Genomic DNA, 56,145 nt, shown 5'->3' on the forward strand with positions numbered 1-56,145 from the left:
GCCCAGTTCCCGGGCGCGGCCCACGAAGTGGGCGAAGTCCTCCAGCGTGCCCAGGTCGGGGTGGACGGCGTCGTGGCCGCCCTCCGGGGAACCGATCGCCCACGGCACCCCGACGTCCTCCGGACCCGCGGTCAGGGTGTTGTTCGGGCCCTTGCGGAACGTCGTGCCGATCGGATGGACCGGCGGCAGGTAGACGACGTCGAAGCCCATCCCAGCGATCGCCTCAAGCCGCCGCTCGGCACTGCGGAACGTCCCGTGCGGCCGCTCCGCCGTCCCCTCCGAACGCGGGAAGAACTCGTACCACGACCCGTACAGCGCCCGCTCCCGCTCCACCAGCAACGGCATCGCCTCCGACACGGTCACCAGATCCCGCACCGGATACCGCGTCAGCACCGCCTCCACCTCGGCGGAGAGCGCGGGCCTCAGCCGGTGGTGGACGGAGAGGGTGTCGTCACCGAGCGCGTTGGCGGCGTCCAGGACCAGGTCCCGCTCCGGCCCCTTGGGAACTCCGGCGGCGGCCCGCTCGTAGAGTTCGGCGCCCTCCTCCAGGACCAGGCCGGTGTCGATGCCCGCCGGGATCTTGACGGAGGCGGTGTGCCGCCAGGTCGCCAGCGGATCGCTCCAGGCCTCCACCCGGTACGTCCAGCGCCCGGTGGCGTCCGGGGTGATCTCCGCGCCCCACAGGTCGCTGCCGGGGGCCAGCTCCCGCATCGGCGTCCAGGGGCCGCGACGGCCCTTCGGATCCCGCAGGACCACGTTGGCGCCCACCGCGTCGTGCCCCTCCCGGAACACGGTGGCGGTGACCTGGAAGGTCTCCCCGGTCACCGCCTTCGCCGGGCGCCTGCCGCACTCCACGGCCGGCCGGACGTCACGTACCGGTACGCGGCCGATGGCCGGGGTCCTGCGCATGGTTCTCACCTCCGCCGTGCGCGAAGCCGGGCCACGGGCCCGGCTTCGCGGTCCGATGCACGTCCGGCTGCTGCCGGTCCGTGGGGAACGCCATGTACGGTGCCAGGTCATGGGCTTGGCGCCGTGGAACGCCGCTCCGAAGGCGGCGCGCGCCGCGCCGCCCGGCCCGGCTGGGGCCGGCCGTCCTGCTCGCGCAGGTAGCCGGCCAGTGTGGAGCGCAGGTAGCGCTCCGCCGCGTCCGCTGCCTCCCGGGCGCAGCGCTTTCCCATCAGCACGCACAAGGTGTAGCCCGAGTCCTCGAAGGTTGCCCGGACCGTGCGGTCGTGGGGCGAGGCGAGCATCACGCGCTCCCAGGCCCGGTAACGCCGCAACTGCCTGGCCACTTCGGCCTTGGCGGGTAGCAGCATGACCCTCTTCACCTTCCACGCTCTCGACTGGGCGCGTTCCCGACGGTCGGGTGGTTTCCGCGCAGGGGTGGGCGCGGAACCGTTACGGCGATCGAGGCTTTCACTCATGGTGCACGTACAGGCACGCACCGTCCTGTTGGAACTTCAACCATCGGCCGTTAGGGATGCTCGTGTTGCACGAATGGCGTAGCGACCTCACTGTGGAGGGTGACTCAGGAGCGAACATTGCTCACGCTCGGTGTCCGGGAACCCTCCCGGACGGGGTGAGGGAGCGAGAGCCTCGCCGGTGAGGAGCAAGCGACGATGAAGACCGCAGTGCCCTGCTACTACCACATCGACGTGGAAGTCAGCCCGGAACGGGTGGGACAGGTCAGCCGCATACTGGGCGCCCACCTACGCTACTGGGACCTCGACAACCTCGTGGCCCCCGTCCGCCGCGGCGCCGAACTGCTGCTGCGGGCGATCGACGAACACGCCACGCACAAGACCATGTCGATCGAGATGTGGTGGAACGGCCAGCATCTGATCACGGCGGTCGGTGGCGACGACCGCGACCTGCGCCCCGGGCAGGACCTGCGGGCCTGCCTGGCGGACATCGCCGCTATGAGCGACGGGTGGGGCTGCTGCGCCACCGAGACCGGAAGCATGATCATCTGGTTCTCGCAGCGGGCCCGGGCCGGCGAGCGCGTCCCGCTGGTGCCGACCGCCCCGGAGCCGAGCCTCACCGAGGGCCTGCAGGTGCCGCGCGAGCTGAGGGTGGCCGCGCTCGCCGCGCCGGCCACCGCCGCGGAAGAGGTCCTGGAGGGCGCCCGGTGACGGCACGGAAGTCCCGGAAGGGGGTGTCCGTGTGGAGCGGGCACCCCTATCCGCTGGGCGCGGTCTTCGACGGCGAGGGCACCAACTTCGCCCTGTTCAGCGAGGTGGCCGAGCGGGTCGAGCTGATCCTGGTCGACGACGCGGGCGGCGAGACGCCCGTCCCGCTGCACGAGGTCGACGGCTTCGTCTGGCACGCCTACCTGCCCGGCGTGGGCCCTGGCCGGCGCTACGGCTACCGCGTGCACGGGCCCTGGCAGCCGTCCTTCGGCCACCGCTGCAACCCGGCGAAGCTGCTGCTCGACCCCTACGCCCGGGCGGTCGACGGCCAGATCGACAACCACCCCTCGCTGTACGAGCGTTCGCCCGACGGCCCGGCCCCGGACGACAGCGCGGGACACTCGATGCTGGGCGTGGTCACCGACCCGTACTTCGACTGGGGCGACGACCGTCCGCCGCGCCGCTCGTACGCGGACTCCGTCATCTACGAGGCCCATGTGCGCGGCCTGACCCGCAGCCACCCGGAGATCCCCGAGCGGCTGCGCGGCACCTACGCCGGCCTCGCGCACCCCGCGGTCATCGAGCACCTGACCTCGCTCGGCGTCACCGCGGTGGAACTGATGCCCGTGCACCAGTTCATCCACGACGGAGTCCTGCAGGACAGGGGCCTCGCCAACTACTGGGGCTACAACACCATCGGCTTCTTCGCCCCGCACAACGCCTACGCGGCCTTCGGCAGCCTGGGCCAGCAGGTCAACGAGTTCAAGGCGATGGTGAAGGCGCTGCACGCGGCCGGCCTCGAGGTCATCCTCGACGTGGTCTACAACCACACCGCCGAGGGCAACGAGCTGGGCCCCACACTGTCGTTCCGGGGCATCGACAACGCCTCGTACTACCGGCTGGTCGACGGGGACTGGGCGCACTACTACGACACCACCGGCACCGGCAACAGCCTGCTGATGCGCCACCCCTACGTGCTCCAGCTCATCATGGACTCGCTGCGGTACTGGGTGACCGAGATGCACGTCGACGGCTTCCGCTTCGACCTCGCCGCCACCCTGGCCCGGCAGTTCCACGAGGTGGACCGGCTGTCGGCGTTCTTCGACCTGATCCAGCAGGACCCGGTGATCAGCCGGGTCAAACTGATCGCCGAACCGTGGGACGTGGGCGAGGGCGGCTACCAGGTGGGCAACTTCCCGCCGCTGTGGTCGGAGTGGAACGGCCGCTACCGGGACGCCGTGCGGGACTTCTGGCGCGGGGAGCCGGGATCGATGGGCGAGTTCGCCTCCCGGCTGACCGGATCGTCCGACCTCTACCAGCACAGCCGCCGCACACCGCGCGCCAGCGTCAACTTCGTGACGGCGCACGACGGTTTCACCCTGCGCGACCTGGTGTCCTACAACGACAAGCACAACGAGGCCAACGGCGAGGGCAACCGGGACGGCGAGAGCCACAACCGGTCCTGGAACTGCGGGGCGGAGGGCGACACCGACGACCCGGCCGTGCTGGAACTGCGCGCCCGCCAGCAGCGCAACATGCTGGCCACGCTGCTGCTGTCGCAGGGCATCCCGATGCTCTGCCACGGCGACGAACTCGGCCGGACCCAGGGCGGCAACAACAACGCCTACTGCCAGGACAACGAGGTCTCCTGGGTCGACTGGGACACGACGGACGAGCAGCGCTCGCTCATCGCCTTCACCCGCCACGTGATCGGCCTGCGCGCCCGGCACCCCGTGCTGCGCAGACGCCGTTTCTTCCGCGGCGAGACCCCGACCAACGCCAGGCAGCCGCTGCCCGACGTGATGTGGCTGCGGCCCGACGCCCGCGAGATGACCGAGCGCGACTGGCACCGCGAGGACGCGCACTCGATGGGCGTCTTCCTCAACGGCGACGCCATCGCCGAACGCGACCCGCACGGCCGCCGGGTGGTCGACGACTCGTTCCTGCTGCTGCTCAACGGCTACTGGGAACCGGTCGTCTTCCGCCTGCCCGACGTCTCCTTCGGCGAGCGCTGGACGACCCTGATCGACACCGCCGACCCGGACGGCATCCCCGACGAGCGGGAGCGCAAGGCCGGCACCCGGCTGCGGGTGGAGCCGCGCAGCCTGGTCCTGCTCTCCCGTCCGGCGCGCGGCGCCCGCTGATCCCGCCCGGACCGCTTCGAGGCGCCCACCGTAGCGGCGGGCGCCTCGCAACCGTCCGGGGCCGGGCGGGTCAGCGCGGGTAGCGGGAGGTCACTGTGAACTGGGCGCCGTCCGGGTCGCGCAGGATCGCCTCCTGCTCGTCCTCGCTGAGCACGCTGCCGCCGTGCTTCTCCGCGGTGCGGGCGCAGCCCGTCACGTCGTCCACCGCGAAGTGGATCTGCCAGTGCGGCCGCACGGACGGGTCGGGGGCCGCCTCCACCGCGCCGGAGTCGATCCGTGCCACCACGTCGCCCCGGCTGCGCAGCACCACCTCGCCGCCCTCGTACTGCACCTCGCAGCAGCCCGGCGTGCCGGACGCCCAGCCGAGGATCTCGCCGTAGAAGATCGCCGAGTCGAAGGCGTTGCGGGTGTGCAGCCGGATGAAGGTCGGTGCCGCCCGGCGCCACGCCTCCCAGTTGCCGACCAGCTCGCCCTGCCAGATGCCGAAGGTGGCGCCGTCGCGGTCGGCGAGCAGAGCCGCCCGTCCCGGCGGGAACGACAGCGGCCCGACCGCCGCCGTGCCGCCGCGCTCGCGGGCCCGGGCGACGGCCACGTCGGCGTCCGGCACCGCGAAGTACGGCGTCCAGGCCACCGCCATCTGCCACATCGAGGCGACCGCGGCTATCCCCGCCACCGGCACCCCGTTGGCCAGGGCGATGCGGAAGTGCTCGCCGAGCTTGGCGCCGCGCCACCGCCAGCCCAGCAGGGCCGAGTAGAACTCCTGGGTCGCTCCCAGGTCGCGGCTGGTCAGGCTCACCCAGCACGGGGCGCCGAAGACGGAGTGCGTGGAGAGGACCTCGCGGGTCCTCGTGCCACCGCCGGCAGGCTTGTCATCGTTCATGGCTGTCGCGTCCTGAGTCTCGGGGCCCGGCGGCCACCGCTCACGCACCAGTGTCCAGCCGGAAGGGCCTCATGTGCGCGTCGAGTACCCCGGTGCCGATCGTCCAGGCGGGTGACACGATGGAGGCATGACGCACAGCGAAGCGGACCGGATCCTGGAGCTGGAGGCCGAGGTCGGCCAGCTCAGGGAAGCCATGGCATCCCACGCGGTCGTCGACCAGGCCATCGGGATGATGGTCGCGTTCGGCAGGGTGACCCCGGACCGGGGCTGGGAGGTGCTGAAGGACGTCTCCCAGCACACCAACATCAAACTGCGCAACGTGGCGGAGCTGATCCTGATCTGGGGCCGCCGGGGCGAGATCCCCGCCGACATCGGCGCGGCACTGGAGGAGACCCTGGACCGCTACGGGCCCACCCAGGTGCCGGGCACGGGGCCGGAGCCCGGGCCGGCACAGGGGCCCGGGCCGGGTACGGGGCGGGGCTGACCCTCAACCCGCCTCGGCGAGTACCCTCAGCCCGCCTCGGCGAGCAGTTCCTCGCGCAGCCGGTCGAAGCAGCCGCTCAGCAGCCGCGAGACGTGCATCTGCGATATACCGAGCTGCTCGGCGATCCGGCTCTGCGTCATCCCGCCGAAGAACCGCAGGTAGAGGATGGTGCGCTCGCGTTCGGGCAGTGCCTCCAGGCACGGCTTCACCGCGGCGCGGTCGATGACGAGGTCGAAGCCGGGGTCGGGGGCGCCCAGGGAGTCCCCGAGCGCGTAACCCTCCGTGCCGGCCACCTCGGCGTCCAGGGAGAGCGCGGAGAAGCACTCCAGCGCCTCCATGCCGGTGCGCACCTCGTCCTCGCTGAGCCGCGTGTGGGCGGCGATCTCGGCGACCGTGGGCGCCCGGCCTGGCGTGGTCTGGGCGAGTTCCTTGACGGCGCCGCGCACCCGGTTGCGCAGGTCCTGCACCCGGCGCGGCACGTGCAGGGTCCACATGTGGTCGCGGAAGTGGCGCTTGATCTCGCCGGTGATGGTGGGGACCGCGTACGCCTCGAAGGCCCGGCCGCGGTCCGGGTCGAAGTGGTCGACGGCCTTGACCAGACCGAGTGCGGCCACCTGGTAGAGGTCCTCGAGGGACTCCCCGCGGCCGCGGAACCGCACGGCGATCCGCTCGGCCATGGGGAGCCAGAGCCGGACCAGCTCGTCGCGCAGCGACTGCCGTTCGGGGCCCTCGGGCAGACCCGCGAGCCGCTGGAACGACCTGCCCGTGTCGGGGGCGTCGTCGTGGGGGTGAGGCCTGGTGCTGCTGCCGGTGACAGGCATCGCGCGCACCTCTCTCATCAGGTGCTGATCGACAGACACCGTGGGAGGGCGCGCTCGGCTGCTGGAAGGGACACCGGGGCGCCCGGCCGCAGCCGGCTCCCACGGACGTGCCTCCTGTCCGAAGCACGCGGTACGCATTCCCACTGTCGGTCATATCAAAACAAACAGGACATTCAGTGTCTCATGCGGACCCTCTCTTGACCGCTCCTTGGGATGGATTACCTCTGTAGCAGAGGTAATCTCGGAGACGTGGAAGCGGATCTCTCCGAGGAGCTGGCCGACACGCTCGTGCGGATCCAGCGGCTGATCCGGCGCCGGCTGCGCGGCGGCCTCACCGGACCCCGGCTGCGCGGCGCCGAGGTGGAACTGCTGCGACTGGTCGAGGGCCGGCCCGGCATCGGGGTCTCGGACGCCGCCAGGGCGCTGCATCTCGCCGGAAACTCCGTGTCGACCCTGGTCAACCACCTCGTACGCGACGGCTACCTGATCCGCGAGACCGACCCCGCCGACCGGCGGGCCGCCCGCCTGCTGCTCACCGAGGCCGCCGTGCGGCGGCTGGGGGACTGGCGGCACCGCCGGGCCGAACTGGTCGGCCGGCACGTGGCCCGGCTCGGCGAGGCCGACCGGGACGCCCTGCGCGCGGCCCTCCCGGCGCTGCGCGAACTCGCCGCGACCCTGCACGAGGAGGCCGAGGAGACATGACCGGCGACACCCCAGCCGCCCCCGTGGAGGCCGTCACCTGCACGGGTCTCGGATACGCCTTCGGGGACAACCGCGCGGTCGACGGACTCGACCTGGCCGTCCACCAGGGCGAGGTGTTCGGGCTGCTCGGCCCCAACGGCGCCGGGAAGACGACCGCCATCCGCTGCGTCACCACCCTGCTGCCGGTCCCGGCCGGCACGGTCCGGGTGTTCGGGCGCGACGCCGCCCGGGAGCGCATGGCGGTACGCCGGCTGCTCGGCTACGTCCCCCAGCAGCTCTCCGCCGACAGCGGGCTCACCGGCCGGGAGAACGTCGCCCTGTTCGCCCGGGTCTTCGACGTGCCGCGCCGCGAACGCGCCGCACGCGTCGGCCGGGCCCTGTCCGCCGTCGGACTCACCGACGCCGCCGACCGCCTGGCCGGCACCTACTCCGGCGGCATGATCCGCCGTCTCGAACTGGCCCAGGCCCTGGTCAGCGCGCCCCGGCTGCTGATCCTCGACGAACCCACCATCGGCCTCGACCCGATCGCCCGCACCGACGTCTGGGAGCACATCAACGCCGTCCGCGCCGCCACCGGGATGACCGTCCTGGTCACCACCCACTACATGGACGAGGCCGACCAGTACTGCGACCGGGTCGCACTGATGCACCGCGGCCGCGTCCGCGCCCTGGGCACCCCGGCCGAGCTGCGCCGGGGCCTCGCCGAACGCGAGGGCGCGGACTTCCTGCCCACGCTGGAGGACGTCTTCCGGGACGTCGCCGGCAGTGGCCTCGACGACCACTCCGGAGGAGGTTTCCGCGATGTCCGGAGCACCCGCCGCACCGCGCGCCGCGTCGGCTGACCGCACCGATCCGCTGCTGACGCCGCCCCGGCCGCGCCCGGGCTGGCGGCTGCTGCCCGCCCGGGTCGGCGCGATGTGCGCCGTCGAGCTGCAGAAGCTGCGGCACGACCGCACCGAGCTGTACACCCGGGCGGTGCAGCCCGCCCTGTGGCTGCTGATCTTCGGTCAGACCTTCACCCGGATCCGGGCGATCCCGACCGGCGGCATCCCCTACATCGACTACCTCGCGCCCGGCATCATCGCCCAGTCGGCGATGTTCATCGCCATCTTCTACGGCATCCAGATCATCTGGGAGCGGGACGCGGGCATCCTGAACAAGCTGCTCGTCACCCCGACCCCGCGCTCGGCGCTGGTCACCGGCAAGGCGTTCGCGGCCGGGGTGAAGTCGCTCGTCCAGGCCGTCGTGGTCGTCCTCATCGCGGCCGTCCTCGGGGTCGCCCTCACCTGGAACCCGCTGAAGCTGCTCGGCGTGGCCGGCGCCGTGGTCCTGGCCGCCGTCTTCTTCTCCTGCCTGTCCATGACCATCGCGGGCGTCGTGCTCAGCCGTGACCGGCTGATGGGCATCGGGCAGGCGATCACCATGCCGTTGTTCTTCGGCTCCAACGCCCTCTACCCCGTCTCGGTGATGCCCGGCTGGCTCCAGGCCGTCAGCAAGGTCAACCCGCTCAGCTACCAGGTGGACGCGCTGCGCGGCCTGCTGCTCGGCACGCCCGCGCACCTAGCCGCCGACTTCGGCGTCCTCGCCGTGGCCGCCGCGCTCGGCATCGCCGCGGCCTCCTCGCTCCTCGGCCGGCTGGCCCGCTGAACGGTCCGCGGACCGCCCGGCGCCCCCGGCCCTCCGGTCCCGCCCGCGGACGTGATGTGCGGCACGCGTCCGGACCGCGCCCGGGACCCCGCCGGAGGGATTTCTCCTGCGCAGCGCTTGATCACCGATCAAAGCGGGCGAACCCGCTGGCCACAGCGCATTCCGCTCATTTGACAGTGCGCTCGGCACACAGATAGACAGCAGCTCTCGAAAGGTGGAGAGGGGCATTGTGTACGAGCCGAACGTGGTCGGGGACTGGCAGGAGTACGACGAGCATGCCGGTCTGCGGATCCGCGTCCACCGCCTGGAAGCGGCCGAGCCGCCGCGCGGACGCGACGACGCCGCCGCGGGGCTGACGTACTTCAGTGTCCGGGTGACGGTCGAGAACCGCGGCCCGCGGCACTACGGCATCCACCTCGAGGACGGCCAGATCGACGTCCGGGTCGGCCCGGACGGCGAGGGCGCCTTCATCGACTGGCGCAACTCCCAGTTCATCGAGGGCTTCGACGTCTATCCGCTGCGCCGGGCCACCGCTGTGCTCTACGCGGCCGGTCCCGAGGCCTCCCTGACGCACGTCGACGTCCAGGTGCAGCTCCGGGTGGACGAGGAGTGGACCGAGCGCCGGCTGTGGGCGGGCGGCATCGGCGTGCTGGAGGGCACCGCGCCCGCCGCCCCGGCGGGCGGCGGCCAGAGCAGCCTGGCCCACCAGGTGAGCGCCTTCCTCAAGGAGCAGACGGAGCCGGGCGGCGCCTGAGCCCGGTCAGTGCGGGATGCCGTCGATGATCTCCCGCGCCCCCTGCCGCAGCAGCGACACCGCGACCGAGGTGCCGAGCGTGGCCGCGTCCAGCCGGCCGGCCCACTCGTGGGCGTTCAGCCGGGTCTTGCCGTCCGGGGTGAACACACAGGCGCGCAAAGACAGTTCACCGCTGCGGTCCACGCGCGCGTAGCCGGCGATCGGGCTGTTGCAGTGGCCCTGCAGCACATGCAGGAACATCCGCTCGGCCGTGGCCTCCCGGTGCGTGTCCGGATCGCCGAGACCGCTGACCGCGTCGATCAGCTCGGTGTCGCCCTCGCGGCACTGCAGGGCGAGGACGCCCGCACCGATCGGCGGCATCATCGTCTCCGTCGACAGCACCTCGCTGATCACGTCCTGGCGGCCGATCCGCTCCAGACCGGACACCGCGAGCAGCAGCGCGTCCGCCTCCCCGCCGGCCAGCTTGGCCAGCCGGCGGTTGGCGTTGCCGCGGAACGGCACGCACTCCAGGTGCGGGTGCGAGGCGGCGAGCTGGGCCACCCGGCGCACCGCAGAGGTGCCGATCCGGGTGCCCTCGGGCAGCTCGTCCAGGGTGAGGCCGCCCGGGTGGACCAGCGCGTCCCGGATGTCGTCGCGCTTCAGGAACGCGGCGAACACGGTGCCCGCGGGCAGCGGCCGGTCGGCGGGCACGTCCTTGACGCAGTGCACCGCGAGGTCCGCCTCCCCGGCCAGCAGGGCCGCGTCCACCTCCTTCGTGAACGCGCCCTTGCCCTCGACCCTGGACAGGTCGCCGAGCCACTTGTCACCGGTGGTCTTCACCGGGACCACCTCGGTGCGCACCCCCGGATGCAGTACGCCCAGCTCGGCGCGTACGCGCTCGACCTGGGCGAGGGCCATCGGCGAGTCGCGGGAGACGATACGGATCAACTCGGGCACGGACATGGTGGACACCATAGACCCTCACGGACGCCTCGCCCCACGCCACCCCGGGGGACGGCCCAGAGCCGGCGGCGACCGCCGCGACGCGTCAGGCGTTCGGGTCGAAGGGAATGCCGGCGGGCTTCGCCGACGCCAGGTGGGAGGCGAAACTCGCGTCCTTGAGGCCGAAGTTGGCGCTGCCGAAGTCGTAGGCGCTCAGCTTCTCGCGCAGTCCCGCCGGATAGCCGTCCCAGCCGACCAGCGGCGGGTACTGCCAGGTGTGCTTGTGGTTCTCGGGCGGCTCGTCGCCCGAGTTGGCCAGCCGGAAGCAGTGCGTGCCGATGCCGTCCTTGTGGTAGACGACCTTGGGGTGGCCGCCGTCGAAGCGGACCTCGGAGACCGGGTGCACGGTGAACGAGCCGTGGTTGGACGTCGACACGTACCGCACCTGCCCGTCCTGCACCCACACCACCACGTGCTCCCAGTCGTGCCGGTGCCCGCCGATGCTGCTGCCGGGCAGCGCCTGGTCCTTCTCGAAGTACAGGCCGTAGAGGTAGCCGCACCAGCCGTTGTCGCACTTGAAGCGCGAGTAGCTGTTGGTGTTGTCCAGGTCGGAGGCGTCGTGGCAGTTGCCGTTCAGCGCGCCCGTCGGGTTCAGGCCGCCGTTGACCGTGCCGTCCGGCCCGATGGCGGGCGTCGGGTAGCAGCCGTCGGTGTCGTAGTCGAAGGCCGGCTGGTACGCCAGCTCGGCGGCCCCGGCGTTGCGGGGCAGCGCGGTCGGCGGCGCGGCGAAGGCGGCGGAGGGGAAGGCCACGACGAGCGCCGTGGCGCCGGCCAGCGTGCCCAGCCAGCGCCGGGTACGGATGCGCGACAAGGGCATGGAGGACCTCCAACTGCGGTGGGGGGCAGGGGAGTTCAGCATCCCGGCCGGACGCGGCGCTGCCAAGGGGGCACAGGCGTCACAGAGGTGAAGGGCCGTGGAACAGGGGCGTCTAGCCGAATTCCGCCGGCAGTTCCGCCGACGACTGCTCGGCGGTCAGGTCGGGGCGCAGCCGCTGCCACGAGGGCTGGCGCAGCATCCCGGCCCGGGTGCGGGTGCTGTAGCTGACCTCGCCGACCAGCCGGGGCAGCACCCAGTGGGCGCCCGCGACCCTCGGCACGGGGTCGAAGGGGCACCGGCCGCTCGCGGCGGCCCGCAGCATCCCGGCCAGCTCCGTCCGCTCCGCCTCGCTCCAGCCGGTGCCCACCCCGCCGACGTAGCGCAGCCGGCCGCCGGCGCGCTGGCCGACCAGCACGGCGCCGGGCAGCCCGGTCAGCCGCCCCCTGCCGGGCAGCCAGCCGCCGATGATCACGTCCTCGCTGCGCATGTTCCGGATCTTGATCCAGGAGCGGGAGCGCACCCCCGGCTCGTACACCGAGTCGAGCCGCTTGCACACCAGGCCCTCGAGGCCGTGCTCCCGGGTCGCCCGCAGGGCCTGGGCGCCGTGCCCGGTCACCGCGGCCGGCGTCGACCAGTGCGCACCGGTCAGGCCCAGCTCCACCAGCCGCGCGCGCCGCCGGGTGTAGGGCAGCCGGAGCAGGGGCCGTTCGAGGTGCGGGACGTCGAACAGCACCAGGTGGACCGGCACCTGGGCGGCGCGGCGGCCCGCCCGGGCGGGGGAGTGCGCGAGGCCCATCCGGCTCTGCAGCAACTGGAAGTCGGAGCGGCCCAGTTCGTCCAGGGCCAGCACCTCGCCGTCCAGCACGGCGGGCGTGCCGCCCAGGGCGGCGCCGAGCGGCCGGAGTTCGGGGTAGGCGCCGGTGATGTCCTCGCCGGAGCGGGCGCGCAGCACGATGCTGCCGTCGCCGGGCAGGTAGACCATCACCCGCTGGCCGTCCTGCTTGGTCTCGTACGCCCACCGCTCGTCCTGGGCCGCGGGCGGCAGCGGGCCGGGGACGGCGAGCATGGGCGCGACGAGGGGCAGGGTCACGGCGTTCACGGCTGAAGGTGTCGACCGCCGCGGCCGCCCTCACGCGCCTTTCGGCCCCGGTTCCCCTGAACGGGCCCCGGGGCCGGCGAGTGCCGTGCTCAGCCGACCGGCTCGGCCGACGGCGCGCCGGTGGCCGCCGGGGCCGCCACCGGGTCCGCCGGGCGGTGGCGGGGCAGGAAGGCGGCGAGCAGGAAGGCCAGGACGGCGGAGCCCGCGCCGAGCGCCAGGATGACCTTGAAGCCGTTCTCGGACGGCAGCGCGTGGCCGCCGAGGCTGGTGGTCAGCTGGGCGAGGACCACGCCGGCGACCGCGCTGGCCACCGAGGTGCCGATGGACCGCATCAGCGTGTTGAGGCTGTTGGCGGCGGCCGTCTCCGAGGCCGGCACGGCTCCCATGATCAGCGCGGGCATGGCGCCGTAGGCGAAGCCGACACCGGCGCCGATGACGCAGGACACCAGGATCAGGTGCCAGACCTCGCTCATCAGCACGATGTCGAGGCCGTAACCGGCGGCCACCACGACCGCGCCCGTCATCAGCGTGGTCTTCGGGCCCCGGGAGCGGGTGATCAGGGCCGAGACGGGGGCCGTGGCCATCATCACCAGACCCTGCGGGGCCATCACGAGACCGGCGGTCAGCATCGATTTGCCGAGGCCGTACCCGGTCTGTGCGGGCAGTTGCAGCAGCTGCGGCAGGACCAGCGACATCGCGAACATCGAGAAGCCGAACGCGATGGACGCGAGGTTGGTGAACAGCACCTGCCGGCGGGCGGTGGTGCGCAGGTCGACCAGCGGCTCGGCCGTGCGCAGCTCGTAGAATCCCCAGGCGCCGAGCACGACGACGGCGAGCGCGAACAGGCCCAGCGTGGTGCCGCTGCCCCAGCCCCAGTCGGCGCCCTTGGACACCGCGAGCAGCAGCGAGACGAGGCCGACCGCCATGCCGAGGGAACCGGGCAGGTCGAAGCGGCCGCCGCTGCGCACCAGGGACTCGGGCACCAGGGCCGCCCCCAGCGCGAGGGCGACGACACCGAGGGTGGCCGAGGTCCAGAACAGCACGTGCCAGTCGAAGCGGTCCGCGATGAAGGCGGCGGCGGGCAGCCCGAGGGCGCCGCCGAAGCCCAGCGAGGCGCTCATCAGGGCGGTCGAGCCGGCCAGCCGCTCCGGGGGCAGCTCGTCGCGCATGATGCTGATGCCGAGCGGAACCACGGCGGCCGCCAGGCCCTGCAGGGTGCGCCCGGCGATCATCGGGACCAGCGAGTCGCTGAGCGCGCAGACCACCGAGCCGGCCACCAGCAGCACCAGGCTGACCATCAGCATGCGCCGCTTGCCGAACATGTCGCCGAGCCGGCCGGCCACCGGGGTCGCGACCGCCGCGGCCAGCAGCGTGGCCGTGACCGCCCACGCGGCGTCGGACGCCGGGGCGTCCAGATAGACGGGCAGCTCCGGCACGATCGGGATCACCAGCGTCTGCATCAGCGACACGGTGATGCCGGCCAGGGCCAGCACCACTACCACGGCGTTCGGCCGTGGCGCGGTGACGGCCCCGGCGGGCCGGGCGGGGGCGTCGGACATGAGAGGGGGACCTTCCGTCGGGAGCATGCCTCAGGGCATGGCGGACAGCCGGGGGAGCCGGCGTGCTTTTTAAATCAACTGCTTGACTTACTGTAGAGGCAGTCGGGGCGCGCGTCGTGCCGGACCGCCCCGGCGCCGGGTGCGGGGCGGCCGGGCGGGACGGGCCCGTAGGCTTGCCCTGCTGGACCTCGCCGCCCCGGTCGAGGGCCTGGAGCGTGCGCGGGACTGGCGGCTCCAGGGCGGTGCGCAGTCCCGGAGCGGTGGTGAGCATGGCGCGCAGGACGGCCCGTGCGGAGCAGGTGAACGCGACCCGGGAGGCGATCCTGACCGCGGCGGAGCGGCTGTTCGCCGAGCACGGCGTCTACGCCGTCTCCAACCGCCAGGTCAGCGAGGCCGCCGGGCAGGGCAACAACGCGGCGGTCGGCTACCACTTCGGCACCAAGGCCGACCTGGTCCGCGCGGTCGCCCGCAGGCACACCGCACGCATCGAGGCGCTGCAGGAGCGGGCGCTGTCCGCCGCCGCCGGCTCCACCGACGTACGCGACTGGGTCGACTGCCTGGTGCGCCCGGTGACCGGTCACCTGGCCGAACTGGGCAGTCCCACCTGGTACGCCCGGTTCTGCGCGCAGGTGATGACCGACCCGGCGCTGCACGAGATCCTGGTCGAGGAGTCCCTGGCCTCGCCCGCGCTGCGCCAGGCCGTCGAGGGCCTGAACCGCACGCTGCCCGAGCTGCCGGCCGAGGTCCGCGCCGAGCGCGGCCAGATGGTCCGCCTCCTGCTGCTGCACACCTGCGCCGAACAGGAACGCGCCGTCGCCGAGGGCACTCCGACCGCGCGCGCCACCTGGGGCGAGGTCGCCACCGGCCTCGCCGACGCCATCGTCGGCCTCTGGCTCGCTCCCGTCACCCGGGTCCGCTGACCCCCGGACGTCCGGCGGACATCCGGGGTGGCGCTTTCGTCCGTGCCGCCCGCCCGAAGCGGCCCCGACCGTGACTACTGTCGAGTAATATCCGGCGGCAGGCCACCAGAGGAGGAACCGTGCCCCGGTCCGAACGCTCACCCCTGCTGCTCGCCGGCCTGCTGGCCGCGGCGGGGGTCGCCCACTTCGCCGCGCCCCGCCAGTTCGACCACCTCGTCCCCCGGGCGCTGCCCGGCTCGCCCCGGGCCTGGACGTACGGCAGCGGGGCCGTGGAGCTGGCCCTGGCGGCCGGTGTCGCCACGCGCCGCACGCGCCCCCTGGCCGCGAGGGCCGCCGCCGCCTTCTTCGTCGGGGTGTTCCCCGCCAACGTGAAGATGGCCGTGGACTGGCGGCACCGGCCCGCGCCGCAGCGCAACGCGGCCCTGGCCCGGCTGCCGCTGCAGGTGCCCCTGGTGCTGTGGGCTCGCGGCGTGGCCCGCGGCGGGGAGGTGCGGTCGTGACGGGACGTGTCGAGGTGGGCGACAAGGTCGAGGACTTCGCGCTGCCGGACGAGACCGGCGCCGTGCGCAGCCTCGACGAACTGCTGGCCGAGGGCCCGGTCGTGCTGTTCTTCTACCCCGCGGCCCTGACGCCCGGCTGCACCGCCGAGGCCTGCCACTTCCGCGATCTCGCCGCCGAGTTCGCGGCCGTCGGCGCCCGCTCGGTCGGGATCAGCGGCGACAGCGTCGAACGCCAGCAGGAGTTCGCCGGCCGGCACACCCTCGGCATGCCGCTGCTGTCGGACGCCGACGGCGCGGTGCGCGACCGGTTCGGGGTGCGCCGGGGCTTCACCCTCGCGCCGACCAAGCGGGTCACCTTCGTGATCGGCCGGGACCGCACGGTCCTGGAGGTGGTGCGCAGCGAACTGCGCATGAACACCCACGCCGACCGGGCTCTGGCGGTGCTGCGGACCACCGGGGGCTGAGCCGGGCCGCTGCCGCGCTTGATGGACCGGAGCTTTCGGATCATCCTGGGGCATATGGAGCGAGCCGCGGCCGCTGTGGTCATCGACGCCCAGGGCAGGGTGACCGGGTGGAGCCAGGGCGCGCGGCTGCTCACGGGCCGTGCGGCGGACGAGGTCGTCGGCCGGCCGGTGGCCGAGCTGCTCGCCGGGGAACCGCCCGGCGGCGTCCTCGCCGCCGGGTCCGGCACCGTCACCCTGCGCCACCGCGAGGGCCACCCGGTCGAGGTGGCCGTGACCGTCTGCCGGATCCTCGGCGCCGACGGCGCGCCGGCCGGGCACGTGATCACCGCGGGCCGGTCCCCGCAGAGCCCGGTGCTGGTCGGCGAGGCCTTCCGGCAGGCCTCCGTGGCGATGTCGGTCCTCGACCTCGAACAGCGTTACCTGTACGTCAACGCCGACGCCTGCCGGCTGATGGGCACCCCCGAGGAGTCTCTGGTCGGCCGCCTCTACGCGGACACGGCGGAGGACGGCGAGCACGCCCGGGGCTTCCTGCGTCACCTGCGCGAGGTGGCCGAGACCGGCCGGCCGGTGCGCTACGAGAGCTTCACCGCGGCCTCCGCCGTGCCCGGCGCGCACGCCCTGAGCATCGAGATGTGGCCGCTGCGCGACGGGTCGGGCACGCCGACCGCGGTGGCCCTGGCCGCCTTCGACAGCAGCGAGCAGTACTGGGCCCGGCGCCGCCTCGCCCTGCTCAACGAGGCCGCCACCCGCATCGGCACCACACTGGACGTGGTCCGCACGGCCGAGGAGCTGATCGAGCTCCTGGTCCCGCAGTACGCCGACTTCGCCACCGTCGACCTGCTGGACTGGGTCCTCGGCGCGCACGAGCCGCCGGCGGCCCCCGGGAGCGCCACCGAACTGCGGCGCGTGGCCCACCGCTCGGTCGTGGAGGGCAACCGGGGCGCGGCGCTGCAGCCGGGGGAGTCGGAGGAGTACCGCCCGTCGACCCCGCCGGCCGTCGCGCTCCGCGAGGGCCGGCCGGTACTGGCCCAGGCCGGCGAGCCGGCGTTCGACCAGTGGCTCGCGGACCGCGACGCGCGCTCCCCGGAGGGCCGGCGCCACCGCGAGGGCGTCCACTCGATGATCGCGGTGCCGCTGCGCGCCCGGGGCATCACCCTCGGCGCCGCGGTCTGCGTGCGCAAGTACCACCCGGACGCCTACGTCCCCGACGACGCCGTCTTCGCCGAGGAGCTCGCCAGCCGGGCGGCCGTCTGCGTCGACAACGCCCGCCGCTTCGCCCGCGAGCGCGACACCGCCCACGCCCTCCAGCACAGCCTGCTGCCGAGCGGGCTGCCGGGCCAGGCCGCGGTCGAGGTGGCCCACCGGTACCTGCCGTGCGGATCGCTGGCCGGCATCGGCGGCGACTGGTTCGACGTGATCCCGCTCTCCGGCAGCCGGGTCGGACTGGTCGTCGGCGACGTCGTCGGCCACGGCATCCAGTCCTCCGCGACCATGGGCCGGCTGCGCACGGCGGTGCGGACCCTCGCCGACGTCGACCTGCCCCCGGACGAGCTGCTCACCCACCTGGACGACCTGGTCAGCCATCTGGCCACCGGCGGCACCGGCGAGGAGGCCGCCGAGCTCGGCGCCACCTGCCTCTACGCCGTCTACGACCCCGTCTCCCGCCGGCTCAGCCTGGCTGCGGCCGGCCACCCGGCCCCGGCCGTCCTCCTGCCGGGCGGCGCCGCCGAGTTCGTGCCCATGAGCGCCGGACCGCCCCTCGGGGTCGGCGGGCTGCCCTTCGAGGCGACGGAACTGCAGCTCCCCGAGGGCTCGGTCGTCGCCCTCTACACCGACGGCCTGGTCGAGGACCGCGACCGGGACGTGGACCGCGCCACCGAGGAACTGCGCCGCGCCCTCGGCGCACCGGCCGGCTCCCTGGAGGCTCTCAGCGACGACGTCCTCAAGGCGGTCATGCCCGAGCAGCCCGCCGACGACGTCGCCCTGCTCCTGGTCCGCACCCGTGCCCTGGGCGCCGACCGGGTGGCCACCTGGGACGTCCCGTCCGACCCGGCAGCGGTGGCCGCCTTCCGGCAGGCGGCCACCGAACGGCTGACGGCCTGGGGCCTGGAGGAGATCGCGTTCGTCACCGAACTCGTCGTCAGCGAGCTGGTCACCAACGCCATCCGCTACGGCGAACCCCCCGTCCAGCTCCGCCTGATCCGGGACGGCGCGCTCATCTGCGAGGTGTCCGACGCCAGTTCCACCTCACCGCACCTGCGCCGGGCGCACGCCTACGACGAGGGCGGCCGCGGACTGCTGCTGGTCGCCCAGCTCACCCAGCGCTGGGGCAGCAGGCAGACGGGCAGCGGCAAGACCATCTGGGCGCAGCAGTCGCTGCCCGCCGGCTGATCACCCGAAGGAGCAGCCCGGGTTCGGCGCGTCCTCGGAGAACGGGGCGTCGTGCGGCAGCACGTAGAGCACATCCAGGACGACCGGGGTGGTGCCGAGGTTGCGGCCTATGTGGACGTGGTCGGGACCGGCCGGCTCCTGGATCGCCGCGCCCTTGCGGTACACGCCGTCCGAGGCGCAGCCGGAGTCGAAGTGGCTGAGGGTGCCCTGCTTCACGACGCCGTACAGCGGACCGTCGTGGTAGTGCCAGCCGGTGCCCTGGCCGGGCGGGACGGTGATCTCGCGCAGGGTGTAGTCGGTGCCGCCGACCGTCGTCCGGGCGAGGGTACGGGCCGTCACCCCGGGGCCCGGCGGGGTGGCCCCCGCGGCGGGGCAGGCGAGGAACGCGGCGGCGGTCACCACGCCGACGAGGGCGGTGCGAAGTACCTTGCGCATACGGGAGCCTCCAGGTTCGCGAGCGGTTGCCGACCGCGAACCTAGAGGCATCAGCCGGGTGTTGGGGGCGGAACCAGGTGATCCGGTCAACCTGTCACCTCCCGTCGGCGTCGGCGTCGGCGTCGGCGTCGGCGTCGGCGTCGGCGTGGGCGTGGGCGTGGGCGTCGGCGGCGACCTGGGCCAGGGTGCGCCCGGTGCGCACCGAGCGGGCCCGCCGCGGATCGGGGGTGCCGTGCCCCTCCGGCCGCGCGGGGCCCTTGCGCACCAGCAGCCAGGACTCCTCCTCGTCCGGGCCGCCGCGGAACCGGGTGAGGGCCCACTCGCCGTGCAGCTTGGCCCCGTCGAGCCGGAACGTGGCGTGCCCGCGCTCCAGCGACTCGGCGAAGTCCAGCGGACGCCCCCGGCGGTCGTGGCTGAGCGGCTCGTACGTGCCGTGCTCCCACACGATCACCGTGCCCCCGCCGTACTCGCCCTTCGGGATCACGCCCTCGAAGTCCTCGTACTCCAGCGGATGGTCCTCGGTGGGCACGGCCAGCCGTCTGTCCCCGGGGTCCGTCGACGGCCCCTTGGGCACCGACCACGACTTCAGCACGTCCCCCACCTGGAGCCGGAAGTCGAAGTGCATGCGGCGAGCGTCGTGGATCTGCGCCACGAAGCGCGGCCGCTCGCCCGCGTCCGCCGCCCCGCCGGACGGCTCGCGGGTCCGTTCGAAGTCGCGTCTGCCGCGGTAGGTCCGCAGCCGGTCCTCCGTCGTCACCCGGTGCTCCTTCCGCCGGTCCGCCCCGCCGGGCCCCGGGTACCCCGCCGGGGCCCCGCTCAGCCCGCGATGCGGTCCAGCTCCGCGACCGCGTCCCCGGGCAGCGTCAGGCCGGCGGCGGCGATGTTCTCGCGCAGGTGGTCCGGGGACGAGGTGCCGGGGATGAGCGCGATGTTCGGCGAGCGGCCGAGCAGCCAGGCGAGGGCCACCTGCTGCGGCGACGCGCCGAGCCGCGCGGCGACCCGGGACAGCGTGCCGGACTGCAGCTGGGTGAACCCGCCCAGCGGGAAGTACGGCACGAAGGCGATGTTCTCCGCCGCCGTGCGCTCCACCAGCGCGTCGTCCTGCCGCTGGGCCAGGTTGTACAGGTTCTGCACGCTCACCACGGGCGCGATCGCCCGCGCCTCCTCCAGTTGGGCGAGGGACGCGGCGCTGAGTCCCAGGTGCCGGATCAGGCCCTGCTGCCGCAGCTCCGCCAGCGCGCCGAACATCTCGGCCACCGGTTCCTCGTTCGGGCTGTCCACGTCGCCGAGCCGCAGGTTGACCACGTCCAGCGTCTCCAGCCCCAGATGCCGCAGGTTGTCGTGCACCTGCGCCCTGAGGTCCGCCGGATGCCGGGACATGATCCAGGCGCCGTCCGCGCCGCGCCGCGCGCCGACCTTGGTCACTATGCGCAGGGCGTCCGGGTAAGGGTGCAGCGCCTCCCGGATGATCTCGTTGACCACGACCGGCCCGTAGAAGTCGGCGGTGTCGATGTGGGTGACGCCCGCCTCCACCGCGGCGCGCAGCACCGCGACCGCCCGGCCCCGGTCCCGCGGCGGGCCGAAGACGTGCGGTCCGGCCAGTTGCATGGCTCCGTAGCCCATCCGGGTCAGGGTCAGACCGTCCGCGGGGGTGACGGTGCCGCCGAGCTGTGCGGTCATGTCGTGCCTCTCGTGCCGTTCGACGAGCCGCCCCTCCGGCGGCTCCCCTCCACCCTGCGCCCGGCCCGCCCGGCACGGCAGTGCCCCCGCGTTCCTGGGAGTGACAGGGCCAGTCACCGCGGCGGACGCCGCCGTACGGTGGTGCCATGGACGGTACGAACGCGCTCGGCGAGTTCCTGCGGGCCCGCCGGGGACAGGTCCGCCCGCAGGACGTGGGCCTGCCGGGATCGGGACTGCGCCGGGTGCCGGGGCTGCGCCGCGAGGAGGTCGCGATGCTCTCCGGCATCAGCTCCGACTATTACCTCCGCCTCGAACAGGGCCGCGACCGCAACCCCTCCGCGCAGGTCCTCCAGGCCATCGCCGGGGTGCTGCGGCTGGACGCCGACGCCACCTCCTACCTCCTGTCGCTGACCCGGGACCGGCCCCGCGACGCCCGGCCCGGGGCGCGCACCGGGCCGGCCCGCCCCCGGGAGGAGGCGCCGGCCGGTCTGCTGCGGCTCATCGACGGCTGGCCGCGCAACCCCGCCTACATCCAGAACCGCTACACCGACTGCCTCGCCGCCAACGCCCTCGCCACGGCCCTCACGCCCAGCTACCGGCCGGGCGTCAACCTGCTGCGGGCGGTCTTCCTCGACCCCGCGGAGCGCGCGCTGCGCCGGGACTGGGACGAGCTCACCGTGGAGGGCGTCGCCGCGCTGCGGGCGTACGCGGGCCCCGAGTCCGACGACCCCCGGCTGCGCGACCTGGTCGGCGACCTCTCCCTGCGCAGCGAGAGGTTCCGCACGCTGTGGGCCCGGCACGAGGTGCGGCCCCGGCGCGGCCGGCTGAGCAGACTGAGCCACCCGCAGGTCGGCGACCTGGACCTGCACTCGGAGAAGCTGACCGCGGACGGCACCGGCGGACTCACCCTGGTGGTCTTCCACGCCGAGCCCGGCAGCCGCAGCGCCGAGCTGCTGGACATCCTCGGCAGCCTGGCCGCGCCCCGCCCGGACACGGCGCGGGCACCCGCCGAGGAGCCGTAGCCCGGGGGAGGGACATGCGGCCGTGGCGGGGGCAGCCCGGTGGACCGGCCCGGCGAGGCCGGCGGCACGGGCCGCTCGCGGCGGACGGGGCCCGGGTGCAACGATCGGTCTCGGAGCCGGTTCGCACGACCAACGGAGCGCGCATGACGACGCACAGGCCCACGCCGGAGCACACCGGGCAGGAGGAGCGCACCGGGGACGTGCGGGTGCGCCCGGTCGCCGGGCACATCGGCGCGGAGATCACCGGCGTGGATCTCGCCGGTCCGCTGGACGACGCGGTGGTCGCCTCGATCCGGGCGGCGGTGCTGCGCTGGAAGGTGGTGTTCTTCCGGGGGCAGGAGCTGGACCACGCCGCACACGTGGCCTTCGCCCGCCGGTTCGGCGAGCCGGTCGTCCTCGGCCGGCGGGGCAGCGCCTCCCCGGCGGGCTTCCCCGAGGTGGAGACCACCGCCGACCGGCTGGAGCTGGGCGGGCGCTTCGGCATGGAGCACGAGGAGTGGCTGCGGCGGCGCCGGCACAGCCTGCTGCGCGGCTGGCACTGCGACCACGGCGCCCGTGTCGACCCGCCGGCCGCGACCGTCCTGCGCGCCGAGACCGTACCGCCGTACGGCGGCGACACCACCTGGGCCAATCTGGCCGCCGCCTACGCCGGGCTCTCGGCACCGGTACGCGCCTTCGTGGACGGGTTGCGCGCCGAGCACCGGCTCGGCGTCGGCTACCAGCCGCGGCCCGGCGACGACGCCTACCTCCGTCACCTGCTGGACCATCAGGTCGCCTCCGTCCACCCGCTGGTGCGGGTGCACCCGGAGACGGGAGAGCGGGTGCTGTACGTCAACGGCTACTACCTGGAGCAGATCGCCGGGGTGTCCCGGCCGGAGAGCGCGGCCCTGCTGGAGATGCTGCTGGAGCAGGCGGTGCGCCCCGAGTACACGGTCCGCTTCCGCTGGGAGCCCGGGAGCGTCGCCTTCTGGGACAACCGGGCCACCATCCACCTGGCCCCGGGCGACAGCGCCCATCTCGGGCACCCCAGGATCATGCACCGGGTGATGCTCGCGGGCGACGTCCCGGTGGGCGTGGACGGCAGGCCCTCGGAGCCGATCACCGGTACGCAGGCGGGCCGCTGGTGAGCCGCTGGTGAGCCGGGGGCCGGCCACCCGGCGGGCGCCGGTCCCCGGCGCTCACGTCAGCGGGATCGTCGTCTCGTCCTCGACCGGCGGGTCGAGTTCCTGGGCGCGGTTGCCGGTCGCGGCGAAGCAGCGCAGCCGCACCGCCTCCGGGGTCACGTCCAGGCGCAGGAAGGACTTGAAGAACGGCGGGTCGTAGGTGACCGAACCCGGCGAGAAGAGCTGGGTGTAGAGCTTGCGCACGGGCAGCCGGAACCGGGCGGCGCGGTCGGGCCGGCGCCCCGCGCCCAGCAGGCTCGCGACCAGCCGCACCCGCCGGGTGACCCGGGCGTCCGGGCCGGGCGCCCGGGCGGGCTCGATGCCGAGCCGCTCGGCCACGACCGCGGTCGCCTGGTCCTCGGTGAGGGTGAAGAAGCGGCGCAGCCGCAGCCGCCGGGCGTACACCCCGCTGTAGAAGGCCAGCGAGTCGCCGCGCAGGGGGTAGCAGCGGAACTCCCGCTCGGTGACGTTCGCCACCGACACCCGGGGGATGGTGTGCGTGGCGTGCATGAACGCGCCCCCGCCGCCCGAGACCACGTACTGGACGGTGCGGCCGTCCACGTCGACCGGATAGCGCTGGTAGTTGTGGATGTCACCGCCGATCGCGGCCACGTAGTGGTGCTCCGGGTCGCGCACGACGTCGTCGACCGTGCCGCCGCCCTCGATGGCGCACGGGTGATGCTCGCCGTCCACGTACAGCGGGGAGCCGGTGATCAGGATCTTGGGCTTCGGTCCCCGGGACACCTCCCGCAGCCACGCGCCCTGCTCGGCGTCGATCGTGCCCAGCAGTCCGGTGTCGATGCCGACGATCCGCACCGGCCCGGCGTCGATCGCCCAGTACGGCCCCGGCTGAACGGCCCGCTGCGCCGGCGCCGACCGCAGCGCCCTCGCCTCGGCCAGACGTCGGCCGTCCGCCGGGCGCGCCCGGTGCCAGAGCAGGGTGCGCCACCAGGCGCGGGTGAGCGGGCGGGGCCGCGGTGCGGGCGGCAGCGGGGGAGCGTCGGCGCAGAAGACCCGCATGAACGCGCCGAGGTCCTCGTACCAGTCGTGGTTGCCCGGTACCGCGTAGATGGGCGCGGGATAGTCCTCGTACGGCCGGAAGAACTTGACGCCGTAGTCGTCGGCGCTGCCGACGGGGTAGATGACGTCGCTCGCGATCACCGCGAACTCCGTGTCCCGGCCGGCCTCGAGCAGGCCGGGGACGGTGGCGTACTGGGAGGCGCCGCCCTCGCCGGTGTCCCCGAGGACCAGGAAGGAGAAGCGGTCCGGCACGTCCCGCCGCACCACCTTGTCCGCGGGCGCCCCGGCCGCCTCCTGCTCGGCCACCAGGCGGCCGCGGGTGCGGCCGGTCGGGTCGCCGAACCACGACGCGAGCACCCCGTTGCGGGCGGCCCACAGGACCCGCGGGTCGAGCCAGGACAGCTTCTCCACATGAGCGGGCATCAGCCGCCGGTAGACGCCGGGTTCGGACGGGCCCCAGCCGGCGCCCCGGGCGGTATCGCGTGAGGATTCAGACACGCGGTGCACCGTAACAACGGTGCCGTGCATGGCCGGAGGGTGGGCCCCGGCGTCAAGTGCTGGTAAAATCAGAGGACTTCGCCGTCCGGTGCTGCCGAGCCGCGTCGACCGGGCCCTGCGCCGAACCATGCGCCGGCCCGGCGCGGCCGGAGCATCCGTCCCGCCCTGCCGTCGCAGGGGTCAGGGTAGGGAAAACCCTCGAATTGCCTCTGCCGCTGCTGACATGCGCGAGTCAAGGCTGTCATTCTCCCCCAGCACGCAGTCGGTTTCGCGTGAACGCTCCATGCTTCCCCACACAGTTGAGCTCGTCCCGGACAGCACACCCGTCTGCCCGGGTCTCACCGGCCGCTACCCGGCGGCCGCAGCAGGAGGAAATCGAGTGAGTCGTCTTCCCCACAGACGGGCCTTGGCCGGAGCCGCACTGGTCTCCACCGCGGCCTTCCTCGCCGTCGGCATCCAGTCGGTGCCGGCCGCAGCCAAGCCCTCCGCCCCCCACGCCGGCCACCTGCGCACCGGCGGTCTGGAGGCCAAGCTCTCCCCGGCCCAGCACGCCGCGCTGATCAAGAGCGCCCAGCAGAGGACCGCCACGACCGCGCGCTCCCTCGGCCTCGGCGCCAAGGAGAAGCTGGTCGTCAAGGATGTCGTCAAGGACAACGACGGCACCGTGCACACGCGTTACGAGCGGACCTACGCCGGGCTGCCCGTCCTCGGCGGCGACCTCGTGGTGCACACCCCGCCGGCCTCCGTGGCCAAGGGCACGGTGAGCACCACCTTCAACAGCAAGCGCACGGTCAAGGTCGCCTCCACCACCGCGACCTTCGCCAAGTCCGCCGCCGAGACCAAGGCCCTGAAGACCGCCAAGGCCCTCGACGCGAAGCAGCCCGCCGCCGACAGCGCCCGCAAGGTGATCTGGGCCGGCGACGGCACCCCGAAGCTCGCCTGGGAGACGGTGGTCAGCGGCCTCCAGGACGACGGCACGCCCAGCCGGCTGCACGTCATCACCGACGCCGCCACCGGCAAGGAGCTGAGCCGCTACCAGGCCATCGAGACCGGTACCGGCAACACCCAGTACAGCGGCTCGGTCAGCCTCAGCACCACGCTGTCGGGCTCGACGTACCAGCTCTACGACACCACGCGCGGCGGCCACAAGACGTACACGCTCAACGGCGGGACGTCCGGCACCGGCACCCTGATGACGGACTCGGACGACGTCTGGGGCAACGGCTCGGGCTCCAACACCCAGACCGCCGCCGCCGACGCCGCCTACGGCGCCCAGGAGACCTGGGACTTCTACAAGAACACCTTCGGCCGCAGCGGCATCCGCAACGACGGTGTCGCCGCCTACAGCCGGGTCCACTACAGCAGCGGCTACGTCAACGCCTTCTGGGACGACAGCTGCTTCTGCATGACCTACGGCGACGGCACGTCCAACACCCACGCGCTGACGTCGCTGGACGTGGCCGGCCACGAGATGAGCCACGGTGTCACCTCCAACACCGCGGGCCTCAACTACAGCGGCGAGTCCGGCGGTCTGAACGAGGCGACCTCCGACATCTTCGGCACGGGCGTGGAGTTCTACGCGAACAACTCCACCGACGTCGGCGACTACCTCATCGGCGAGAAGATCGACATCAACGGCGACGGCAGCCCGCTGCGCTACATGGACAAGCCCAGCAAGGACGGCGGCTCCGCCGACAGCTGGTACTCCGGCGTCGGCAACCTGGACGTGCACTACTCCTCGGGCCCCGCGAACCACATGTTCTACCTGCTGTCCGAGGGCAGCGGCACCAAGGTCATCAACGGCGTCACCTACAACAGCCCGACCTCGGACGGCGTCGCCGTCGCCGGCATCGGCCGCGCCAAGGCGCTGCAGATCTGGTACAAGGCGCTGACCACGTACATGACGTCGAGCACCAACTACGCCGGCGCCCGCACCGCCGCCCTGAACGCGGCCGCCTCGCTGTACGGCACCAACTCCGCCGAGTACGCCGGGGTGGGCAACGCCTTCGCCGGCATCAACGTCGGCAGCCACATCAACCCGCCGAGCAGCGGCGTGACGGTCACCAACCCGGGCAGCCAGAGCGCCACCGTCGGCACCGCGGTCAGCCTGCAGATCCAGGCGAGCAGCACCAACAGCGGCGCCCTCACCTACAGCGCCACCGGCCTGCCGGCCGGCCTGTCGATCAACAGCTCGACCGGTCTGATCTCCGGCACGCCCACCACCGCGGGCTCCTCCAGCACCACGGTGACGGTGAAGGACTCCACCGGCGCGACCGGCACGGCGACCTTCGGCTGGACGGTCAGCACCACCGGCGGCGGCTGCTCCTCGTCCCAGCTGCTGGCCAACCCGGGCTTCGAGTCGGGCAGCACCGGCTGGACGGCGACGAGCGGCGCCATCACCAACGACACCGGTGAGGCCGCCCACGGCGGTTCGTACAAGGCCTGGCTCGACGGCTACGGGTCCTCGCACACCGACACCGTGTCCCAGTCGGTGACGATCCCCGCGGGCTGCAAGGCGACCCTGACCTTCTACCTGCACATCGACACCGCGGAGAGCGGCACCACCGCGTACGACAAGCTGACGGTGACCGCCGGTTCGAAGACCCTCGCGACGTACTCGAACGCCAACGCGGCCTCCGGGTACAGCCAGAAGTCCTTCGACCTGTCCTCGCTGGCGGGCCAGACGGTCACGCTGAAGTTCAACGGCGTCGAGGACTCCTCCCTGCAGACCAGCTTCGTCGTGGACGACACCGCCCTGACGACCGGCTGATCACAGCACACAGCGGTCCCGCACCCCGGAGCTCCTCCGGGGTGCGGGACCGTCCCGCGTCAGCTCAGCGGATCCAGCGTCAGGTACGCCTGCTGCGGACTGCCGTCGTGCACCAGGGACTCCTGGTTGCCGACGTCGTCGAAGGCGAACGCGTACGCCTTGCCGTCGGCCATCTGGGCGTGGACGGCGCGCGCGTACTGGTTGGTCACGCCGTCCTGGTAGAAGTTCGCCGCCGAGGTGTCGGGCTGGCTGGGGTTGCTCAGCAGCGTGGAGCGGTTGAAACCGGCGCACAGCGTGCGGGAGATGGGGCCGCGCACCTGGTCGTTGGGCGCGTCCAGCAGCTTGTGGCAGCCGAAGACGCTGGACGCGTCCGGCTTCTGGAAGCTGGTGACCACGGCGCCGGAGGTGTTGGTGAAGTTCATGACGTTGCCCGACACCCGGCCGAAGTACTTGGTGTTCGGCTGGTCGGTGAAGGGCGTGACGGTCAGCGTCGACGTCGAGTACTTCTGCCACACCCGGTTGACGTAGTCGTCCATCACGTTCGCCGGCAGGGCTCCGGTCTCCACCCCGTACAGCGGGGAGAGCGCGCGCAGCACGGTGCCGTCGGAGCGGGTCTGCACCAGGCCGGACCAGCCGCCCGACTGGCCGCGCAGCGCGTTGAACACCGCGTTGTAGCCGCCGGCCTTCAGGTGGCCGGTGGTGCTCACGCTGCCGTCCGCGCGCTGCACGCCGACCGCGTACGGCGCCGAGAACATGTCCACCTGGGTGCTGTTGAGCCACAGACCGGAGTCGTTCAGCGTGTACTCCGACCAGTTGAACAGGATGTCGCGGTTCGGGTCGGAGGGGTTCTGCACGGCCGGCTGCACCAGGCCGCCGGTGGTCAGCCGGAAGTCGAGCTTCTGGCCGTAGGAGAAGTAGATCCGCCCGGAGAACTTGGGTATCCGGATGGTCTTCGACTGTCCCGGCGCCGGGCCGGTGATCGCCGCGTCCGGCGCCGGGGTCGGCGGGTTGCCGCCGGCGGGCCAGGCGTGGAAGGCGCCGCTCTCGTCGGCCCAGCCCTGCCGTCCCGAGGAGAGCTGGGTGCCGAGGTCGTACACGTACACGGGCCCGGAACGGCCCGAGTTGTTTGTGATCTTCAAGGGGATGGTGTCCGCGACGGCGGCGCCGGCGGGGTCCGGCGTGCCCAGGACGAGCACACCGCCCATCAGGGCCGCCGCGGCCGCCAGGGGCAGCACGGGACGCGTGTAACCGGGGAGCACTCTCCACCTCCGTGTGGGGTCGGGGTGGTACGGGGTTGGTCCGTACCTGTTCTGAGAGCGCTCTCAGAGTTACGGTCGATCACGTGCATGTCAATGACTTGAGCAGGATCCGCCGGGGCGCCCGCGCCGGGGCGGACGCCGCCGGGAACCTCAGAAGGCGCGCTCCAGCAGGGCGAGCAGGGCGGCCCAGTGCCGCTCGTCGGCCTCCCGGTCGTAGGCGGTGGTGTCCGCCTGCGTGTAGCCGTGGCCGGCGCCCGGGTAGACCTCGGAGGTATGCCGTACGCCGGCGGCGGTGAGCGCGTCCGTCAGGCGCCGGATCTGCTCCTCGGGCATGGACCGGTCCTGGTCGGCGTGGCCGAAGTACAGCTCGGCCGTGATGTGTCCGGCGCCCAGGTGCGGGCTGTCCGGGGCGTCGGTGGCGAGCCGCCCGCCGTGGAAGCCGGCCGCGGCCGCGACCCGGTCCGGGTGGGTGGCCGCGGTCCGCAGGGCGAGACGCGCGCCCATGCAGTAGCCCGTCAGCGCCACCGGGCCGTCGGCGACCAGCGGACTGGCGGCGAGCCAGTCCAGGTAGGCGTCCGTGTCCCGCCGGGTCCGGTCCGGGGTGAGGGAGGCCATCACCGGGCCGATCCGCTCCCAGATGGTCGGATCGGCCGCGGTGTCGATGAACTCCGGGACCTCCCCGATCGGGGTGCGGCCGTGCCGGTAGAAGACGTTGGGCACGAGCACCGTGTAGCCGGCGGCCGCGAGCCGGTCGGCCATCGAGCGCAGCCAGGGCCGCAGCCCGTAGGCGTCCTGGTAGAGGAGGACCCCCGGCCGCGGCCGGCCGTCGGCGGGATGGGCGAGATAGGCGTCCGCGACGCCGTCGGCGGTGGGGATGTCGACGTCGGTTCCCTGTACGTCGGTCATGGTGTGGAGCCTCCCGGTGGATCGGCCGGGGGACACAGGTGCCCGCCGGCCACGCGTGCACGCCTCATGCTGCCACGCAAGATCCACCCGGCCGCGCCGGCCCCGCCGTCACTCGAAGCGTGACGTGTCCCCGGCGCCCCGCCGGACGATCTCGGCCTCACCGCCGGAGAAGTCCACCACCGTGGTCGGCTCGGTGCCGCACTCCCCGGAGTCGACCACCGCGTCCACCACGTGGTCGAGCCGGTCCTTGATCTCCCAGCCCTGGGTCATCGGCTCCTCCTCGTCCGGCAGCAGCAGGGTGCTGGACAGCAGCGGCTCGCCCAGCTCGGCCAGCAGGGCCTGGGTGACCACGTGGTCGGGGATGCGCACGCCCACCGTCTTCTTCTTCGGGTGCAGCAGCTTGCGCGGCACCTCGCGGGTGGCCGGGAGGATGAAGGTGTAACTGCCCGGGGTCGACGCCTTGACCGCCCGGAACACGTCGTTGTCGACGCGCACGAACTGGCCGAGCTGCGCGAAGTCCCGGCACATCAGCGTGAAGTGGTGCCGGTCGTCCAGCCGGCGGATCGAACGGATCCGCTCCATGCCGTCCCGGCTGCCGATCTGGCAGCCCAGCGCGTAGCAGGAGTCGGTCGGGTATGCGATGAGCGCCCCCGAGCGCACCGCGTCGACGATCTGGCCGATGCTGCGCGGCTGCGGGTTCTCGGGGTGCACGTCGAAGTACTTCGCCATCCGCCGAGCTTAATGCCCCCGCCCGGATGCCGCGGGCGCGGCCGGGCCGCACCCGCCGTGACGCCCGCACGGCACGGCCCGTTTTGACTTGGGTATGAAGTCATACCTATCTTTCTCCTCATGCCCGGATCCAGCGCGCCCCAGCGGGACGTCGAACGCGTCGCCTCGGCGCTCGCCGACTGCCTGCCGTCGCTGCACCGGGCCCTGGACCGGCTCGTCGCCCGTGACTACGCGCACCCCAAGCCGCCCGAGGGACAGCTCAACCTGCTGCGCTACGTCGCCGAGCACGAGGGAGCCACCGTCCGCGAGGCGGCCGCCGCCCTGCTGATGAAACCCAACAACCTCAGCGCCCTGGTCTCCCAGCTCACCGACCGGGGACTGCTGGAGCGCAGGCAGGACGGCGCCGACCGGCGCGTCGCCCGCCTGCACCTCAGGCCGCTCGCCCGCAGGCGCCTGGCCGAGGTGCGCGCACTGCAGGTCTCCCACCTCACCGAGGGACTGCTGTCGCTGACCGAGGGCGAACTGGACGCCATCGGCTCCGCCCTGGGCTCGCTCGTCTCACTGACGCACCGGCTGCACCCCGCCGCCCACTGACGGCAGGCGCCGCGCCCCCGCGCCCCGTCGCGCCGGGGCCGCCCTCACCCGCCCCGCCGCCGAGTGCGCGCGTACCAGGGGCGCGCCGTCATGGGCGCGGCGGCGGTCCCGCCGACCGCCGACCGCCGCTTCCGTCGTCCTTCCCCCCGTAGCAGACAAGGCTCTCGCATGCCGTCCACCTCCGTGGATCACTCCGCCCTGCCCGCCTCCGGCGAGGCGCCCCCCACCGCCGCCGCCCGGCGCCGGTCCAACCCCTGGCTCACCCTGTGCGCCGTCGCCTTCGGCCTGTTCATGGTCCAGCTCGACGGCTCCGTCGTCGCGATCGCCAACCCCGAGATCGGCCGCCGGCTGCACGCCTCGACCGCCGAGCTGCAGTGGGTGACCAACTCCTACCTGCTCGCCCTCGCCGCCACCCTCATCCTCGGCGGCAAGCTCGGCGACCGGTTCGGCCGGCGCGCCTTCTACCTCGTCGGCGTCGCCGGGTTCGCCCTGGCCTCCGTCGCCATCGGCCTGTCCGGCTCCATCACCGGCGTCGTCGCCTTCCGCGCCCTGCAGGGCGTCTTCGGCGGACTGCTCATGCCCAACACCCTCGGCCTGCTGCGCGCGGTGTTCCCGCCGCGCAGGTTCGCCATGGCGGTGGGCATCTGGGCGATGGTCTCCGCCGTCTCCACGGCGCTCGGCCCGATCGTCGGCGGACTGCTGGTCGAGCACGTGAACTGGCAGTCGGTCTTCTACATCAACCTGCCGATCGGTGTACTCGCCTGCGCCTTCAGCGCGTTCGTGCTGCCCCGCTCGAAGAACTCCACCGGTCACCACCGGTTCGACGTCACCGGGGTCGTCCTGCTCGCGCTCGGCCTGATCGCCGTGGTCTTCGGCGTCGTCAAGGGCGAGACCTGGGGCTGGACGTCCGCGGGCACCTGGGGGGCGGTCCTCGCCGGGGCGCTGGTCCTCGCCGTCTTCGTCCGTGTCGAGACGCGGACCGAGCATCCGCTGCTGCCGATGCGGCTCTTCCGCAGCCGTCCGCTGGCCGTCGGCGCCGTCGTCACCGCGCTCAACTTCTTCGTCATGCTGGGCGGCATCTTCTTCATCATGCTCTACCTGCAGAACGTACGGGGACTGACGCCCGTGCAGGCGGGCGTGCACACGCTGCCGCTGAGCCTCGCCTCGCTCGTCGCCTCCCCGCTGGGGGCCGCCCTGACCCAGCGCTTCGGCGCCCGGCTGTGCATGCCGCTCGGCATGCTGCTCCAGGCCGCCGCCTGCCTCGGCATGCTCACCTGGTCCGGCGACTCCGCCTACGCCACCATGTGGCCGCCGTTCGTCGCCCTCGGCCTCGGCGTGGGCATGGTGATGTCCGCGTCCTCCGACGCGATCGTCGGCAACGCGCCCGTGCGCGACGCCGGGGTGGCCGGCGGACTCCAGGCCACCACCCTGCAGATCGGCGGGGCGCTCGGCACCTCCGTTCTGGTCTCCGTCATCAGCGCCCGGGTGGGCGCCACGCTCCGCACCGAGCTGGCCGGCGCCGGCGTTCCGCAGGCCCTCGCCGGGAAACTGGCCGGGGCGGAGGACGCCGTGGCGATGGGCGTCGCCCCCGTCTCCGGCGGCATGCCGGAGGCGCTGCGGGCGGCCGTGGTGACGGGCAGCGAGCGGGCGTTCATGAACGGGCTGCACACGTCCGCCGTGGCCACCGGGGTGCTCTGCCTGCTGGGCGCCCTCCTCGCGGCGGCCGGGCTGCGTCCGTCACGGGACGCCGGAGGCGTCCACCGGACGCCGGCCGGCGACTGACCGGCCCACACCGGAAGTCCCCTTGAATCGCCGGGTGTAGGACGTGAATCAGGGGGCATGCGAGCGAAGAGCCGCCCGGGGCCTCCCCCCGCCACCGGGCTGCGGCGCCTCCGCCGGCGGTCCATCCCCCCCCGGACCGCCGGCGGAGCCATGTCCCCGGCACCGCCGGCGGCGCGAATCGGCCAATCGGGTAACGTCCACGTCCGAAACCCGAGGTCAACGCGAGAACGAGGAGGGGCACGAGGTGGCCGGCCGAGCCGACGAGGGCCCCCGCGACGAAGAGCCGCACACCGCGGACTGGGCGGAACAGCTCCTCGACCACCTGCGCCCCGCCGCCCGTGACCCGCACCGGGTAGCCGGCTGGCTCGGGCGGGTCCTGCGGGCGCGGGTGTGCCTCCAGGACGCCGACGGCGGGCTCCTCGCGGGCGAGCCGCTGCCCCTGGACGGCGCCGTGCTCGCCGACATGGGCGGCGGCCGGATCTCCGCGGCCGCCCTGGACGACGGCGAGCACCACGTGCGCATGGTCGCGGTACGCCACCGCGAGCAGGGGCCGGCCGCCGTACTGGCCGTATCCCGCCGGGACCCCTTCGACCGGCGGGCCGCCGAACTCGTGACGCGCGCCGCCGGCGTGCTCGAACTCCTGCTGCGGCACCGGGAACTGACCCGTGCCGGAAACCGGCTGCGCCGGGCCACGGCCGATCTGCGGCTCGCCATCCTGCAGTTGCTGATGGTCGAGGACATCGTCTCCGCCCGCAGGGTCGCCGCGGGCCTGTGGCCGGGCCTGCTGGAGGCGGACACCGCCCGGGTGTACGTGGTCGAGGTCGCCCCCGCCGAACGGGACGCGCTCGCGGACGCCTGCGCCGACGCCACCCGCGGCCGGGCGCTCGTCGTGCGCTGCCCCGCGATGGACGGCCATGTCATCGTCGTCAGCCCCGAGCCCACGGCGGGGCAGCGGCTGCGGTCCCTGCTCGACGGCCGGCCCGGCACCTTCCTCGGCGGCAGCCTGCGCCAAGGGCTCGCCCACACCGCCACCGCCTACGGCCAGGCCGTCAGCGCCCTCGCCGTCGCCCGCTTCCGCCCCGACCAGTCGGCCGTCTACGCCGAACGCACCCACCCCGAGCGGCTCATGGACCCGGCCGCGCTGGGCGCCTGGTCCGCCGCGGTGCTGCGCCCCCTCGACACGCTGCCCCACCACACCCGCGCCGAGCTCCTCGCCACCACCCGGCTCGGTCTTGAGTTCACCGCGGTGAGCGCGGCCAAGGTGCTCGGCGTCAGCCGCAACACCGTCCGCGCCCGCATGGACCGCGTGGAGACGCTGACCGGCACGGACTTCTCCGGTCTCACCACCCGGGCCGCCGTCCGGCTCGCGCTCGACTCGGAGGCGGCGCGCGGGCCGTACGACCCCGGCGGCACGCAGCCGGACCCGCCGGGCGGCGTCCGGTTCGGCGACCTGCTCGCCCCGCCGGCGCTGCGCGGCTGGGCAGCGGACCTCCTGGGCCGCCTCGACGGCGACGGCCGCGATCTGCGCCGCACCCTGCGCGCCTGGCTCGCCGCCGACGCCAACGCCGAACGCGCGGCACGGGAGCTCGGGGTCCACGCGCAGACCGTGCGCGAACACGTTCGGGCCGCCGAACCCGTGCTGGAACGCCAGTTGCTGGCCGGCGGCGGCGACCTGTACGAGGTCGTCCTCGCCCACCTGGCCACCGGCGCCCTCACCGTTCCCGGCCTCGGCGGGGCGAACCGGGGTCAACCGGACTCGGCTGTGCACGAGTGAGTCCCCGGCGCCGCGGGACGGGCACGGACGCGGTACCCGTCGCCGGCTCCCGCGCGTAACGTCGGAGGTCCGCGGGGCACGACCGGCACGGGGGACCGGTCGGTGCCCCGCTCCCGTTCCCGCGGACAGGCCCTACCGCCCGCACAGCGGGGCGGTGACCGCCAGCAGGCCGTTGGCCTGCCGCAGCGCCGCCTCCAGGGTGCCGGGCGTGTGCAGCGCACCGGTGCCGTCCGGCGGAACCAGCCACTCCAGTGAACGGGCGGCCCGGTACGGCGGTGGTACGGCGACCCAGGACCCCTTGGCCGCGTACCGCAGCCCGGCGCCGACCCAGCCGCCGGCCGGATCGGGCGGCAGGAAGAACCCGACCCGCCCGGCGGCGGTGTCCACCAGGGTGGGGCCGGGCACGGGCAGCGCGGGCCGCCACAGCAGGTCGAGGGTGAGCAGGCCGAGCCGGTCGGGCACGCTCAGCACGTCCCAGAAGCGGCCCGCCTCCAGGACCGAGATGCCGTCGCCGTGGTCCCACTGCCACTTGCAGGCGCGCGGATCGGCCGCCGCCGCGGCGAGCCACTCCACGCCCCGCATCCACATCGCGTTCCTCATGCACTGCTCCGGGTGCTCCGCGCTCGACCGCCCCCGGCGCGGGAAACGGTCATGACCGGGCACTCGGCGCGTCCGCACGTCAACCCGGCATATGCATGCTCGTAGATATTTCTATCCGGCGGAAGGGGTGGCGCGGCCTGGCGTTTGACGGGGCTGCTCGGCCATCCCCCTGCCGCATCACCACCCGACGGCAGAATCGATTGCCGCGACGCTCGATTCGAGCGTCAGGCCTTGCTGAAGGTGTGTTTCCGGTCGTACGCTCACGCTGTTCCGTCGCCCAGCTCGTACGAGGTACTTCATGGACCGCACGCGTCTGCACGCCCTCCTGGCCCGCGAGAGCGCCGAGGCCGAACGCCGCAACCCGCGCTCACGGGCCGCCTACGCCGGAGCCGACCACCTCTTCGGCCGGGTCCCGATGACCTGGATGAACAAGACCGCCGGCGCCTTCCCCCGCTACCTCGCCGGGGCGCGCGGGGCCAGGGTCACCGACGTGGACGGGCACGAGTACATCGACTTCTGCCTCGGAGACACGGGCGCCATGGCCGGTCACTCGCCGGCCCCGGTCACGGAGGCGGTCCAGCACCGGTACGCGACGCTGGGCGGGGCCACCGCCATGCTGCCCACGGAGGACGCCGAGTGGGTCGGCGCCGAGCTGACCCGCCGCTTCGGCCTGGCCCGCTGGAGCTTCTCGCTGACCGCGACCGACGCCAACCGGTGGGCGATCCGGCTCGCCCGGGCCGTCACCGGACGCCCGAAGATCCTGGTCAACAGCTACTGCTACCACGGCAGCGTCGACGAGTCGCTGATCGTCGTCGGTCCCGACGGCCGGGGCACGGACCGCCCCGGCAACGTCGGCGCGCCGTGCGACGTCACCCTGACCAGCCGGGTCGCCGAGTTCAACGACCTGGAGGGGCTGGAGCGCGAGCTGGCCCACGGCGACGTCGCCGCCGTCCTCATGGAACCCGCGCTCACCAACATCGGCATCGTGCTGCCCGAGCCCGGCTACCTCGCCGGCGTCCGCGAGCTGACCCGGCGCCACGGGGTGCTGCTGATCAACGACGAGACCCACACCTTCTCCGCCGGCCCGGGCGGCTGCACGGCCGCCTGGGGCCTCGAACCCGACCTGCTGACCATCGGCAAGGCGATCGGCGGCGGCATCCCGGCCGGCGCGTACGGCCTGTCCGCCGAGCTGGCCGACCGGCTGCTGGGCCGCGACGACCTCGACCTGGTGGACATGGGCGGCGTCGGCGGCACCCTCGCCGGGAACGCCCTGTCGGTCGCCGCGACCCGCGCCACTCTGGAGCACGTGCTCACCGACGAGGCCTTCGCCCGTATGACGGCGCTCTGCGAACGCTTCGAGGCGGGCGTCCGGGCCGGCATCGAGGCCCACCGGCTGCCGTGGTCGGTCAGCCGGCTCGGCGCCCGCACCGAGTACCGTTTCGCCGCACCGGCGCCCCGCACCGGCACCGAGTCCGCGGGCGCCGCCGACCCGGAGCTGGAGGACTTCCTGCACCTGTACCTCGCCAACCGGGGCATCCTGCTGACCCCGTTCCACAACATGGCGCTCATGTGCCCCGACACCACCGAGCAGGACGTCGACACCCACACCGAGGTCTTCGCTGCGGCCCTGGCCGAACTGGCGGAGTGAGAGAGGACGGCCGGCACCCGATGGACGAGATCGACCGCGCCATCCTGCGCGAGCTGCAGACCGACGGCCGCATCGCCTACGCCGACCTCGGCCCGAAGGTCGGCCTGTCCGCCTCGGCGGCCCGGCAGCGACTGCAGCGCCTGCTGGACTCCAAGGCGGTCCAGGTCGTCGGCGTCACCGACCCGATGGCCATGGGCGGGCAGGCGATGGCCCTGCTCGGCATCGGCGTCGACGGCGACCCGCGCACCGTCGCCGACGCGCTCGCCGCCCGCCCCGAGGTGGTCTACTCGGTGCTCACCTCGGGCGGCTTCGACCTGTTCGCCGAGGTGGTCGCGCCCGGCCCCAAGGACCTGCTGGACTTCGTCAACGACGTGGTCCGGCCCGTCGAGGGTGTCCGCGAGATCCAGTCCTTCCCGTACTTCGGGATCCACACCCACCGGTTCCTGTGGGACGTGGGCTGACCGGCGCGACGCTGCACGGCGCCGCCCGGCCGGTCAGGCGGGCGGACGCCGGGGCGTCAGCACCAGCATGGTGACGTCGTCGCGTACCTCGTAGCCCAGCCGGGCCAGGTCCGCCCACACCGCGCCGGGCAGTTCGGCCTCGCCGGCGCCGGCGAGACGGGCGAGCCGCTCGGGCAGCGGATAAAAGGCGCCCGAGGCGTTCCGCGCCTCCCACACCCCGTCCGAGGCCAGCAGCAGCCGGTCACCCGTCGCGAGGACGAGCGTGACCTCCTTCGGCGGATCCAGACCGACCAGCCCGATGCCCAGCGGCGGCCCGGGGGTCACCGTCACCTCGCGGGCCTGTCCGGCGTGCAGCAGCACGGGCGGCGGATGACCGCAGGCCAGCACCCGCACGGCGCCGCCGTCACCGGTGAACTCCAGCAGCACGGCGGTGGCGAACAGCTCCGTCTGCCCGTCGCCCGCCGAGTCGACCGCGAGCCTGCGGTCCATCCGGGCCGCGACCCCCTCGAGGCCGGGCTGGTCGAGAGCCGCCTCCCGGAACGCGCCCATCAGCGACACCACCGTCGCCATCGCCGCCAGGCCGTGCCCCCGTACGTCGCCCATCACCGCGCGGACCCCGCCGGGGCCGTCCCGCACGTCGAAGAAGTCACCGCCCACCAGCGTCCCGTCCTGCGCGGCCCGGTAGAAGCCGGCGCACCCGATCCGCCCGACCCGCTCCGGCAGCGGCGGCATCACCGCCCGCTGCACGGCCTCCCCGATCGCCCGCTCCACGGCGAGCTGGGCGTCCCGGTGACTGCGCACATAGGACACGAACACGCTCAGCAGGGCGACGAAGACGATGGTGAGCAGGTCGGTGTTGCCGGGGCGGTTCAGGTGCGTGGCAGGCACGTTCAGCACCACCACCACCGCGCCGCCGAGCGCGGCTGTGGCCCACGGCCCGTACGACAGGACCGCGAGCGGCGGGATGGCGCCCAGCAGGAACCCGACATCCCGCGCCTTCGGCGTGGCGAGCGTGGCCGCGGTCACCACCACCAGCAGCACCACCGGCAGCATCCGCACCCAGCGCGGCGGCGGCGCACCCCGCAGCCAGCCACGGTCCTCCACGTCCCGACGCGACGCCCCGCCGCGCACCGAAGTCACGTTCCCACGCTACGCCGCCCCCGGGGCCCCCACCTCCCTCCGCGACCACGCACCGGCCGCGCCGCCCCAGCGGGTCGAACCGCCACCACCGACCCGCCGCATCCCGCGACCACCGCATCCCGGGACCACCGGCCCACCGCACCCCACGACCACCGCATCCCGCGACCACCGGCCCGCCGCATCCCGCGACCATCGGCCCACCGCATACGACGGCCCCGGTGGCTAGTCGGGGAGCGGGTCGGTCAGGCGGGACTCGGCCGAGGCGAGGATCTCGGTGACGCGGAGGCCGAAGGCGGCGTCGCAGGGGTGGGGGCGGCCGGTGCGGGCCGCGGTGATCAGGGCGTCGGCGGCGCGGGCGAGGGCGGGGACCGCGCCCTCGGAGCTCCTCGGCAGCACCGCCGCCCCGGCCTCGCCGCGCAGTTCGAGGTCGGCCCCGGCCGCCGCGGGCGGGGCCGACAGGCTCAGGGTGAGCGTGCTCGTCGCGCTCGTCGCGTGTTCGAGGACCAGGTGCACGGTGCCGGCGGGGCCGTGCGCCGCGGCCGCCACCTGCCGGACATCGCCGAGCACCGGCAGCAGCAGGGAGAGCGCGTGCGGTCCCACGTCCCACAGTGCGCCCTTCTCCCGCCGCCAGGGAGAGTTCGCGAACGGGCTGTCACCGGTGAACACCGCCCCCAGCCACTGCCCGTGCGCGGTGAACCAGCCCGCCGTGGCGGCCTGCTCCTCGATCCACGCCTCCGGCTCCTTCTGGAAGCGGGTGGTGAAGAACACCACGGAGGCGACCCGGGCCCGCTCCGCCGCCTCGACGACGGCGCGCCCCGCGGCCACCCCCGCCGCCAGCGGCTTGTCCAGCAGCAGATGGCGGCCCGCCCGCGCGGCCCGCACCGCCAGCTCCGCCTGCACGGACGGGGGCAGCGCCAGCGCGACCGCGTCCACGTCGGCGAGCAGCGCGTCCACGTCGTCGTACGCCCGCACGCCGTACCGGTCCGCGAGCCCCGCCGCCGCCTCCGGGCGGCGGCCCCACACCCCGGCGAAGTCCAGGCCGGGGTGCCCGGCGAGGGCCGGGGCGTGGGCCGCCTCGGCCCAGGGGCCCGTTCCGAGCAGTCCTATGCGCATGTTGTCCTCCATCCTCCGGACCGTACTCCGCGCCGTCACGGCGCTGCGTCCCGGTCACCGCCCGGGTCCGGCGCCGCCGTCCCGCCCCCGCCCGCCAGCCACCGCGCGATGCTCTCGGCGATCGGCTGGCCGGTGTCCATCTCGACGAAGCCGAACTGGCCCGACTGGTTGCACTCCAGGAACCACCAGATCCCGTCCCCGTCCTCGGCGAAGTCGAAGGCGCCGTAAGCGAGTTCGGCGTCCTTCATATAGCGGTGGACGGCCTCGGCGACCCGCGGCGGCACGTCCGCCGGCAGCCACGGCGAGACCGACGGCGCGAAGCGCACGTCCACGTCGTCGGGGTGGCCGTCGGGATCGGCAGGCTTGCGCGCGGCGAGCAGCCGGTCGCCGACGACGGTGAGCCGGATGTCGGCCCGCTTGGGTATCCGCCGCTGCAGCAGCGTCGGGCCGAAGGCGACGGCCGTGAAGTCGGCGTCCGGCGCGACCCGGCTGGTGGGCACCGCCCGGGGCGGTTCCTGCGGGTGCGCGCCGGAGACCGGCTTGACCACCAGGTCCGGGAAGCGCTCGGCGAACTCCCGGGCCGCCTGCGGAAACGTCGTGATCAGCGTCGCCGGCACGGCCAGGCCGCAGACCTGCGCGAGCCGCAGCTGCCACGGCTTGTGCCGGGCGCGGTGGGCCGCGTCCGGATGGTTCATCCAGCGTGCGCCGGTGGAGCGCAGCATGCCGTACAGCGCCTGGGCCGATTCCTCCGTCAGCCAGGCGGACGGCTGGGCGGCACGGGCGGCCGCGTCCCCGGGCCTGCGCACCCAGACGGAGCGCAGGCCGTCCATGCTCACCAGGCGCCCGCCGACGGACAGGTGCCCGCGACTGGCGCCGTGCACGAACTCGCCCGACAGGGAGACCCCGTTGGTGAGGTCGGCGGGGTCCAGCCGGACCACCGGCACGCCGGCCTCGCCCAGCCGGAGCACCACCATGTCCGCCGTCACGTCCTCTTCACTGGTCAGGATGAGCACGGTCATCTTCCGTGGGCCCGCGGTCAGTCGTCGAAGTGCGTCTTGGACCCCGCGGTTGAGGTCGTCGTCCCCAGCGCTCTCAGCGTGGCGTGGTCGGCGGCGGCGATCCGCCCGTCCGGGAGGACGTTCAACTGCAGTCCGGAGTCGTACGCGTACGGTGTGGTGACGTCCAACTGCACAGCGGGGCGCGCGTAGTTGAGCGTGAACGGTTGCATTGGTCTCTCCCTGATTCGGCTTTCACGTCCTTATACGAATCGAACGGGTGATTGGTTTCCTCACGCTCCGTAACCACGGTCAGGAGCAGGGCCGTTCGCGGGCATCAGCTACTAGGACGCCGGCCGGGGCCGCGAGGCTGCGCCCCGCCGCCGATTCATCCGGCCAGGGCCCCGCGCGCCGCGGCGACGGCCTGTCCGGCGTACCCGCGTCCGAACAGCACCACGTGCACCAGCAACGGGAAGAGCTGGTGCAGGGCGATCCGCTCCCGCCATCCGTCCGCCAGGGGCGCGGCCTCCGTGTAGCCGGCCAGCACCCGGTCCAGCCGGGGGCAGCCGAACAGCCGGAGCATCGCCAGGTCGGTCTCGCGGTGCCCGCCGTGCGCGGCCGGGTCGATGAGCCGTACCTCCCCGTCCGCGCCCCACAGCACATTGCCGTTCCACAGGTCGCCGTGCAGCCGGGCGGGCGGCTCGGCCGGCCCCGCCAGTTCCGGCAGCCGCGCGCTGACCCGCTCGATCACCGCGGCCTCCTCGTGCCGCAGGCCGCCGGCGTCGACCGCGGCACGCAGGTACGGCAGCACCCGCTGCCCGGCATACCACTCCGGCCAGTGGGCCGCCGGCGTGTTGCGCATGGGCGCGGCGCCGATGTACGCCTCCTCGGGCCCGCCGGGCGGCGGCGCGCCGAAAGCGGGCGCTCCGGCGGCGTGCAGGGCGGCCAGGGCGCGGCCGAAACGCAGCGCCGCCTCGTCGTCCGGCCGCCCGGCCGGCACCCGCTCGGTGACCATCCACCGCTCGTCGTGGCCGAGCACCGCAGGCACCCGCACCGCGCCCGCCTCGTCCAGCCAGCGCAGCCCGGCCACCTCGGCGCGCACGGCGCCAGGGGCGTCACCGCGCTTGACCATCACCACCGTCCCGCCCTCGAGCGTGACCTCGGCCGGCGACCCGGACCCCGCCCGCGCCGCCGTGACCCGGCGCCCGGTGAGCCGGGACACCACCCGCCCTGGATCCTCGTCTCGGTCGACCACCGACTCAGCGTACGGCCGCCGCATGAGGCTCTTCCGAGGACACTTCGGCCGTTGTACCGGCGGTTTCAGCCGCCTTCGAGGCTCCGGCGGCCGTCGGCGCCGGGTGCGCTCGCCCAGTCTCCTCCCGCCGGCAAGGCCTGCCCGTGCGGGGCGGGCAGGTGTCAGAGGTCCAGGACGACGTCCTGCGCGGGTCTGCTGCAGCAGATGAGGATGTTGCCCTCGCCCGGCGGCTCGACCGGGTCCGGGGAGTAGTCGACGGCCCCGGACATCATGGCCAGCTCACAGGTGTGGCAGACGCCGGTGCGGCACGACCACTGGACCGGGACGTCGCATGCTTCCGCGAGTTCCAGCAGGGAGCTCCGGTCGTCGTTCCAGGCGACGGTCAGCCCGCTGCGGGCGAAGGAGACGGAGGGACCGGTGCCGGGCGCGCCTTCCGGCTGGTGTGGCGCCCTCGCGGCGGGCGCGCTCTTGATCCCCGGAGTGAGGGAGGGGCCGCCGCTGAAGTTCTCGGTGTGCACGTGGGACGGCCGCAGGCCCGCCTTGACCAGCGCGTCGGTCATGCTGTCCATGAACGCCGCCGGCCCGCAGACGCAGGCGTCGGCATCGGCGGGCAGGCCCAGACCGAGGATCCGCTCGCTGGAGATGCGGCCCTCTTCCGAGTAGTCCCTGCCGCGCTGGTCGGCTCGGTCGGGCCTGCTGTAGTAGACGACGGAGCGTGCGTCGGCCAGGAGTGCCACCAGGTCACGTACCTCCTGGGCGAAGGGATGCTCACGGCCGTTGCGGGCGGCGTGCAGCCACCACACCTGTCTGCCGGGGGAGGCGTCCGCCAGTGCGTGCAGCATGGCCAGCACGGGAGTCGCCCCGATGCCGGCGGACACCAGCACGACCGGCGTGTCACCCCTGGGCAGGCAGAAGGTGCCGCGCGGTGCGGCGAACTCCAGGCTGTCCCCGGTCCGGACGTGCGCGCGCACGTAGGTGCTCGCCAGGCCGTGTGGTTCCACCTTCACGCTGATCCGGTACGTGCCCGTACCGGGCCGGCCCGACAGCGAGTAGCTGCGGATCAGGGACGTCCCGTCTTCGGCGGTGCGCACCTTCACGGTCAGGAACTGTCCAGGCAGCGCGGCGGGCAGGGCGGAGCCGTCAGCCGCGGCCAGACTCAGGGAGATCACGTTCTCGCTCTCGGGGCGGACGTCCGTGACGGTCAGCGGACGGAAGCCGCGCCACGCCGGAGGCGGGACGCCGGCCGCGACGGTGAGGCCGGCGCTGCCGGACGACGCGGTCGCGCCCTTGCCGGCCTGTTCGAGCAGGTCGCGCATCGAGCCCTGCCAGCCCGGGCTGAGAGCCGGTATGCGCAGTGCGCGGCGTACCTGGTCGGGAGTGTGCCCGGAGAGGTAGAGGACGGAATCGATCTCCTCGACGGTCATGGCTTCCGGGCCTGTGGAGACCTTGACGATCTGCTGCCCCGCCTCCACCTCGCCCTCTTCGATGACACGCAGGTAGAAGCCGGGCCGGTGGTGGGCGACCAGCAGCGCCGCCATGCGCGGTTCGTTCAGCCGCATGCCGACTCGGTAGCAGGTCACCCGTGGCTGCGAGACCTCCAGAAGGGCTCCGCCGATCCGGTACCGGTCGCCGATGCACACTTCGTCGTCGGCGAGCCCGTCGACCGTGAAGTTCTCCCCGAAGCTGCCCGGCGTCAGGTCGTCCCGGCCCAGTTCCTCGGACCAGAAGCGGTACGAGTCGAGCTGGTAGACCAGCACGGCCCGCATTTCCCCGCCGTGTCCGCCCAGGTCGCCCTGACCGTCTCCGTCGATGTTCAGCCGTCTCACCATCCGCGGCCCGGACACGGGCTGTTTGTGCACCCCGGTGTACACGGTCCTGCCGTGCCAGGAGACGTCCTTGGGCATCCCTACGTTGACTGAGATCAAGGTGGCCACCGCTCACCCTCCTCGTCCTCGGCGGCCGGTCACGCGGCCGAGGAATCCGTGGATGTAATCGCTTATGGCGTCCAGGTGCGTCGCCAGGGCGAAATTCCCCGCATTGGCACCTGGCTGGTGCGGAAGTACTCAGGGAGGGCACCGGGGAGAAATGCTGAATGGAAATTCACCTTTTCTCCTGTGCCAGCCGAATTGTTCGATTTCACCCTACCTGACCGCCGACGAGAGCCACCTCCGCTCTGAATGGCAGCCCTCCCTCTACCAACTCGGCCCGGAAGGCGCCCACACAGCACTGGAGCGGGGGTCGACCAGCCCTACGACTCCTACCAGTTGCTCGAACTGCGGGCTCGAGGTGAGGGCGGTCTGACCGTCCCGGCGCTCAGCCGACCATGGCGGTCATGACAAGGGCCCTCCGGGCGTCCGCAGCGTCACGGGCCCACCCCCGTGACGGGGCCGGCGTGGCAGGACCCCGAACCGTCCCACGGCGTTGCCGAGCAGTTCGGTGAACCACACGCCGCCGTCGGGGCCCGCGGTGACGCGGAACGGCACTCCGTCGGCGCCGCCGGGCACCGGGAACGAGGTGATCGTGCCGGCCGGGTCGATCCGTGCGATCCGGCCGGCCTGGTCGGCGTACCACACCCGGCCGTCGGGCCCGCGCGTGACGCCGGCCGGGCCGCTGTCCGGCTCGGGCGGCCGGAACCAGGTGAGCCGCCCGGATGGGTCGATCCGGCCGACCGGGTCCCGGCCGGACGCGGTGAACCACATGCCGCCGGGCCCGGCGACGATCGCGTCGGGGAAACCGGCCTCGCGGGGGAGCGGGAACTCGGTGATCCGCCCGGTGACGCCGATCCGCCCGATCCTGCCGCCGGCCGCCTCGGTGAACCACAGCGCGCCGTCGGCGCCGGCCGCGATGGAGCGCACGGAGGCGTCCCGGGTCGGCACCGGGTACTCGGTGATCCGGCCGGCGGTGGTGATCCGGCCGATCCGGTTGCCGTTCTGCTCGGTGAACCACAGGGCGCCGTCCGGCCCGGGCGCGATGCCCGCCGGGAAGCCGTCCGGCGTTGGCACCGGGAACCGCGTCAGCCGGCCGGCGGTGGTGATCCGGCCGATCCGGTTCGCCCTCGCCTCGGTGAACCACAGCGCCCGGTCGGGGCCGGCCGTGATGTCGAGGGGAAGGCTGTCCGGGCCCGAGGCGGGGAAGTCGGTGACCTCGCCCCCGGTGCTCACCCGCCCGATGCGGCCGGTCCCCGACCCGGCGAACCACAGCGCCCCGTCCGGTCCCGCGGTGATGCCGGCCGGGAACGTGCCGGCGGTGGTCGTGATCGGATGCACCGTCACCTCGCCCACGTCGGCCCGGGCCGGCGCCGCGACCGCGGCGGCCCCGGTCAGCGCGCCCAGCGCGGCCGCGAGGAAGCGGTGGGCCGGTCGCCGGGCGGCCGGGGTGACGCGGGGCATGGCGTGGCCCCCTTCTCGGGGGACCGGGAAACGGCGGCCCCGCCGTCATGTGATGGGTCGTCGGGTCACCGACATGCATGCCACCGCCGCCGTGGCCCGGATCGGCCCGGAAGGGGGACGGCGGTGCCGGACCCGGCGGGCCGGCCTGCCCGCGGCCGGGTGACGCGCACTGCCCCGGACGGGGGGTGCTCCGGCGTGTCGCTGGGACAGACGGGTGGCTCGATGACCCGGCTGGGCCGCCCGGATGGTGCGCGGCAAGGGCCTGACTGACGGTGGTTCATGTCGAGGCCGGGTCCATTCAGCTGATGACGTATCCGCTGCCCGGTCACGGCGGAAGGACACCGATATGCGCTCTGCCCGCATTCTTCTCGCCACGGCGGCCGCCTCCGCCGCCCTGGCCTTCGCCACGCCCGGCGCCGCTCTGGCGGCCGCGGACGGCGGCGGCCGGGACGACTCCTCGTACAGCAGGGAGCACGACAGCGACTCCGACAGCGGCCACGACAAGGGTTCCGGCCGGGACCACGACAGGGGATCCGGCAAGGGTTCCGGCAAGGACTACGACAACGACTACAGCAGTGAGGACGACGGCGGCCGCCGCCACGGCGGTCCGCGCGGCGGAATGCACACGGGCGGCGGTGCGCTCGCCGCGGTCCGGGGCGGTGACGACTGGGGCTCGGGCGGCGACAGCAGGTTCGACCCCGAGACCTACCGGGACAAGGACAAGGGCGGCGGCAAGGAGGACGGCGGCCGGGACGGCGGCGGCAGGGAGGACGGCGGCCGGGACGGCGGCGGCAAGGAGGACGGCGGCCGGGACGGTGGCGGCAGGGAGGACGGCGGCCGGGAAGGTGGCGGCCGGGAAGGCGGCGAACACGGCAAGCCGCACGGCGGCATGCACACCGGAGGCGGCGCCCTCGCCTCCTCCGGGGTCACCGCGGGCGGTCTGGCCGTGCTCGCCGTAGGCGCCACCGGCCTGTACGCGATGCGCCGCAGGAAGGCCGCCGGGCCGGCGTCCTGACCGGCCACCTCTCCTCTCAGGGCCGCGACGCCGCCGGCGAGCCCCGCGCCGGCGGCCCGCGCCCCCCGAGGAGCCAGACCCGACGCCCGTGCTGCCGCGCCCGAATGAGGTGATGTCCGATGGCAGCAGACCCCTCTTCCCCGGACCCCTCCACCCCGGCGCCACCGGCCCCCGCCGGACAGGCACCGGCCGCTCAGGGCACCGGCCGCGGCGGGCGGCTGACCCTGTGGGGCGTGGCGATCGTCTTCATCGCCGTGAGCGTGTTCGGCGGCCACCACGGTGACGGCGACGTCCCGCAGGCGCCCGGCGGCACCACGGTGAGCGCCGGCGCGCCGGCCGGCACCGAAGAACCGGACCCGGAGCCCACCGGCACGGACCAGGCCGACCGCTCGCTGCCCCGCGCCACGCCGACCCGTCTGGTCATCCCGAGGATCTCCGTGGACGCCCCCTTCGTCCCCCTCGTGCTCGCCTCCAACGGTCAGCTCAAGCCGCCGCCGGCGGGCGACACCAACCTGGTCGGCTGGTACGCCGACGGCGTCACGCCCGGCGAGAAGGGCACCGCGATCCTCGCCGGTCACGTGGACACGGTGACGTCGGCGGCCGTCTTCGCCAACCTCTACGAGCTCCGGCGCGGCGACCGCTTCACCGTCGACCGGGCGGACGGGCGGAAGGCGGAGTTCGTCGTGTACGACACGGAGACCTTCGCCAAGGACGCCTTCCCCAGCGACCGCGTGTACGCCGACGCCGACCGCCCCGAGGTCCGGCTCATCACCTGCGCCGGGGACTACGACCACAAGGTCCGGGACTACAAGGACAACCTGGTCGTCTTCGCCTACCTGGCGTGAGGCGCCGGTCGGCCGGACCCTCGCCCGAGCGGGCCGCCGGGGGCGAGGGCGAGCTCGGCGAAGCGCTCGCCGATCCGGCGGTGGGCGGCGGCGTCCGGGTGGAGGCCGTCGGGCAGCGGCAGCTCGGCGAAGTCGGCCTCTCCGTACAGCTCGCGGCCGTCGAGGTAGTGCAGATGCGGGTCCTCGGCGGCCCGCTCCCGCACGATCCGGGCCAGCTCCTCCCGGATCACGCGCAGGGTGAGCTTGCCCTGCCCGACCTCCGCCGGGTCCCCGGCGGCACGGAACCGCAGCCGTCCCGAACTCAGGGCGGACAGGTCGGGCAGGCTCGGGCCCGGCGTGTCCTCGTGGATGGGGCACAGGACCGGCGAGACGACGAGCAGCGGAGTGCCGGGGTGCCCGTCCCGGACGGTGTCGAGGAAGCCGTGGACGGCCGGCCCGAAGGCACGCAGCCGCATCAGGTCCGTGTTGACCAGGTTGACGCCGAGCTTGACGCTGATCAGATCGGCGGGCGTGTCGCGCAGCGCGCGTGCGGTGAACGGATCGAGCAGGGCGCTGCCGCCGAGACCCAGGTTGATCAGCTCCACCCCGCCGAGCGAGGCGGCCAGCGCCGGCCAGGTGGTGGTGGGGGTCGCGGCGTCCGAACCGTGGCTGATCGAGCTGCCGTGGTGCAGCCACACCGCCCGGCCCCGGTCGGGCGCCGGTTCGACGGGCGCGTCGGTGCGCAGCGCGACCAGTTCGGTGGTCTCGTTGTGTGGCAGCCAGATCTCCACGTCCTTGACCTCGTCCGGCAGGCCGGTGAAGCGCACGGTGGCGACCGGACCGGGCCGCCGCTCGGTGGCGCCGGTGGCCATGTCGACCGTCAGGGTGTCCCCGCCGGCGGCGACGGCGCGGCCGGCCGGGCGTCCGTCCACGAGCAGGTCGTACACGCCGTCCGGGCGCGGCGGGGCGCCGGTGTAGACGCGCTTGGTGGGCAGGGTGTCGAGTTCGACGGCCGTGGCGCGGGTGCGCAGCACCAGCCGTACGCCGGAGGGCTGCGACTCCGCCATGTGAAGCTGCGGATCGGCGCACTGGGCCCGGGCCCGGGCGGGCAGCCGGTGCGGCAGCAGACCGCGCTCGGTGCGTTCCAGGTCGAGGGCGCCGCGCACGAGGGCGGCGGTGAGCGGGGTGGTGATCCAGTCGGACGGGGTGGAGGTCATCGCGGGAGCCTTGTCGTACTCGTCGTGGCGGGAGTGGGGTTCAGGGGGCCGGCCAGTCGCGCAGCAGCGCGTCGAGGGCGTCCAGGATCCGGGTCCAGGACTGCTGGGAGTCGGGGGCGCTGTGGCTGAAGCCGCCGGCCGCCTCCAGATCGACGTAGCCGTGGAACACGCTGCCGAGCAGCCGGACCGCGTGGGTCTGGTCCGGCTCCGTCAGGTCGTAGCCGCGCAGGATCGCCCGCGTCATCTGAGCGTGCCGGCCGCCGGCGCTCGCGGCGGCCGTCTCCGGGTCGAGCCGGAAGCGCGCCGCCTGGTAGCGGCCGGGGTGCTCGCGGGCGTAGTCGCGGTAGGCGTCCGCGAAGGCGCGCAGGGCGTCCTTGCCGGCCCGGCCGGCCAGCGCCTCGGCCGCCCGGTCGGCGAGTTCCTCGAGCGCGAGCAGGGCGATGCGCGTCTTCAGGTCCTGGGAGCTCTTCAGGTGCGAGTACAGGCTGGCCACCTTGACGTCGAAGCGCCGGGCCAGCGCCGACACCGTCACCTTCTCGAAGCCGGCCTCGTCGGCCAGTTCCGCCCCCGCCCGGACCAGACGCTCCGTGGTCAGACCTGCGCGCACCATCAGCTTCCTCCTCTGTGCCTGAAAAGATTATGAGCTTGCCTAATGCGTTTAGGCAAATGGGATAGGCCTGTGATCGAGCGCGGGCGTCGGCGGGCGCGGGTCGGGGGAGGTGGTGGGCGTCCCGGTCCGGCGGGGTGGACAATCGAGCGGGGCCGGGCGTGGACCGGCGCCGGCGGCGGGTCGGGTCGGGCCGGGGTGGGACGGGAGTGGGCCGATGGAGCTGGAGCTTCGGCACCTGCGGGTGCTGTGCGCGGTCGCGGACGCGGGCAGCGTGGGCCGCGCCGCCACGCAGCTCGGCTATTCGCAGCCCGCCGTCAGCACCCAGCTCCGGCGCATCGAGCGGCACCTGGGGGAGCCGCTCTTCGAGCGCGGGGCCGGCGGGGTGCGGCCCACCCCGTACGGCGCCGAGGTCGTCGCCCAGGCCCGGGACGTCCTGGCCCGCGCCGACGCCATCGGCCACCGGCCGCCCGCCGCCCGGCCGGCCCGGACCCTGCGCGTCGCCGCGACCAACTCGCCCATGCTCTCGGGCACCGTGTCCCGGGTCCGCACCCGGCTGCCGGACCTGTCCGTCGCCCTCACCAGCGTCTACGCCTCGTCGCGGATCGTGGAGCTGCTGGAGGAGGGAGCGGTCGACGCGGCCATAGCCGCCGACTACCCGGGCCGGGAACTGGCGCACTCGCCCGCCGTGCGCCACCGGGGCATCGTCACCGAGCCGACGTTCGTCGCGCTGCCCGCGCGGCACCGCCTGCGCCAGAGCGCCCAGGTGCAGCTCGCCGACCTGGCCGAGGACCCGTGGTTCGTCACCCCGGACGACGGGGCCGGCTGGCCCGGGGTGTTCTACGACGCCTGCGCCGCGGCCGGGTTCACACCCGTCACCGTGCACGAGTTCCTCGGCGACCAGACGCAGCTGCAGAGCATGATCGCCGACGGGCTCGGCGTGTCCCTGGTGCAGCCCACCCTGCGCCCGATCCCGCACGTCGCCGTGAAGCCGCTGGCGGGGTCACCGCTGTGGTGCCGCTATGTGCTGGCCTGGCGCCCCGAGGCGGTCGGGGACGACACGGTGGAGGTGCTGATGCAGTCGGCCACCGGCGCCTATCGCGAACTCGTCGCGGGGGCACCGCACTTGAGGGCCTGGGCCGCACGCACCTGGAGCGTCGCCGGGGCCTAGGTGTATTGACCTGAAGCGTTGTTCACACGGCTGATCGGTGGGTGGCCGCCGTGATCAATACACCTAGCGTCGGGGCGGGGCGGGTGCCGCACCGAGGCACCGGGGGGTCATGGGCGCGCGGCGCCATGTGCCGCGCCACACGCGGTCGCCGCTCGGGGGCGGGCGCGGTGCGCTGGGACTGCTTCCGCACCTGGAAACCCCCGTGGAGGCGCGCCGGCACTGCTCCCGCACCTGGACACGCCCGTGGAGGCGCGCCGGGACTTCTTCCGCGCCTGGAAAACCCTGGAGGCGCGCCGGCTCACCGCGTGCGTTGCGGGCCGGGCACGTGTGCCCGGCCCGCGGCGGTCCGAACGCGAGCGCCCGGGCGTCAGACAGCCGTCGCCGGGTACGTCGGGTACTCCACGCCCGAGACGTGCTGGACGACCCGCACGACCTGGCAGGAGTAGCCGAACTCGTTGTCGTACCAGAGGTACAGGATCGCGTTGTCGCCTTCGACCTTGAGCGCGCCGGCGTCCACGATCGAGGCGTGGCGGGAGCCGATGAAGTCGCTGGAGACCGCGTCGGGCGCCGTGGTGAAGTCGATCTGGCGCTTGAGCGGCGAGGTCAGCGACACCTCCCGCAGGTAGTCGTGGACGTCCTCGCGGGTGGTCTCGCGGGCGAGCTGAAGGTTGAGGATCGCGATCGACACGTCCGGCACCGGGACGCGGATCGAGCTGCCGGTGATCGGCGCCTTGAGGTCGGGCAGCGCCTTCGCCACGGCGGAGGCGGCACCGGTCTCGGTGATCACCATGTTGAGCGGCGCGGAGCGGCCGCGGCGCTCGGCCTTGTGGTAGTTGTCCAGCAGGTTCTGGTCGTTGGTGAACGAGTGCACGGTCTCCACGTGGCCGCGCAGCACGCCGTACTCGTCGTCCATGGCCTTCAGCGGCGGGACGATCGCGTTGGTGGTGCAGGACGCGCAGGACAGGATCTGCTCGTCGGGCTTGATGGTGTCGTGGTTGACGCCGTGCACGATGTTCGGGACGTCGCCCTTGCCGGGCGCGGTCAGCACGACCTTGTCGATGCCGGGGCGCAGGTGCTTGGACAGGCCCTCGCGGTCGCGCCACTTGCCGGTGTTGTCGATGAGGATGGCGTCCCGGATGCCGTACTTGGTGTAGTCGACCTGCGACGGGTCGTCGGCGTAGATGACCTTGATCGCGTTGCCGTTGGCCACGATCGTGCTGCCGGCCTCGTCCACCGTGATGGTGCCCTGGAACTGGCCGTGGATGGAGTCGCGGCGCAGCAGCGAGGCGCGCTTGACGAGATCCTCGGCGGCACGGCCGCCGCCGCCGCGCACGACGATGGCGCGCAGCCGCAGACCGTTGCCGGAGCCGGCCTTCTCGATCAGCAGCCGGGCGACGAGGCGGCCGATGCGGCCGAAGCCGTACAGGACGACGTCGCGCGGCTCGCGGCGCTCGATCTTGTCGGCGCCGGTGGCGCCGGCGACCGCCTCCGCGGTGAACTCCGCCACGCTCAGCCCGCGGTCGTCGGCCTTGTAGGTGGCGGCCAGCATGCCGAGGTCGATCTGGGAGGGCCCGAGGTCGAGGGTGGTCAAGGCCTGGAGGAACGGCATGGTCTCGGTGACCGACAGCTCCTCGCCGGCTATCTGCCGGGCGAAGCGGTGCGTCTTCAGGATGCTGACCACCGACTTGTTCACCAGGGAGCGGCTGTGCAGCAGGACGGTCACGTCCCGCTCGCGGTGCAGCTTTCCGATGATCGGGATCATGGACTCCGCGATTTCCTCGCGGTGCATCCAGTTGGTGAACGAGTCGTCGTTGACAGTCACAGATCTATCTTTCGAGCTAGGCAGCGCTCATATGGTAACCACACCCTACTTCGATCCTTCCGCGGCCCCGGAGGGGGCCCTCCACGGTTCCTGAATCAGGGTGGAACAGGCCGGGACACGCGGGTCGCGCGTTGCACGCGCGTACCGGGATGACCAAGGTCGGGGCGTGAGCACGTCTTCCGTTCCCCGGCCCGAGCCGGCCCCGCCGTCCGGTCCCGTCCGCGGAACGCGGCTGCCCCTGGCGGTCCGGCACCGGATGCCCGAGGGCGCCCCCGCCGCCCTCGCGCTGTTCGCGGCGGTCAGGCTGGCCGGGATCCTCCTCGTGATCACCGCCGATCACGTCGCCGGGCGCCCCCTGACCAGGAGCCTGGCCCACTCCTGGGACTCCCGCTGGTACCTGCACATCGCCGCCCACGGCTACGGGCGCCTGATCTGGATCAGTCCGGCCGGTGCCCTGCAGACCGACTGGGCCTTCTTCCCGCTGTACCCGTGGCTGGTGCGGGCCGCGCACACGGTGCTGCCGTGCACCCCCGGGCAGGCCGCGCTGATGGTGGCCTGGACCGCCGCCGGCGTGGCCGCGTACGGCCTCTACCTGATCGGTCACCGTCTCTACGGCCGCACCACGGCCACCGCCCTGGTCGCCCTGTGGGCCGTCCTGCCGCATTCCGTCGAGCTGACCATCGCCTACACCGAGTCCCTGTTCGCCGCGCTCGCGGTCTGGTCCCTGTACAGCGTGCTCAAGGGCCGCTGGCTGTGGGCCGGTTCGCTCGCCGCGCTGGCCGGACTGTCCCGGCCGACCGGGTTCGCCGTGGCCGCGGCCCTGGGCGTCACCGCCGCGCTCGAACTGCTGCGGCGGCGCGGCCGGGTGCCGCTCACCCTGTGGGCCGGCGCCCTCCTCGCCCCACTGGGCTGGCTCGGCTACGTGCTGTGGGTGGGCGCCCGGACCGGCGACCTGTTCCGGGGCTACTTCACGGTGCAGAGCGCCTGGGACTCGCGCTTCGACTTCGGCGCCGGCGCCGTGCGCTTCCTCCGGACGCTGTTCCGGCACGGCGGAGGCGTCGTCTACCCGGTCGCGCTGATGCTCGTGCTGACCGGCGTCGTGCTGTTCGGGCTGCTCTGCCTGGACCGGGCCCCGCTGGTCCTGGTGGTGTTCGCCGGGGTCCTGGTGCTGCTGGTGCTGTGCGGCTCGGGTTCCTTCTCGTCCAAGCCCCGCTTCCTGCTGCCGGCCTTCCCGCTGCTGATCCCGCCCGCCCGCGCCCTCGCCCGCACCTGGCGGGTGCGGCCCGCGCAGGCCCTGCTGGTGGGCGGCGCCCTGGCCGTCGTCTCCCTGCTGTACGGCGCCTACCTGACCGTGGTGGCGCACTCCCCGCTGTGAGCGGCGCCGCCGGCCCGGTGGATCGGCCGGCGGTTCGGTGGCAGGATCCTGCGGCGCCCGGACGAGAGAGGCCAGCCGATGAGACTGCACACCCGCGAGTGGGGGACCGGAGAGCGGATCGCGGTCCTGGTCCACGGGATCATGTCCGACCACCGGACCTGGCGCCGGGTCGCGCCGGTGCTCGCGCAGCGCGGCTACCGGGTCATCGGCGTCGACCTGCGCGGGCACGGCGCGAGCGGCCGGGGCGAGTACGGAGCCGGTCCGTGGGCGGACGACCTGGTGGAGACCCTGCCGGAGCGCCCCGAGCTGGCGATCGGCCACTCGCTCGGCGCCATGGCCCTCGCCCTCGCCGTGGAGCGGCTGGCGCCGAAGCGGGCCGTCTACTGCGATCCGGCGTGGGAGCTCGGCGGGCACGCGGTGTCGGCCGCCGCCCACTTCGCGGACTTCAAGCACGTCACCCGCACCGTGATCAGGGGTTTCAACCCGCGCTGGGAGGAGGCCGACGTGGACGTGGAGCTGGCGACCATCGCCGACTGGGACGCGGCGACCGCCCGGGCCCTGCCCGACACCTACGCCGTCAGCCGCACCCCGGCACGCCCGGTGGTGCCGTCGCTGGTGGTGCTGGCCGGCGCCGACAGCCTCGTACCGCCCGCGATGGAAGGCGAGCTGACGCGGCGGGGCTTCGAGGTGCGCAGGGTGCCGGGCGCCGGGCACACCCTGTACCGGGACGACTTCGAAGGGTTCATGACCGCCCTGGACGGATGGGTCTGATGCGCTCCGCCGCCGGCGCGGAGGGCGCGGCGCGCCGTGCGAAGCCCCGGAATCGGGGTAGGCGGGGTACGTCCGAGGAAAGGATCGTCATGACGACCTACGTCATCACCGTGCCCGGTACCTTCACGACGGGAGTCGGGGACGAGGCCCGTGCACGGCTGAGCAGGCAGCTCCGGCCGGCCGATCCGCACACCACGCGGATGGGCAGCACCGAGGACCTGGACGTGCTCAACGTCAACGAGGACAACACCTTCACCCTCCGTCTGACCGTCGAGGCCGACTCCGGGCCGCACGCCGAGGAGGAGGCCCGCCGGATGGCGGACTCCGCACTGCGCGGCGCGGGTCTGGACGAGCGGACGGCGCCGCTGGGACCCGCCGTCGTCACGGGCATCGACTCCGAGGTCCGCTGACGGTGCGGACCGGGCGGCGGCCCCTGCCCTGCGGCGAATCGCCATGAATGGGTAAAATTAGGCATTCTGCCCAAGGCTGCCGCCCAGCCGGATGTGATCGATGCCCCGCAAGCCCTCCACGGACGACGGCGACGAGCTGCTGGTCCGGCTCGGGATGCTCACCGCCCAGGCGCGCGAGCGCGCGGAACTGCAGCGCGCCCAGGTCGAACTGGCCATCGCCCTGCAGCGCGGCATGCTCCCGCCGGACCTGCCCACCGCGCCCGGCCTGCACCTGGCCGTGCGCTACACGCCCGCGTGCCACGGCCTCAACGTGGGCGGCGACTGGTACGACGCCTTCGTCCTGCCCGACGGCCGCGTCGGGTTGTCCATCGGCGACGTGCAGGGCCACAACATCGAGGCCGCAGCCTTCATGGGCCAGGCGCGGACCGCGCTGCGGGCCCTGGCCTCCGTCAGCACCGAGCCCGGCGAGGTCCTCGCCCGGACCAACGGACTGCTGCTCTCACTCGGCATAGAGCTCTTCGCCACCTGCACCTTCATGCGGCTCGACCCGGTCACCGGCGTCATGGAGAGCGCGCGGGCCGGCCACACACCCTGCGTCTGGGCCACGGCGGACGGCAAGGCGGGAGTCGCCGACGACGAGGGCGGCCCCCCGCTCGGCATCCAGCACGGCGCGGCGTACCCGGTGACCCGGCACCGGCTCACCACCGGCGGAGTGTTCGTACTGCTCACCGACGGCGTGGTGGAGGGCCCGTCGCTGAACATCGAGGACGGCCTCGACCAGGTGGTCCGGCTCGCCGGCATCGCCGCCGTCGCCGGCCTTGAGGCCCGCGCGCTGGCCGCCGCGGTGATCAAGGGCGCAGAGAGCGTCGGCCACGAGGACGACGCCGCCGTACTGGTCGTCGGCCTCGACGGGCCCGGCGCGCACTGGCGGGACACGGTGGCCGGAGGGCCGCGGCGGCGGCCGGAGGTTCCGCCGTAAGGGCGGGACCGGACGGCTCTCGCCTCGCAGAGGGAGGGCCATCGGTGTGAGAGTGCTGCTGTGGTGCCTTACCAGGATCTGCGCCGGCCGGGCGGCTACACCGTCCAGCTCCTGACGGTCGCCGCCTGCTACTACGGGGCGGCGCGCCTCGGGCTCATGCGCCAACTGGCCGTCGAGGACGCCGTCGTCACGCCGATCTGGCCGCCCACCGGGGTGGCCGTCGCCGCCCTCCTCGTCCTCGGCCTCGGCTGCTGGCCCGCCATCACCGCCGGCGCGCTGTCCGCGGTGTGGTCCCTCGGCACCCCCGGCCCGGACGTGGTCGGCATCCTCTTCGGCCAGACGGCGGCGCCGGTGGCCGCGGTCCTGCTGCTGCGCCGGGCCCGCTTCCGCCCCGAGATCAGCCGGCTGCGCGACGGGCTCGCCCTGGTGTTCCTCGCCGCGCTCGCGGCCATGACGATCAGCGCGACCTTCGGCGTCGGAGTCCTCGTCCTCACCGGCAAACTGGCCCCGCACGGGTTCTGGGCGGTATGGCTGGCCTGGTGGGTGGGCGACGCCATGGGCGTCCTGATCGTCACCCCGTTCCTGCTGCTGCTGCGGCGCACCCGCTGGCCGCCGCCGCTGGGACGCTGGAAGGAGGCCACCGCGCTCGCCCTGGTGGCCTGCGCCATCGTGCCGCTGGCCGCGTACAGCTCGATCAGCCTGCTCTTCCTCGTCTATCCGCTGATCATCTGGGCCGCGCTGCGCTTCCAGCTCGTGGGCAGCATGCTGTGCGCCCTGCTCACCTCCGTGCTCGCCACCGTCGCGGCGACGGACGCGGTCGGCGCCTTCACGGGGCTGGACCGCATCGAGGTCATGGCGAAGCTCCAGGCCTTCAACGGGTCGATGGCGCTCACCGCGCTGCTGCTGTCCGCCGTGATCACCGAGCAGCGCAACACCCGGCGCTCCGTCGAACAGGCCTGCCGGGAACTGGTCGAGGTGCTGGCGCACCTCACCGCGGGCGACGCGCCTCCACCCCGGCCGCCCCCGCACGCTGGCGACCGACCGCGGGAACCCGGCGGCGGCCCGTGACACGGGTGGTCCCGCCCGGCGTGTCGAACGGCCGGGCAAGGGCACTGGGAGACGATGGACGATGCCCGCACGGGCACGGCAGGGGCCTGAGGAACAGGGGCGGCATGGAACGACGGGTGGCACCCGGCACGGACGACCGGGACCCGGACACGAGCGGACACGGCCCCGGCGTCCCGGCCGGTCCCCCCGGACGCCCGGACGCGCCCGCGCCGGCGGCGTCCGACGCGCCCCGCGGCGACGGCGCCGATGTGCGGCGCCGGATCCCGCGCACCGATGTGCTGCTGCGCGACCCGCTGCTCGCCGGGGCCGCGCGGCGGCTCGGGGACGACGTGGTCAAGGGGGTGATCCGGCGGGCGCAGGA

54 protein-coding genes (1 of these 54 only partly in view) are annotated in these 56,145 nt (G+C 73.7%); 28 read left to right on the plus strand and 26 right to left on the minus strand.

Annotation, left to right across the window (positions count from 1 at the left end; all coding sequences use genetic code 11):
* A partial coding sequence (locus tag TNCT1_RS20035) for a maltotransferase domain-containing protein (protein ID WP_143634045.1) occupies positions 1-909 on the minus strand: 909 nt, incomplete at its 3' end.
* Between the two features lie 107 nt (positions 910-1,016).
* Complete coding sequence (locus TNCT1_RS20040) at positions 1,017-1,316, minus strand: DUF5133 domain-containing protein (RefSeq protein WP_143634047.1); 300 nt, start codon at positions 1,314-1,316, stop codon at positions 1,017-1,019.
* A 303-nt stretch (positions 1,317-1,619) separates the two neighbouring features.
* Between TNCT1_RS20040 and TNCT1_RS20045 the strand changes: the two genes are divergently transcribed.
* Positions 1,620-2,132, plus strand: a complete 513-nt coding sequence (locus TNCT1_RS20045; protein ID WP_143634049.1) for a pep a2 — start codon at positions 1,620-1,622, stop codon at positions 2,130-2,132.
* Between the two features lie 23 nt (positions 2,133-2,155).
* Entirely contained in the window at positions 2,156-4,273 is a 2,118-nt protein-coding gene (gene glgX, locus TNCT1_RS20050) for a glycogen debranching protein GlgX (RefSeq protein WP_143634576.1), read from the plus strand.
* Positions 4,274-4,343: 70 nt separating this feature from the next.
* On the opposite strand, the gene TNCT1_RS20055 is transcribed toward glgX, so the two are convergent.
* Positions 4,344-5,153, minus strand: a complete 810-nt coding sequence (locus TNCT1_RS20055) for a VOC family protein (RefSeq protein ID WP_143634051.1) — start codon at positions 5,151-5,153, stop codon at positions 4,344-4,346.
* 127 nt (positions 5,154-5,280) lie between these two features.
* Here TNCT1_RS20055 and TNCT1_RS20060 point away from each other — a divergent pair, with 127 nt between their 5' ends.
* A complete protein-coding gene (locus TNCT1_RS20060) occupies positions 5,281-5,637 on the plus strand; it encodes an ANTAR domain-containing protein (RefSeq protein WP_143634053.1) in 357 nt (118 codons plus the stop codon).
* 26 nt (positions 5,638-5,663) lie between these two features.
* On the opposite strand, the gene TNCT1_RS20065 is transcribed toward TNCT1_RS20060, so the two are convergent.
* Positions 5,664-6,458 carry an RNA polymerase sigma factor SigF gene (locus TNCT1_RS20065; RefSeq protein ID WP_143634055.1) on the minus strand — a complete coding sequence of 265 codons (795 nt, stop codon included), beginning with the start codon at positions 6,456-6,458 and terminating at the stop codon, positions 5,664-5,666.
* A gap of 213 nt (positions 6,459-6,671) precedes the next feature.
* Between TNCT1_RS20065 and TNCT1_RS20070 the strand changes: the two genes are divergently transcribed.
* The 4 genes from TNCT1_RS20070 to TNCT1_RS20085 all read left to right on the plus strand — a co-directional run bounded on the left by TNCT1_RS20070 (position 6,672) and on the right by TNCT1_RS20085 (position 9,561).
* Entirely contained in the window at positions 6,672-7,160 is a 489-nt protein-coding gene (locus TNCT1_RS20070) for a MarR family winged helix-turn-helix transcriptional regulator (RefSeq protein WP_174266366.1), read from the plus strand.
* The gene (locus tag TNCT1_RS20075) at positions 7,157-8,002 is read left to right on the plus strand and encodes an ABC transporter ATP-binding protein (RefSeq protein WP_143634059.1); all 846 of its coding nucleotides are present in this window, start codon (positions 7,157-7,159) and stop codon (positions 8,000-8,002) included. The genes TNCT1_RS20070 and TNCT1_RS20075 overlap by 4 nt, the downstream gene beginning before the upstream one ends.
* On the plus strand, positions 7,962-8,807 hold the full coding sequence (locus TNCT1_RS20080) for an ABC transporter permease (RefSeq protein WP_143634060.1): 846 nt from the start codon (positions 7,962-7,964) through the stop codon (positions 8,805-8,807). Before TNCT1_RS20075 ends, TNCT1_RS20080 begins: the two co-directional genes overlap by 41 nt.
* A 229-nt stretch (positions 8,808-9,036) precedes the next feature.
* Entirely contained in the window at positions 9,037-9,561 is a 525-nt protein-coding gene (locus TNCT1_RS20085; protein ID WP_143634062.1) for a hypothetical protein, read from the plus strand.
* A gap of 6 nt (positions 9,562-9,567) precedes the next feature.
* On the opposite strand, the gene hemC is transcribed toward TNCT1_RS20085, so the two are convergent.
* From hemC to TNCT1_RS20105, 4 genes are all read right to left on the minus strand, one after another.
* Complete coding sequence (gene hemC / locus TNCT1_RS20090; RefSeq protein WP_143634064.1) at positions 9,568-10,503, minus strand: hydroxymethylbilane synthase; 936 nt, start codon at positions 10,501-10,503, stop codon at positions 9,568-9,570.
* A gap of 85 nt (positions 10,504-10,588) precedes the next feature.
* A complete protein-coding gene (locus tag TNCT1_RS20095) occupies positions 10,589-11,359 on the minus strand; it encodes an NPP1 family protein (protein WP_143634067.1) in 771 nt (256 codons plus the stop codon).
* Positions 11,360-11,471: 112 nt separating this feature from the next.
* Positions 11,472-12,425, minus strand: a complete 954-nt coding sequence (locus TNCT1_RS20100) for an ATP-dependent DNA ligase (RefSeq protein ID WP_373920494.1) — start codon at positions 12,423-12,425, stop codon at positions 11,472-11,474.
* Positions 12,426-12,547: 122 nt separating this feature from the next.
* On the minus strand, positions 12,548-14,017 hold the full coding sequence (locus TNCT1_RS20105) for an MFS transporter (RefSeq protein ID WP_143634070.1): 1,470 nt from the start codon (positions 14,015-14,017) through the stop codon (positions 12,548-12,550).
* Between the two features lie 269 nt (positions 14,018-14,286).
* On the opposite strand from TNCT1_RS20105, the gene TNCT1_RS20110 reads away from it, so the two are divergent.
* From TNCT1_RS20110 to TNCT1_RS20125, 4 genes are all read left to right on the plus strand, one after another.
* A complete protein-coding gene (locus tag TNCT1_RS20110; RefSeq protein ID WP_143634073.1) occupies positions 14,287-14,937 on the plus strand; it encodes a TetR/AcrR family transcriptional regulator in 651 nt (216 codons plus the stop codon).
* 119 nt (positions 14,938-15,056) lie between these two features.
* A complete protein-coding gene (locus TNCT1_RS20115) occupies positions 15,057-15,437 on the plus strand; it encodes a hypothetical protein (RefSeq protein WP_143634076.1) in 381 nt (126 codons plus the stop codon).
* A complete protein-coding gene (locus TNCT1_RS20120; RefSeq protein WP_143634078.1) occupies positions 15,434-15,901 on the plus strand; it encodes a peroxiredoxin in 468 nt (155 codons plus the stop codon). Before TNCT1_RS20115 ends, TNCT1_RS20120 begins: the two co-directional genes overlap by 4 nt.
* A 54-nt stretch (positions 15,902-15,955) precedes the next feature.
* Entirely contained in the window at positions 15,956-18,292 is a 2,337-nt protein-coding gene (locus TNCT1_RS20125) for a SpoIIE family protein phosphatase (RefSeq protein ID WP_143634082.1), read from the plus strand.
* On the opposite strand, the gene TNCT1_RS20130 is transcribed toward TNCT1_RS20125, so the two are convergent.
* The 3 genes from TNCT1_RS20130 to TNCT1_RS20140 all read right to left on the minus strand — a co-directional run bounded on the left by TNCT1_RS20130 (position 18,293) and on the right by TNCT1_RS20140 (position 20,407).
* Positions 18,293-18,727, minus strand: coding sequence for a cupin domain-containing protein (locus tag TNCT1_RS20130; RefSeq protein ID WP_143634084.1), 435 nt, complete (start codon positions 18,725-18,727; stop codon positions 18,293-18,295).
* Between the two features lie 94 nt (positions 18,728-18,821).
* Positions 18,822-19,484, minus strand: a complete 663-nt coding sequence (locus TNCT1_RS20135; RefSeq protein ID WP_143634087.1) for a DNA polymerase ligase N-terminal domain-containing protein — start codon at positions 19,482-19,484, stop codon at positions 18,822-18,824.
* A gap of 59 nt (positions 19,485-19,543) precedes the next feature.
* On the minus strand, positions 19,544-20,407 hold the full coding sequence (locus tag TNCT1_RS20140; protein ID WP_143634091.1) for an oxidoreductase: 864 nt from the start codon (positions 20,405-20,407) through the stop codon (positions 19,544-19,546).
* Between the two features lie 146 nt (positions 20,408-20,553).
* Between TNCT1_RS20140 and TNCT1_RS20145 the strand changes: the two genes are divergently transcribed.
* A complete protein-coding gene (locus tag TNCT1_RS20145; RefSeq protein ID WP_143634094.1) occupies positions 20,554-21,429 on the plus strand; it encodes a helix-turn-helix domain-containing protein in 876 nt (291 codons plus the stop codon).
* 143 nt (positions 21,430-21,572) lie between these two features.
* The gene (locus TNCT1_RS20150; RefSeq protein WP_143634096.1) at positions 21,573-22,556 is read left to right on the plus strand and encodes a TauD/TfdA family dioxygenase; all 984 of its coding nucleotides are present in this window, start codon (positions 21,573-21,575) and stop codon (positions 22,554-22,556) included.
* A gap of 51 nt (positions 22,557-22,607) precedes the next feature.
* On the opposite strand, the gene TNCT1_RS20155 is transcribed toward TNCT1_RS20150, so the two are convergent.
* Entirely contained in the window at positions 22,608-24,110 is a 1,503-nt protein-coding gene (locus tag TNCT1_RS20155) for a metallophosphoesterase (RefSeq protein ID WP_143634098.1), read from the minus strand.
* 406 nt (positions 24,111-24,516) lie between these two features.
* On the opposite strand from TNCT1_RS20155, the gene TNCT1_RS20160 reads away from it, so the two are divergent.
* A complete protein-coding gene (locus TNCT1_RS20160) occupies positions 24,517-26,880 on the plus strand; it encodes a M4 family metallopeptidase (protein WP_373920489.1) in 2,364 nt (787 codons plus the stop codon).
* Positions 26,881-26,939: 59 nt separating this feature from the next.
* Here the strand turns inward: TNCT1_RS20160 and TNCT1_RS20165 are convergent, their stop codons facing one another.
* From TNCT1_RS20165 to TNCT1_RS20175, 3 genes are all read right to left on the minus strand, one after another.
* Positions 26,940-28,085 carry a glycoside hydrolase family 64 protein gene (locus TNCT1_RS20165; protein ID WP_143634580.1) on the minus strand — a complete coding sequence of 382 codons (1,146 nt, stop codon included), beginning with the start codon at positions 28,083-28,085 and terminating at the stop codon, positions 26,940-26,942.
* Positions 28,086-28,289: 204 nt separating this feature from the next.
* A complete protein-coding gene (locus TNCT1_RS20170) occupies positions 28,290-29,045 on the minus strand; it encodes a dienelactone hydrolase family protein (protein WP_143634103.1) in 756 nt (251 codons plus the stop codon).
* A gap of 108 nt (positions 29,046-29,153) precedes the next feature.
* A complete protein-coding gene (locus TNCT1_RS20175; RefSeq protein WP_174266367.1) occupies positions 29,154-29,774 on the minus strand; it encodes an L-threonylcarbamoyladenylate synthase in 621 nt (206 codons plus the stop codon).
* A gap of 120 nt (positions 29,775-29,894) precedes the next feature.
* Between TNCT1_RS20175 and TNCT1_RS20180 the strand changes: the two genes are divergently transcribed.
* From TNCT1_RS20180 to TNCT1_RS20190, 3 genes are all read left to right on the plus strand, one after another.
* Complete coding sequence (locus TNCT1_RS20180) at positions 29,895-30,368, plus strand: MarR family winged helix-turn-helix transcriptional regulator (RefSeq protein WP_143634105.1); 474 nt, start codon at positions 29,895-29,897, stop codon at positions 30,366-30,368.
* A gap of 168 nt (positions 30,369-30,536) precedes the next feature.
* Positions 30,537-32,150, plus strand: a complete 1,614-nt coding sequence (locus TNCT1_RS20185; RefSeq protein ID WP_143634107.1) for an MFS transporter — start codon at positions 30,537-30,539, stop codon at positions 32,148-32,150.
* 244 nt (positions 32,151-32,394) lie between these two features.
* Entirely contained in the window at positions 32,395-33,924 is a 1,530-nt protein-coding gene (locus TNCT1_RS20190; protein ID WP_143634109.1) for a PucR family transcriptional regulator, read from the plus strand.
* Between the two features lie 132 nt (positions 33,925-34,056).
* Here the strand turns inward: TNCT1_RS20190 and TNCT1_RS20195 are convergent, their stop codons facing one another.
* Positions 34,057-34,524, minus strand: a complete 468-nt coding sequence (locus tag TNCT1_RS20195; RefSeq protein WP_143634111.1) for a hypothetical protein — start codon at positions 34,522-34,524, stop codon at positions 34,057-34,059.
* Between the two features lie 298 nt (positions 34,525-34,822).
* On the opposite strand from TNCT1_RS20195, the gene TNCT1_RS20200 reads away from it, so the two are divergent.
* Both TNCT1_RS20200 and TNCT1_RS20205 read left to right on the plus strand, forming a co-directional pair.
* Positions 34,823-36,172, plus strand: coding sequence for a transaminase (locus tag TNCT1_RS20200; RefSeq protein ID WP_143634113.1), 1,350 nt, complete (start codon positions 34,823-34,825; stop codon positions 36,170-36,172).
* A gap of 20 nt (positions 36,173-36,192) precedes the next feature.
* Complete coding sequence (locus TNCT1_RS20205; protein WP_143634115.1) at positions 36,193-36,633, plus strand: Lrp/AsnC family transcriptional regulator; 441 nt, start codon at positions 36,193-36,195, stop codon at positions 36,631-36,633.
* 33 nt (positions 36,634-36,666) lie between these two features.
* Here TNCT1_RS20205 and TNCT1_RS20210 read toward each other — a convergent pair whose 3' ends face one another.
* From TNCT1_RS20210 to TNCT1_RS20240, 7 genes are all read right to left on the minus strand, one after another.
* Positions 36,667-37,773: a PP2C family protein-serine/threonine phosphatase gene (locus TNCT1_RS20210; protein WP_143634117.1), complete on the minus strand. Its 1,107-nt coding sequence runs from the start codon at positions 37,771-37,773 to the stop codon at positions 36,667-36,669.
* 222 nt (positions 37,774-37,995) lie between these two features.
* Complete coding sequence (locus TNCT1_RS20215; protein WP_143634584.1) at positions 37,996-38,886, minus strand: Gfo/Idh/MocA family protein; 891 nt, start codon at positions 38,884-38,886, stop codon at positions 37,996-37,998.
* 35 nt (positions 38,887-38,921) lie between these two features.
* Positions 38,922-39,905 carry an ATP-grasp ribosomal peptide maturase gene (gene tgmB, locus TNCT1_RS20220; RefSeq protein WP_143634119.1) on the minus strand — a complete coding sequence of 328 codons (984 nt, stop codon included), beginning with the start codon at positions 39,903-39,905 and terminating at the stop codon, positions 38,922-38,924.
* A 17-nt stretch (positions 39,906-39,922) separates the two neighbouring features.
* Complete coding sequence (gene tgmA, locus TNCT1_RS20225) at positions 39,923-40,114, minus strand: putative ATP-grasp-modified RiPP (RefSeq protein ID WP_143634121.1); 192 nt, start codon at positions 40,112-40,114, stop codon at positions 39,923-39,925.
* Between the two features lie 155 nt (positions 40,115-40,269).
* The gene (locus TNCT1_RS20230; protein WP_174266368.1) at positions 40,270-41,160 is read right to left on the minus strand and encodes a fructosamine kinase family protein; all 891 of its coding nucleotides are present in this window, start codon (positions 41,158-41,160) and stop codon (positions 40,270-40,272) included.
* Positions 41,161-41,297: 137 nt separating this feature from the next.
* On the minus strand, positions 41,298-43,070 hold the full coding sequence (locus tag TNCT1_RS20235; protein ID WP_143634123.1) for an MOSC and FAD-binding oxidoreductase domain-containing protein: 1,773 nt from the start codon (positions 43,068-43,070) through the stop codon (positions 41,298-41,300).
* Between the two features lie 396 nt (positions 43,071-43,466).
* Positions 43,467-44,525 (minus strand): hypothetical protein, encoded by a 1,059-nt coding sequence (locus TNCT1_RS20240; RefSeq protein WP_216856666.1) that lies wholly within the window; start codon positions 44,523-44,525, stop codon positions 43,467-43,469.
* 346 nt (positions 44,526-44,871) lie between these two features.
* Between TNCT1_RS20240 and TNCT1_RS20245 the strand changes: the two genes are divergently transcribed.
* The gene (locus TNCT1_RS20245) at positions 44,872-45,540 is read left to right on the plus strand and encodes a hypothetical protein (protein WP_143634125.1); all 669 of its coding nucleotides are present in this window, start codon (positions 44,872-44,874) and stop codon (positions 45,538-45,540) included.
* A 119-nt stretch (positions 45,541-45,659) separates the two neighbouring features.
* Entirely contained in the window at positions 45,660-46,385 is a 726-nt protein-coding gene (locus TNCT1_RS20250) for a class F sortase (protein WP_143634127.1), read from the plus strand.
* On the opposite strand, the gene TNCT1_RS20255 is transcribed toward TNCT1_RS20250, so the two are convergent.
* Positions 46,373-47,581: a GDSL-type esterase/lipase family protein gene (locus TNCT1_RS20255; protein ID WP_143634130.1), complete on the minus strand. Its 1,209-nt coding sequence runs from the start codon at positions 47,579-47,581 to the stop codon at positions 46,373-46,375. The genes TNCT1_RS20250 and TNCT1_RS20255 overlap by 13 nt on opposite strands.
* Before the next feature lie 40 nt (positions 47,582-47,621).
* Entirely contained in the window at positions 47,622-48,191 is a 570-nt protein-coding gene (locus TNCT1_RS20260) for a TetR/AcrR family transcriptional regulator (protein WP_143634132.1), read from the minus strand.
* A gap of 214 nt (positions 48,192-48,405) precedes the next feature.
* On the opposite strand from TNCT1_RS20260, the gene TNCT1_RS20265 reads away from it, so the two are divergent.
* The gene (locus TNCT1_RS20265) at positions 48,406-49,359 is read left to right on the plus strand and encodes a LysR family transcriptional regulator (RefSeq protein WP_143634134.1); all 954 of its coding nucleotides are present in this window, start codon (positions 48,406-48,408) and stop codon (positions 49,357-49,359) included.
* 367 nt (positions 49,360-49,726) lie between these two features.
* Here TNCT1_RS20265 and TNCT1_RS20270 read toward each other — a convergent pair whose 3' ends face one another.
* The gene (locus tag TNCT1_RS20270; protein ID WP_143634135.1) at positions 49,727-51,181 is read right to left on the minus strand and encodes a glyceraldehyde-3-phosphate dehydrogenase; all 1,455 of its coding nucleotides are present in this window, start codon (positions 51,179-51,181) and stop codon (positions 49,727-49,729) included.
* 166 nt (positions 51,182-51,347) lie between these two features.
* On the opposite strand from TNCT1_RS20270, the gene TNCT1_RS20275 reads away from it, so the two are divergent.
* The 6 genes from TNCT1_RS20275 to selA form a co-directional block, all read left to right on the plus strand.
* On the plus strand, positions 51,348-52,556 hold the full coding sequence (locus TNCT1_RS20275) for a glycosyltransferase family 39 protein (RefSeq protein WP_160160415.1): 1,209 nt from the start codon (positions 51,348-51,350) through the stop codon (positions 52,554-52,556).
* Positions 52,557-52,634: 78 nt separating this feature from the next.
* Positions 52,635-53,327, plus strand: a complete 693-nt coding sequence (locus tag TNCT1_RS20280) for an alpha/beta fold hydrolase (RefSeq protein ID WP_143634138.1) — start codon at positions 52,635-52,637, stop codon at positions 53,325-53,327.
* Positions 53,328-53,416: 89 nt separating this feature from the next.
* Complete coding sequence (locus tag TNCT1_RS20285; protein WP_143634141.1) at positions 53,417-53,737, plus strand: hypothetical protein; 321 nt, start codon at positions 53,417-53,419, stop codon at positions 53,735-53,737.
* 100 nt (positions 53,738-53,837) lie between these two features.
* Positions 53,838-54,716, plus strand: a complete 879-nt coding sequence (locus tag TNCT1_RS20290) for a PP2C family protein-serine/threonine phosphatase (RefSeq protein WP_143634145.1) — start codon at positions 53,838-53,840, stop codon at positions 54,714-54,716.
* Positions 54,717-54,776: 60 nt separating this feature from the next.
* Complete coding sequence (locus TNCT1_RS20295) at positions 54,777-55,784, plus strand: MASE1 domain-containing protein (protein WP_143634147.1); 1,008 nt, start codon at positions 54,777-54,779, stop codon at positions 55,782-55,784.
* Between the two features lie 104 nt (positions 55,785-55,888).
* A protein-coding gene (selA, locus tag TNCT1_RS20300) for an L-seryl-tRNA(Sec) selenium transferase (protein WP_143634151.1) crosses the window boundary here: on the plus strand, positions 55,889-56,145 show its 5' portion. It continues 1,183 nt past the right edge of the window; the window shows 257 of its 1,440 coding nt (coding positions 1-257); its start codon is at positions 55,889-55,891; its stop codon lies off the right edge, out of view.

This window comes from Streptomyces sp. 1-11, from assembly GCF_007176755.1.
Lineage (GTDB): Bacteria > Actinomycetota > Actinomycetes > Streptomycetales > Streptomycetaceae > Streptomyces.

Coding starts and splice junctions, on each gene's coding strand:
- TNCT1_RS20145 (WP_143634094.1), top strand. CDS start 20,554: ATGGACGGTACGAACGCGCTCGGCGAGTTCCTGCGGGCCCGCCGGGGA.
- TNCT1_RS20125 (WP_143634082.1), top strand. CDS start 15,956: ATGGAGCGAGCCGCGGCCGCTGTGGTCATCGACGCCCAGGGCAGGGTG.
- TNCT1_RS20240 (WP_216856666.1), bottom strand. CDS start 44,525: ATGCCCCGCGTCACCCCGGCCGCCCGGCGACCGGCCCACCGCTTCCTC.
- TNCT1_RS20105 (WP_143634070.1), bottom strand. CDS start 14,017: ATGTCCGACGCCCCCGCCCGGCCCGCCGGGGCCGTCACCGCGCCACGG.
- tgmA (WP_143634121.1), bottom strand. CDS start 40,114: ATGCAACCGTTCACGCTCAACTACGCGCGCCCCGCTGTGCAGTTGGAC.
- TNCT1_RS20265 (WP_143634134.1), top strand. CDS start 48,406: ATGGAGCTGGAGCTTCGGCACCTGCGGGTGCTGTGCGCGGTCGCGGAC.
- tgmB (WP_143634119.1), bottom strand. CDS start 39,905: ATGACCGTGCTCATCCTGACCAGTGAAGAGGACGTGACGGCGGACATG.
- TNCT1_RS20205 (WP_143634115.1), top strand. CDS start 36,193: ATGGACGAGATCGACCGCGCCATCCTGCGCGAGCTGCAGACCGACGGC.
- TNCT1_RS20110 (WP_143634073.1), top strand. CDS start 14,287: ATGGCGCGCAGGACGGCCCGTGCGGAGCAGGTGAACGCGACCCGGGAG.
- TNCT1_RS20195 (WP_143634111.1), bottom strand. CDS start 34,524: ATGAGGAACGCGATGTGGATGCGGGGCGTGGAGTGGCTCGCCGCGGCG.
- TNCT1_RS20100 (WP_373920494.1), bottom strand. CDS start 12,425: ATGCTCGCCGTCCCCGGCCCGCTGCCGCCCGCGGCCCAGGACGAGCGG.
- TNCT1_RS20250 (WP_143634127.1), top strand. CDS start 45,660: ATGGCAGCAGACCCCTCTTCCCCGGACCCCTCCACCCCGGCGCCACCG.
- TNCT1_RS20245 (WP_143634125.1), top strand. CDS start 44,872: ATGCGCTCTGCCCGCATTCTTCTCGCCACGGCGGCCGCCTCCGCCGCC.
- TNCT1_RS20175 (WP_174266367.1), bottom strand. CDS start 29,774: ATGGCGAAGTACTTCGACGTGCACCCCGAGAACCCGCAGCCGCGCAGC.
- TNCT1_RS20055 (WP_143634051.1), bottom strand. CDS start 5,153: ATGAACGATGACAAGCCTGCCGGCGGTGGCACGAGGACCCGCGAGGTC.
- TNCT1_RS20215 (WP_143634584.1), bottom strand. CDS start 38,886: ATGCGCATAGGACTGCTCGGAACGGGCCCCTGGGCCGAGGCGGCCCAC.
- TNCT1_RS20280 (WP_143634138.1), top strand. CDS start 52,635: ATGAGACTGCACACCCGCGAGTGGGGGACCGGAGAGCGGATCGCGGTC.
- TNCT1_RS20080 (WP_143634060.1), top strand. CDS start 7,962: ATGTCCGGAGCACCCGCCGCACCGCGCGCCGCGTCGGCTGACCGCACC.
- TNCT1_RS20170 (WP_143634103.1), bottom strand. CDS start 29,045: ATGACCGACGTACAGGGAACCGACGTCGACATCCCCACCGCCGACGGC.
- TNCT1_RS20065 (WP_143634055.1), bottom strand. CDS start 6,458: ATGCCTGTCACCGGCAGCAGCACCAGGCCTCACCCCCACGACGACGCC.
- TNCT1_RS20200 (WP_143634113.1), top strand. CDS start 34,823: ATGGACCGCACGCGTCTGCACGCCCTCCTGGCCCGCGAGAGCGCCGAG.
- hemC (WP_143634064.1), bottom strand. CDS start 10,503: ATGTCCGTGCCCGAGTTGATCCGTATCGTCTCCCGCGACTCGCCGATG.
- TNCT1_RS20260 (WP_143634132.1), bottom strand. CDS start 48,191: ATGGTGCGCGCAGGTCTGACCACGGAGCGTCTGGTCCGGGCGGGGGCG.
- TNCT1_RS20075 (WP_143634059.1), top strand. CDS start 7,157: ATGACCGGCGACACCCCAGCCGCCCCCGTGGAGGCCGTCACCTGCACG.
- TNCT1_RS20165 (WP_143634580.1), bottom strand. CDS start 28,085: ATGGGCGGTGTGCTCGTCCTGGGCACGCCGGACCCCGCCGGCGCCGCC.
- TNCT1_RS20130 (WP_143634084.1), bottom strand. CDS start 18,727: ATGCGCAAGGTACTTCGCACCGCCCTCGTCGGCGTGGTGACCGCCGCC.
- TNCT1_RS20185 (WP_143634107.1), top strand. CDS start 30,537: ATGCCGTCCACCTCCGTGGATCACTCCGCCCTGCCCGCCTCCGGCGAG.
- TNCT1_RS20255 (WP_143634130.1), bottom strand. CDS start 47,581: ATGACCTCCACCCCGTCCGACTGGATCACCACCCCGCTCACCGCCGCC.
- TNCT1_RS20150 (WP_143634096.1), top strand. CDS start 21,573: ATGACGACGCACAGGCCCACGCCGGAGCACACCGGGCAGGAGGAGCGC.
- TNCT1_RS20040 (WP_143634047.1), bottom strand. CDS start 1,316: ATGCTGCTACCCGCCAAGGCCGAAGTGGCCAGGCAGTTGCGGCGTTAC.
- TNCT1_RS20285 (WP_143634141.1), top strand. CDS start 53,417: ATGACGACCTACGTCATCACCGTGCCCGGTACCTTCACGACGGGAGTC.
- TNCT1_RS20140 (WP_143634091.1), bottom strand. CDS start 20,407: ATGACCGCACAGCTCGGCGGCACCGTCACCCCCGCGGACGGTCTGACC.
- TNCT1_RS20045 (WP_143634049.1), top strand. CDS start 1,620: ATGAAGACCGCAGTGCCCTGCTACTACCACATCGACGTGGAAGTCAGC.
- TNCT1_RS20290 (WP_143634145.1), top strand. CDS start 53,838: ATGCCCCGCAAGCCCTCCACGGACGACGGCGACGAGCTGCTGGTCCGG.
- TNCT1_RS20180 (WP_143634105.1), top strand. CDS start 29,895: ATGCCCGGATCCAGCGCGCCCCAGCGGGACGTCGAACGCGTCGCCTCG.
- TNCT1_RS20095 (WP_143634067.1), bottom strand. CDS start 11,359: ATGCCCTTGTCGCGCATCCGTACCCGGCGCTGGCTGGGCACGCTGGCC.
- TNCT1_RS20230 (WP_174266368.1), bottom strand. CDS start 41,160: ATGCGGCGGCCGTACGCTGAGTCGGTGGTCGACCGAGACGAGGATCCA.
- TNCT1_RS20060 (WP_143634053.1), top strand. CDS start 5,281: ATGACGCACAGCGAAGCGGACCGGATCCTGGAGCTGGAGGCCGAGGTC.
- TNCT1_RS20070 (WP_174266366.1), top strand. CDS start 6,672: ATGGATTACCTCTGTAGCAGAGGTAATCTCGGAGACGTGGAAGCGGAT.